Here is a 57,671-nt window from a genome sequence, read left to right on the forward strand (position 1 = left end):
TCGTAGGCATAATAAAGAATTGGTTTTCCTTCCTGATAACGAGTCATTGCATCTGCCAAAAGAATTTCATATTGTCCTTGATTATGTTCTACTGTATCTTCTAATTCATAAGCTTTAAGATGATGATCGATCGCTAATTCACAAGACCAACCAGGATTACAACCTACTAAATTTGCTTTGCCATCTCCATCGGAATCAAAAAGTTTGGCTATTTCTGGATCTTTTAATTGTTCAATGTTAGTAATGTTATACTTATCGGCGGTTTTTTTATCAATTTGATATCCACTATTTCCATTAGGAGTTAAATTTCCAACTCCTTCTAATTTTTCTTCACCACCAGCATTTTCAAAGAATTTCTTGTGCCATGGTTGATAATAAACAACACTATAATCTAAGTCTTTATTGGCAACAGAAATGTAAATTGCAGGATAATAAATTTCTTTTGGTTTTTTAACTTTGTAGCCTAATTTTTCTAAGCCTATATTCACTACTTCGGTTTGAAATAACTCTTCTACCCAGCCAGTATAATAGGCACTCCGAATACCGACTGTTCCAGAAGGAAAATGTTGACAGGAAGTAAAAATTATTAATAAGCTGGTAAGGATTGTTCCTAAAACAGTTTTGAGATATTTTTGTTTCATTGTGGTTTGATTGATTGAAAAATATTTAATATTTGGTAGTTTACGACTCAATTGATTACAAAATTATAGCGGTCGATCAATTAGTTTCTAGTTTCAGGCTTTTGTATAAATTTTCAAATCCATTTAACTCCTGATTTTTTTACCTTTTTTTCTACTTATTTATTAATTAGTTTAAACCTGAAAATATGAAAATTAGTCTCAGCCTTTTTTCTGACTTTTCAAATCCATTGAAGTCTTTAAAAGTCAGGAACATTATTTATTCTTATACCATTTTGAAAAAAGAACGTTACAAATAAACTGGCTATTCAAAAATTAATAATTAATAATTAATGATTAATAATTACCTCGAGAGTGAAAACAGAATTGATTGACTAATAATGAAAATTTTTTCTTGTTTCTCCACGGCGAGTGAGAGGATTTTTACCTTAATTATTCGATAAATAACTAATAATTCACCTAAAACCTAAAACCTACCACCTACCACCTACCACCTACCACCTAAAACCTAGAAAATTATTTGTAGCAAACATTTATAAAATTGGTATTAATTAGGGTTTACCGATCTAATTTTAAAGCATTTACAGATAAAGGTTTTAGTCTTTTTAGGGTTGAGAAAAGTGCCTGGTTTTCGGTACCTCAAGTTCAAAAAGTGAGCATTTTGGGCAAGAGTTGAGCAGAAAAATCAAGGGACGAAACATCCAACTACTTCTTCTATAATTCCCATTTATCCTAACTCCTAGCTCCTGACTCCTGACTCCTCCCCGAACCGATGCATACTTTTTCAACAAACCCTAATTAGCAACTTTTCTAGCTATTTCCAACCAACTATCATATTTTTGTTGATGATTTTTTACCCACTCTTGAGCATGACGCATAATATCTTCTGGTTGGTCTTCTCCCTCTTTGATGCGTAAACTTTCAGCATTCATATCTGCAATTGATATTTTGACTAATTCAAACCATCGTTTGGCAACTGGGTTAGCTTCTAAGAATTTTTTATTTGCAAAAATACGCTGTTGAAGTACGGGAAAGCCAAAATTTTTTCCATCTACTGATGTATCTTTTTCACTCATATTTTTCATAGATTCTGGAAAAGAAGTGAAAGGAACTTCTAACCAAACTACATCTTCTCCTGGTTTTAAAACTGAAGATATCCAATGAGGATTATAAGCAAAATAAATAATAGGTTTTCCTTGTTGGTAGCGAGTAATAGCATCTGCGAGAAGAATTGTATATTCACCTAGATTCTGTTCAACTGTATCTTGCAATTCATAAGCTTGAAGTTGATGGTCGATCATTAATTCACAAGACCAACCAGCATTACAACCAACTAAATTTGCTTTGCCGTCTCCATCGGAGTCAAAAAGCTTGGCAATTTCTGAATCTTTTAATTGTTCAATGTTAGTAATCTGATATTTATCGGCTGTTTTTTTGTCAATTTGATATCCTTGAATTCCATTGGGAGTTAAAATTCCGACTCCCTCTAATTTTTCTTCTCCACCAGCATTTTCAAAGAAATGATTACTCCCTGGTTAGTAGTAAACGGTGCTATAGTCTAAATCTCCATTAGCAACAGAAATATAAATAGCGGGATATCCAATTTGTTTAGGTTTTTCGATTTTGTAACCTAATTTTTCTAGACCTATATTGACAATATTAGTTTGAAATAATTCTTCTATCCAGTTACTATGGGCACTACGAATAATTACTGTTTGAGAATTGGTTACTGTTTGAGAATTGGGAGTTTGTTGACAGGAAGTAAAAATTATTAATACACTTGTGAGGATTGTTCCTAAAACAGTTTTGAGATATTTTTGTTTCATTGTGGTTTGATTGATTGAAAGATATTTAATATCTGGTAGTTTACAAATCTAACAATTACATATTTATAGCAGTTTATAAATTAGTATCAGCCTTTTTTCTGATGTTTGAATTCCCCTTAAATTTATGGTTTTTGTTAGCTTATTTATACTTATTTATGAATTATTTGATACCTGAAAATGCGAAAATTAGTATCAGTTTTTTTCGGGATTTTAAAATCCATTGAACTATTGAAAAATCAGCCACATTCTTTGTTTTTAATTAGGTATTACCGGTCTAATCTAAAAGCATTGAAATATTCAAAAAATTCATTTTGGAGTCAAAAAAAGTGCAAATTTTTCAGATATTTATACTCATGCATGGAGCGTATTTTAGGCGCATAGTTGGGCATAAAAATTATTCTTAAAATTATTACCAAATGATTAATAATTAATAATTAAATAATTCTGGTTTAAAGCCTCCCCTTTTAAGGGAAAAAAGCGGTCGAAGGATGGCGCAATTCGGAGCGACTCTGATAAGAGCGGGTCTCCTCGCCATATCCAATCGACCAAGAGAAAAGAAATAATATTTCCTTATATTCAATCAAGAGCGGTTAAAACCCGAGGTAATTATCAATTATCAATTATCCATTATCCATTATAAATTAATGAATCCTACCTCCTCGCTCATTCCCCGTTCTTCCTGTTTCCTGTCTCCAGTATAGCTGTCTCTTCGCCCTACTAAAAGACTTTTTCAACAAACCCTAATTAGCAACTTTTCTCGCTGTTTCTAACCAATTATCATATTTTTTTTGATGATTTTTTACCCATTCTTGAGCATGACGCAGAATATCTTCTGGTTGGTATTCTCCCTCTTTAATACGTAAACTTTCAACATTCATATCTGCCACTGGAATTTCAACTAATTCAAACCATTTTCTCGCTACTGGGTTTGCTTCTAAGAATTTTTTATTAGCCACAATATATTGTTGCAGTAAGGGAAAGCCAAGATTTTTTCCATCTACTGATGTATCTTTTTCATTCATATTTCCCATAGATTCTGGTAAGAAAGTAAAAGGAACTTCTAACCAAATTGCATCTTCCCCTGGTTTTAAAATTGTATATATCCAGTGTGGATTAAAGCCATAATAAATAATAGATTTTCCTTGCTGGTAGCGAGTAATAGCATCTGCCAGAAAAATTGTATATTGACCTCGATTCTGTTCTACTGTATCTTTTAGTCCATAAGCTTCAATTTGATTATCTATAATTAATTCACAAGCCCAACCAGGATTGCAACCTACTAAGTTAGCTTTACCATCTCCATCTGAGTCAAAAAGTTTGGCTATTTCTGGATCTTTTAATTGTTTAATGTTAGTAATATTATATTTATCGGCTGTTTTTTTATCAATTTGATATCCACTTCTTCCGTTAGGAGTTAAAATTCCAACTCCTTCTAATTTTTCTTCACCACCAGCATTTTCAAAGAATTTTTCGTGTCCTGGTAAGTAATAAATAACGCTATAGTCTAAGTCTCCATTAGCTATAGAAATATAAAGTGCTGGGTAATCAATTTCCTTTGGCTTTTCTACTTTATAGCCGAGTTTTTCTAGACCTATATTGACAATATTAGTTTGGAATGACTCTTCTATCCAGTTACTATGGGCACTACGAATAATTACTGTTTGGGAATTGGGAGTTTGTTGACAGGAAGCAAAAATTATTAATACGCTTGTGAGGATTGTTCCTAAGATAATTTTTAGTAGTTTTTGTTTCATGTTATTGAGATTGAAAAAAAATTATATAAGTAGGTAGGTCTAATTAAACGTTAAAAAAATTGTAGGGGCGGGTTTAACTGAAAGCTTTGACTTAAGAGTAATCAAGTTATAAAAATATGCCCTTTAATATTGCGTTTATTTATGCTCATCTACTTACGTTTTTTTTGAGTCAAATTGTAATAATATAAGTTCTTTGTAAATCCCTGGAAAAAACACCATATTTATTCTTTTAAGTAGTCAAGCAAAATTAATTGTATATTTGATGGTCAGCTTAAATAGGTAAGAAAAATTATTTTTATATCGACTGCTCAATCAAACAAGTATATTTTATACCAATTATCATGCATTAATCCTATACTTAGGTGACGCTTCAGTTATTAAATAATTAATACAGACAAATTCCCTTTTTGCTAATTGGCAGCTTAGTTAATATGAATTATTCTTATGTTTATTTTTCCCCACTTCCCTACTCCCCTACTCCCCTACTCTGAAATAGATAAAGTTTTTGATAAATGGTATTATTTCCTATTTCCTACTAAAAAATGTTAAATTTATTTTGCACGGACACTTTGTTTGATGAAAGTTTTGAGCTGAATAAATGAAGTATAGCATTAGTTTTTTTGATGAGGGCAATAAATTTTTATTTCTAGATAACAGGCAACAGATAATAGATAAATTTTCTCATATTAATGTGTAGCACCATAGCAATAAAATTGGAAATTTTAACTGCATATAATTGAGACAAAATTCAAACTAATTTAATAGCTGAGACTTCAACATGTGAAATTTAGTCTCAGCTTTTTTTACTTTTATAGCGGTTTTCACAAAGAGAGACTACAGTAAAAATTATAGATATGCACCAAGCAGGTGAAAATTGTAGAAATCGTTGTATTCTATATTAATGAAAACCTCTGAAAAATCCTTTTAGTTAAGATTTTGTAGTGATGAAATATCCCCTGATTGACTATTAAAATTATTGACCCATACTTTAATTAGCAGCTTGCTTTGCTGTTTCTAACCAACCATCATACTTTTGTTGATTATTTTTTATCCATTCTTGAGCATGACGCAGAATATCTTCTTGTGTATCTTCACCTTCTTTAATACGTAAACTTTCAGCATTCATATCCACAATTGGAATTTCAACTAACTCAAACCATCTTTTGGCAACTGGGTTTGATTCTAGGAATTTTTTATTAGCTACTATACGCTGTTGAAGTACGGGAAAGCCAAATTTTTTTCCATCTAGAGATGTATCTTTTTCACTTAAATTTCCTATAGATTCTGGTAAAGAAGTAAAAGGAACTTCCAATGAAACTACATCTTCATTTGGTTTGAAAACTGTTGATATCCAATGAGGTTCGTAAGCATAATAAAGAATTGGTTTTCCTTCCTGATAACGAGTCATTGCATCTGCCAAGAGAATTTCATATTGTCCTTGATTATGTTCTACTGTATCTTCTAATTCATAAGCTTTAAGATGATGATTGATAACTAATTCACAAGACCAACCAGGATTACAACCAACTAAATTTGCTTTGCCATCTCCATCGGAATCAAAAAGTTTGGCTATTTCTGGATCTTTTAATTGTTCAATTTTAGTAATGTTATATTTATCGGCGGTTTTTTTGTCTATTTCATATCTTTGTATTCCATTAGGGGTTAAAGTTCCAACTTTCTCTAACTTTTCTGAACCACCAGCATTTTCAAAGAATTCATTGTGTTGCGGTTCATAGAAAACAGTGCTATATTCTAAATCTCCATTGGCAAGAGAAATATAAATTGCTGGATATTCAATTTGTTTTGGTCTTTCAACTTTATAGCCGAGTTTTTCTAAACCTATATTTACTACTTCGGTTTGAAATAATTCTTGTATCCAGGTACTATTAGCACTCCGAATAGTAACTGTTTCAGCAGAATCAGGAACTTGTTGACAGGAAGTAAAAATCACTAATAAGCTGGTGATAATTGTTCCTAGAATAGTTTTGAGATATTTTTGTTTCATTGTGGTTTGATGGAAATTTTTTTCATCAATAGTATTTTACTACTCTCAGCACTAAAGATTTATAGAAATTTGAGAATAGGCAAAAGGCACTATATTTTGATTCAGATATTCATAATTAATTTATAGCAATTTTCCTCTTGGTTGAGATAAACAAATTTTGGGTTTTAGGGAACACCAGATATGAGAATCAAAATCAAGAGAGAAATACTGTATTCATTAATATGAAAACCGCGATATGTAAAAATTATGAGAACAACACAAGATAAATATTTGAGTTTTACGATCTTTTTGGCGGAATAAAGCAGCAATTCGATCAGAAAATTGAAGCCATGGAACTATCAGAATCTGAAATAATTTATAGAGGTAATACTTGAATAATTTTCAATTCAGCTTCCGCTTTTTTTATGACTATTCACATCCATTTAAGTACTGAAAGCTTCTGAAGATTTTTCCTACTTAACTAGCTTCTTTTCTTGCTACTTCCAACCAATTATCATATTCTTTTTGATTATCTTTTACCCACTCTTGAGCATGACGCAGAATATCTTCTGGTTTGTCTTCACCCTCTTTTATACGTAAACTTTCAGCATTCATATCTGCAACTGGAATTTTGACTAATTCAAACCATTTTTTTGCAACTGAGTTAGCTTCTAGGAATTTTTTATTAGCAACAATACCCTGATCGCCTTTAGGAAGGCCAAAATTTTTTCCATCTACTGATGTATCTTTTTCACTCAGATTTCCCATAGATTCTGGTAAAGATGTGAAAGGAACTTCTAACCAAACTACATCTTCTCCTGGTTGTAAAACTGCAGATATCCAGTGAGGATTATAGGCATAATAAAGAATAGGTTCCCCTTTTTGATAACGAGTAACAGCATCTGCTAATAAAATTGTATATTGGCCTCGATTATGTTCTACAGTATCTTCTAGTCCATAAGCTTCAATTTGATGGTCTATGGCTAATTCACAACCCCAACCTGCATTACAACCAACTAAATTTGCCTTACCATCTTTATCTGAGTCAAAAAGTTGGGCAATTTCTGGGTCTTTTAATTGTTGAAGGTTAGTAATGTTATATTTATCGGCGGTTTTTTTATCTATTTGATATCCTTGAATTCCATTAGGAGTTAAAATTCCTACTCCCTCTAATTTTTCTTCGCCACCAGCATTTTCAAAGAATTTTTTGTGTCCTGGTTGGTAATAAATAACACTATAGTCTAAATCTCCATTAGCTATGGAAATATAAAGTGCCGGATAATCAATTTGTTTAGGTTTTTCGACCTTGTAGCCTAATTTTTCTAAACCTATATTCACAACTTCGGTTTGAAATAATTCTTCTATCCAATTACTATGAGCACTCCGAATAGTTAAACTTTCATTATTTGGCGATGGTTGACAGGAAGTAAAAACTATTAATAAGCTGGTCAGGATTGTTCCTAAAATAATTTTGAGATATTTTTGTTTCATTGTATTTTGATTGGATAATTTTCATATAAATAACATAACCCGTTTGTAAATTATCAAAATAATTAGGTCTAAAACCTCGCCTTTTAAGGCGAAATATTTTTGGAGCGCGGCTCAAATCCCCGTTACAAAAATAACTTCTGACTATCAGATGTGTGTCTTACATTCTGAGGAAACCTCAGAATTACACACTTGCTTCTGACTTCTGACTTCTGACTTCGTTAAATCTTCTCTTATATTTTAAGTTAGGATATAATTAAAGTTTGTAGTGAAAATTTTACAATTAAAGTTATGGCCAAAAAATTACAGGTAGTCCTGAATCAAGATGTCAAAAAATTGGGAATATCCGGAGATGTAGTAGAAGTAGCTCCTGGTTATGCTCGTAATTATTTGATTCCTCAGAAAATTGCTTTTCGTACTACTCCAGGTATTCTTAAACAGGTAGAACGTCGTAGAGAACAAGAGCGACAAAGACAAATAGAATTGAAGCAAGCAGCAGAAGCTCAAAAGACGGCTTTGGAAACAGTTGGTCGCTTTAAAATTGCTAAACAAGTTGGGGAAAATGATGCAATTTTTGGTACCGTTACTGATAGAGAATTAGTGGATGTAATTAAGGAAAATACTGGTCAAGAAATTGATAGACGTGGCGTTACTTTGCCAGAAATTAGCAAAGTTGGATTCTACAAAGCTCAAATTAAACTTCATCCTGAGGTAACTGCTGAAGTTGAAGTTCAAGTAGTAGGTAGTTAACAGTTATCAGTTATCAGTTATCAGTTATCAGTTGAACTAGAAACATAAATAACTGATATCTGATTAGGCACATCTCAAATTTTAATAAAAACAAAAATTTATTGGTTTTCCTAAAGTTCCCCAATATTTTACAAATTAAATCATATTGCTTATAGATGCAGAGCGATCGCCTACCTTACCAAAATATTAAAGCGGAAGAAGCTATTTTAGATGGTATTCTCCTCGACTTTAATATTCAGCAATTGGATTGAATATGGATTTTTCTACCAGAGTAATTTAAACTCTACTCCCTATTCCTTTTTCAAATAAATGTTAAATAATTGTAGGTAAATCACCGAATAATTAAGGTGGGAAGCCTCTCCTTTAAAGGAGAAACAAGAAAAAATTTTCCATTGAGTCAATCCTCTTATTTTCAAAGAGAGGTAATTATTAATTATTAATGATTAATTATTAATTGTTGAAAGATGTCTAGCGATCGCCTACCTCCCCAAAATATTGAAGCGGAAGAAGCTATTTTAGGTGGTATTCTCCTCGACCCAGAAGCTGTTAGTCGAGTCACAGAATTATTACGCCCAGAGTTTTTTGCCATTGAAGCTCATCAAATTCTTTATAAAGCAATGTGGCAACTTTATAATCAGGGCAAACCTACAGATTTAATGACTGTTACCAGTTGGCTTACTGATAATAATAAATTAGAAAAGATTGGCGGACAAGTAAAAATAGTTCAACTATTAGAACGAACTGTTTCGGCGGTTAATATTGACCAATATGCTGTTTTAGTTATTGATAAATATATCCGCAGAAAATTAATTCAAGCAGGAAATGAAATTTTTGATTTAGGGTTTCAAACAGCTACTGAATTAAAAACTATTCTTGACCAAGCTGAACAAAAAATATTTGCTCTTACTCAGGATAAACCACAACAAGATTTAGTTCCTATTTCTGAGACTTTAATCAATACTTTTCAGGAGATTGAAGATAGAAATGAGGGAATTGCTTTACCTGGTCTTGCTTGTGGTTTTTACGATCTAGATGCAATGACTGGAGGTTTTCAGCGTTCGGATTTAATTATTGTGGCTGGTCGTCCCTCAATGGGAAAATGTGCTGCTTTTGATACTTTAGTTTTGCAAAAAGATGGCAGTTTAATTACTTTGGCAGAGGTTTATCAAAGGCAAGAAACGGAGTTATTAACTCTAGGCAAAAATTGGAAGTTTCACATTACTAAACCTTCTGCTTTTATTGATGATGGAATTAAACCTGTATTTAGAGTAAGAACAAAATCGGGAAGATTTGTAGAGACGACAATTAGTCATCCTTTTCTAACAGTTGATGGTTGGAAACCTTTGGCAAAATTACAAGTAGGAGAAAAAATAGCTGTACCGCGTCGATTAGATGTTTTTGGTAATGAAACTATTCCAGAAAATCAGTTTGCTTCTCTGATTGATTCTGATAATTTCTGTCTTTCTCCTATTGTCTTGAAATTAGAAAAATCGCAATTAGCTTTATTCATTAGATATTTATTTTCTCAGGATGGATGGGTAAAAATATTGGAGAGTAGGGGAGTATGTTTTGGTTATTCTGTGGAGAGTGAAAACTTTGTTAGGCAAGTACAACATCTTTTACTCAGATTTGGAATTATTGGTGCTATTGAAAAGGTTGAAGAGGGTAAAAGTAGGAAAAGAAAGACGAATAAAAATTTGTGGCATTTAACTATTACTGATACTTTATCTGTGAAAAATTTGGTGGCAGATATTGGTAATTTTCCATCTATAAATTTAGATTTATCTTCTAGCAGATTAAATTTAGTCAGACAGGATAATTTCTGGGTTGAGGAATTAGAAAATACTCAGATTTTCTGGGATAAAGTTCTTGTTGTGATGGAAAAGTTTGCCGGATTTAGATTTCTATCAGCACAGAGCAAAAATCAAAAAATCAAGACCGAGGAAAATTTCGAGCATTTCACTACTACTGATACTTTCTGTGAGAAAAATATTCTGACAGATATGAGAAATTTTCCATCTATAAATCTAGATTTCCACTCCAGTAGATTAAATTTACTCAGAAAGGAGAATTTCTGGGTTGAGCAACTAAAAAATACTCATATTTTCTGGAATGAAATTGTTTATGTGATGGAAAAGTTTGCTGAATCTAGATGGTTTTCACCACAGAGGAGAAACGGCACAAGACAGACGGATAAAAATTTCATACATTTAACGACTTGTGAAACTTTATCTGTGAAAAGCGGTGCGACAAATATTAGTAGTTCTCTATCAGAAGATTTGGATTTCGACTCAGACAGATTTGATCTAGCTAAACCGGATAATGCCTGGAGGGAAAAATTAGAAAATCGGGCATTTTTCTGGCATAAATTGGTGAGTCTGGTGGAAAATTTTGCCGAATCTAAAAATCAGTCGGTAAATAGTAGAAGTGGGAAAAGAACCTCTCCTAAAAATTCAGAGAATTTAACTAGTACTGATACTATATGTGGAAGAAATTTTCTGGCAGATGCTGATACTATCTATGGGAAAAATTTTCTGGCAGATATGAGAAATCTTCCATCAGAAAATCTGGATTTCCACTCCGACAGATTCAATTTAACTAAACCGGATAATGCCTGGAGAGAACAATTAGAAAATCGGGAATTTTTCTGGAATAAATTGGCGAGTCTGGTGGAAAAGTTTGCCGAATCTCAAAATCAGTCGCTCCAAAGTAGAACTGTCAAAAGAAAGTCCGATAAAAATGCCGAGAATTTAACTACTACTTACACTCTCCATGGGAAAAATTTTCTGGCAGATATGAGAAATCTTCCATCAGAAAATCTGGATTTCCACTCCGACAGATTCAATTTAACTAAACCGGATAATGCCTGGAGAGAACAATTAGAAAATCGGGCATTTTTCTGGGATGAATTGGTGAGTCTGATGGAAAAGTTTGCCGAATCTAAAAATCAGTCACTTCAGAGTAGAACTGTCAAAGGAAAGTCGCATAAAAATTCTGAGAATTTAACTACTACTTACACTCTCCATGGGAAAAATTTTCTGGCAGATATGAGAAATCTTCCATCAGAAAATCTGGATTTCCACTCCGACAGATTCAATTTAACTAAACCGGATAATGCCTGGAGAGAACAATTAGAAAATCGGGAATTTTTCTGGAATAAATTGGCGAGTCTGGTGGAAAAGTTTGCCGAATCTCAAAATCAGTCGCTCCAAAGTAGAACTGTCAAAAGAAAGTCCGATAAAAATGCCGAGAATTTAACTACTACTTACACTCTCCATGGGAAAAATTTTCTGGCAGATATGAGAAATCTTCCATCAGAAAATCTGGATTTCCACTCCGACAGATTCAATTTAACTAAACCGGATAATGCCTGGAGAGAACAATTAGAAAATCGGGAATTTTTCTGGAATAAATTGGCGAGTCTGGTGGAAAAGTTTGCCGAATCTCAAAATCAGTCGGTAAATAGTAGAAAGGTCAAAGGAAAGTCGCATAAAAATTCTGATAACTTAACGACTACTCATACTATCTGTGGAAAAAATATTCTGGCAGATATGGTAGATTTTCCATCAGAAAATCAAGATTTTTACTCGGATAGATTAAATTTAGTCAGGCCAGATAATTTCTGGGTTGAGGAATTAGAAAATCGGGCATTTTTCTGGCATAAATTGGCGAGTCTGGTGGAAAATTTTGCCGAATCAAAAAATCAGTCGGTAAATAGTAGAAGTGGGAAAAGAACCTCTCCTAAAAATTCAGAGAATTTAACTACTACTGATACTATATGTGGAAGAAATTTTCTGGCAGATGCTGATACTATCTATGGGAAAAATTTTCTGGCAGATATGGGAAATCTTCCATCAGAAAATCTGGATTTTAACTCCGACAGATTCAATTTAGCTAAACCGGATAATGCCTGGAGAGAACAATTAGAAAATCGGGCATTTTTCTGGGATGAATTGGTGAGTCTGATGGAAAAGTTTGCCGAATCTAAAAATCAGTCACTTCAGAGTAGAACTGTCAAAGGAAAGTCGCATAAAAATTCTGAGAATTTAACTACTGCCGATACTCTCTATAAGAAAAATATTCTGGCAGATATAGAAAATTTTCCATCAGAAAATCTGGATTTCGACTTTGAGAAATTAAATTTAGTCAGACCAGAGAATTCCTGGAGCGAGCAATTAGAAAGTAGGGATATTTTCTGGAATGAATTGGTTAATCTGACAGAAAATTTTGCCGAATCTCAAAAGCAGTCGGTCAAGAGTAGAACTGTCAAAGAAAAGTCCGATAAAAATGTCAATAATTTAACTACTACTAATGCTCTCTATAGAAAAAATATTCTGACAGATATCAGAAACCTTCCATCAGAAAATCAAGATTTTGACTCCCACAGATTAAATTTAGTCAGACCAGAGAATTCCGGGAGGGAGGAATTAGAAAATCGGGATATTTTCTGGAATAAATTGGTTAACCTGATAGAAAATTTTGCCGAATCTCAAAAGCAGTCGGTCAAGAGTAGAACTGTCAAAGGAAAGTCCGATAAAAATGTCAATAATTTAACTATTACTAATGCTCTCTATAGAAAAAATATTCTGACAGATATCAGAAACCTTCCATCAGAAAATCAAGATTTTGACTCCCACAGATTAAATTTAGTCAGACCAGAGAATTCCGGGAGGGAGGAATTAGAAAATCGGGATATTTTCTGGAATAAATTGGTTAATCTGATAGAAAATTTTGCCGAATCAAAAAATCAGTTGGTCAAAAGTAGAACTGTCAAAGGAAAGTCCGATAAAAATGTCAATAATTTAACTATTACTAATGCTCTCTATAGAAAAAATATTCTGACAGATACCAGAAACCTTCCATCAGAAAATCAAGATTTTGACTCCCACAGATTAAATTTAGTCAGACCAGAGAATTCCGGGAGGGAGGAATTAGAAAATCGGGATATTTTCTGGAATAAATTGGTTAATCTGATAGAAAATTTTGCCGAATCAAAAAATCAGTTGGTCAAAAGTAGAACTGTCAAAGAAAAGTCTCCTAAAAATTCTGATAACTTAACGACTACTGATACTATCTGTGGAGAAAATCTTCTGACAGATATTGGTAATTTTCCATCAGAAAATCAAGATTTTGATTCCCACAGATTAAATTTAATAAGACCAGAGAATTCCGGGAGTGAACAATTAGAAAATCGGGATATTTTCTGGAATGAATTGGTTGATCTGATAGAAAATTTTGCCGAATCTCAAAAGCAGTCGGTCAAGAGTAGAACTGTCAAAGGAAAGTCCGATAAAAATGTCAATAATTTAACTATTACTAATGCTCTCTATAGAAAAAATATTCTGACAGATATCAGAAACCTTCCATCAGAAAATCAAGATTTTGACTCCCACAGATTAAATGTAGTCAGACCAAAGAATTCCGGGAGTGAACAATTAGAAAATCGGGATATTTTCTGGAATAAATTGGTTAATCTGATAGAAAATTTTGCCGAATCAAAAAATCAGTCGCTCCAAAGTAGAACTGTCAAAAGAAAGTCCGATAAAAATGCCGAGAATTTAACTACTACTTACACTCTCCATGGGAAAAATATTCTGACAGATATGGGAAATCTTCCATCAGAAAATCTGGATTTACACTCCGACAGATTCAATTTAGCTAAACCCGATAATGCCTGGAGAGAACAATTAGAAAATCGGGAATTTTTCTGGAATAAATTGGTGAGTATGGTGGAAAAGTTTGCCAAACCTAAAAATCAGTCACTTCAGAGTAGAACTGTCAAAGGAAAGTCGCATAAAAATTCTGAGAATTTAACTACTGCTGATGCTCTCTATAAGAAAAATTTTCTGGCAGATATGAGAAACCTTCCATCAGAAAATCTGGATTTACACTCCGATAGATTCAATTTAGCTAAACCCGATAATGCCTGGAGAGAACAATTAGAAAATCGGGAATTTTTCTGGAATAAATTGGCGAGTCTGGTGGAAAAGTTTGCCGAACCTAAAAATCAGTCACTTCAGAGTAGAACTGTCAAAGGAAAGTCGCATAAAAATTCTGAGAATTTAACTACTGCTGATGCTCTCTATAAGAAAAATTTTCTGACAGATATGAGAAACCTTCCATCAGAAAATCTGGATTTCGACTTTGAGAAATTAAACTTAGTCAAACCACAGAATTCCTGCACAAAGCATTTAGAAAATAGCGATCTTTACTGGGATGAAATTGTTTCAATAGAACCAGTCGGAGAAAAACAAGTATACGATCTGACCATACCAGAAACTCATAATTTTGTAGCCAATGATATTTGTCTTCATAACACCAGCTTTGCTGTAAATATTGGTCATAGTATTGCAGCTAATCTCAAATTACCAGTAGCAATTTTTAGCCTAGAAATGTCTAAGGAACAATTGGTATTAAGGCTATTAGCAAGTGAGGCAAAAATTGAAAGTAATAGATTGCGGTCTGGGCGAATTAGTCAGAGCGAATGGGAACCTTTAACTTCCGCTATTGGTAATCTTGCTGAAATGCCAATTTTTATTGATGATACTCCTAATATTACTGTTAATGAAATTCGTTCAAAAGTCAGACAATTACAAAGCGAACAAGGTGGAGCTTTAGGATTAATTTTATTAGATTATTTACAATTAATGGAAAGTAGTAGTAGTGATAATCGAGTCCAGGAATTAGCAAGAATTACTCGGAGTCTGAAGGGTTTAGCACGAGAACTTTCGGTGCCGATTATTGCTTTGTCTCAACTTAGCAGAAGCGTGGAGTCTCGAACTAATAAAAGACCGATGATGTCTGACTTAAGAGAGTCTGGTTGTTTGACTGGGGATACTTTAATTTATTTAGCTGATGGTAAAAAAATTCCTATTTCTTCTCTAGTTGGTAAGTCAAATTTTGCTGTTTTGGCTTTGAATGAAAATACTGGGAAATTTGAGTCGGCTATGGTTAGTCGAGTATTTTCTACTGGGGTTAAACCTATCTTTCGTCTGCAAACTTCTTCAGGAAAATTGATTAGGGCTACGGCTAATCATCCTTTCTTTTCTATGGGGGGTTGGAAACAGTTAAATACTCTGAATATTGGGGATTCTCTTGCTATTTTGAACCAAAAAATGCTTAAATATTCAATATTGTATTGTGGGCAATTCCTGTCTCAAGTGGATTTTGGGCCAAAACATGGTGGAAATTTAGGGTCTGTAGTTAAGTGTCGGGAGAGGGAAAAACCTACTCAAATTGATGTTAACTGGGATGAAATTGTGGAAATAAGACCAGATGGTGAGGCGGAGGTTTTTGACTTAACTGTGCCTGGTCTCCATAATTTTGTGGCGAATGAGATTGTTGTTCATAACTCTATTGAACAAGATGCGGATTTAGTTATTATGCTTTATCGGGATGAGTATTATTCCCCAGATACTCCCGACCAAGGTATTGCTGAGGTGATTATTACTAAGCATCGGAATGGGCCAACTGGTACGGTTAAGTTATTGTTTGACCCCCAGTTTACTAAGTTTAGAAATTTGGCAATAAGAGGAGGGAACAGGGAACAGGGAACAGGGAACAGATAAATCATTTATCAGTTATCAGTTATCAGTCTCAGGAGCAATACCAGAAATAATTTCATCTTGTAAAGCTCCCAAAAACGGTTGTTTTTCCGTGATTAAATCTTTTCATTCATCCCTACTCAGTGGAAAAGCAGCAATATCTTCATCTTGTGAAGCTCAAAAAAAATCGGCGCGCCAAAGGATTTTCGGTTCCATCGCCACAATTTTTGTGATAATATAAAAGATATAAGGGGTCGCTCGTATATACGCATGACTTTTTATTCAACTAAATTTCCTTGCTCAGAGACAATCGAATATTTAGGAATTTTCCCAGGAGCAATATCAGAAATATTTTCATCTTGCGAAGCTCTCAGGAAGGTTGTTTTTCCCTCATCAAGTCTTTCCATCCATCTCTGCTCATTGAAAAACCACTAATATTTTCATTCTCTGAAGCTCACAAAAAATCTTTCGGCACTCAGCTATCAGCAGTCAGCTTTTTTACCATAGGAAAAACATAGAGTATTAGAAAGCGATCGCTCAATCCATTTTTTCCCATCATCAAACTTTTCCACCCATCTGTTGTTAGTGGAAAATCACAAATATTTTCATTTTATGAAGCTCTCAGGAAGGTTGTTTTTCCCTCATCAAATATTTCCATCTATACCTCCTAGGGTGGAAAACAACCAATATTTTCATTCTCTGAAGCTCACAAAAAATTCGGCGCGTCAAATAAAAAGTGTGAATCTTAGAAAGCGATCGCTCTTTTTTATCTAGTATCTCCTAGCGTGGAAAGGTACAAACATTTTCATTCTCTGAAGCTCACAAAAAAAATCGGCGCGTCAAAGGATTTTCCGTTGCTGCCTCACAAAAATTCTGATATCATAAAAGCTATAAGGGGTTGTTCGTCTATACGCATGACTTTTTATTCAACAAATTTTCCCAGTTTGTAGAGGCTTTTCAATATTTAAGAATTTTCCCAATAGTAATGCGATAAATATCTTCATTTTATGAAGCTTGTATAATCAGCTTTCGGCAGTCATCTATTAGCGATCGCTCAATACATTTTTTCCCATCATCAAATTTTTCCATCCATCCCTCCTAGCGTGGAAAATTACCAACACTTTCATTCTCTGAAGCTCACAAAAAAAATCGCGCCTCAAAGGATTTTCGGTTGCTGCCTCACAAAAATTCTGATATCATAAAACCTATAAGGGTTCGCTCGCCTATACGCATGATTTTTTATTCAATAAAAGAGAGTATAGTTTTGAGGGATATCGCCTCTTCAGTTATTAGTTAACAGTTATCGGCCTTCAACTTAAATTACTGATATTTTAAAAATGAATATTAGAGAGCGATCGCTATTTCTATATATTAAAGAAATTTAGAGTTTAGGAATAAATAAAGGGTGAGATTTAAAGAGCGATCGCTTCTTTCATATTTTGAGAAAGTAAGTTAAATCAAGCAATATTTTGATCGGTGTAATTTCAGTTTCTTAACTTTAATATTTATTCCCTTTTCAGATTAAGAAGAATTTCTTAGTTACTAATCTTCAATTACTAAACCTATCTCGGTTGGCTAGATTTAGAAACTATATGTCATATTTAAAAATATGCTTCAGGGGATTAGTAGCTTTATATTCTATTTTTTTTTGATAAGCAGAACTAATAACTATAGCTATAATCATAACCAGATTAACTAAAACAAGCAAACCTGCTAAAAAAATAGGGAGTTTAACTAAATTCAAAGCTGATAAAATCAATAAGATCAATAACATCGAAAATGACATCCATAATATCAAAAATGCGTCCGATAGTACAAAACCTACTTCTAGACTCTCAAATTTTACATCTAGAAAAATATTACACCAGTCATCACGAGTTGGGTGGCGATATTTAATGAGGTTATATAGTAAGAAAAATTGCAAATCTATATCTAAAGTTTCAAATAGAGATTGCCATTTTTGACTAAGATTAACTACAAGAAAGCCTTGTTTTATCACACTAACACATTCCTGTTTTAGTTCTGATAGTTTTGAGAATTCTGATGTTTCTAGTAGCTCTAATATTTTTCGATGACTACCAACTTTTTTTTCTTTTACAAACTTTTTCAACTTGATAATATCAATTACATCAAGCAATATTACCGCACATAAAGGAACTACTATTCTTGGGTCAAGATTATATCGATAAATTTCTTCAGGAGTGCATTTACAACAGATCAACCAAGCTACTTTTGCCATAGTTTCTCTTTCTGATGGTGGAAAATGAACTGCTATCCATTTCCAATCTCTCAAATTAAATTCCTCATCCAGTTTTGCCATTTATCGCTCCAAGAAAACCTAATTATTTAAACTCCTAAATTCCGCAATATTTAAAGCAGCTAACCTCTGAATCTTTTCATCAGAATGATCAAGTAAACCATTTAAAGTTTCTCTCGAATATGGAGTACCAATTTTCACTAAATCTCTCATTGCCATTTCCGAACCTTTCTCCGCTAAACCCTTCAATAAAGAAACAGCAATATCTCCCATATTAATAAGCGCTTGACGAGCATCCACCAAATCAATATCCTCATAATACCTAAACAAAATATCCGCCGCTTGTGGCAAATTTGTTTTAGATAAAGCCTTCACAGACGCCCTACGAACTTCCATAAATTCAGAATAATTCAAAGCATTTTCTAGAAACTCAAAAATAACTTTTCCCCTACCTCTTTCACGAACATCAGAAGCAACTGCTCCAAAAGCTCTAGCCAAATTTTCATCAGAATTTGCTTCTGCCAATTTCTCCTTAAACTCTTCAATAATTCTCTCTGCTAAAACAGGAGAAACTTCTTGAGCATCAGCTAAACATTCAAAAGCTGTCAAAGAATCTTCCTGATAAATAACCTCTATTAAATTTGTACTATTTCCAGCAAACCCACACCAAAGTTTAACCGTTTCCCGCCAACGTTCTGGGTCATTTTTAAACCTTTCTATTAACTCATTTTCTCTATCTCTCAAAGCTGTTGCTGCAAAATATTCTTGCAAAGTTAAATGAGCAAACTGATATTTATCTCCCCTCTCAATTTCCAATAATAATCCACTACGTTCGACAATTTCTCTTAATATTGGTTGAGTATCTGTTTCAGGATTTAGATTTAGATCGGGTAAAACTTTTTGAATTTGTTCCAAGACAATTTGATAATCTAAACTTAAGTCATTTTTTTGTTGTTGACTAGCATTATCCTGAGCAAATAAAGCTAAATGTTGTAGCACTCTCCGCTTATGAGCGCTCTCTTTATATTGATTAAAATTATTCTGCCATTGATTCAATAAAATATGAGTAGATTCTTGATAAAAATCTGACCGAGACTGAGGCAAAACAAAGGCAGGTTGAGTATAAAGATGAGCAACAATAGTCAACATTAAAGGATTTCTAGCTAACTCCATAATTAGAGGTCTATATCTCAAAGTTTGTATGAGTTGATCGATAGATTTATCGGGTGGCATTTGAGATTTCCATGCTTCTAAAAAGAGTCGCATTTGTCTGTCGCTAAATTCTTTAATATCTAAAGTTTTATCCACCGACTCAGCAAAATCATTCCGATAAACTGCTGCTCGACAAGTAATAATTCCTCGACATTTATCATGCTTATCTAATAAGTCATTAATAGCTTGTACAACTTGAGGGCGAATCAAACTTTTGACTTCATCTAATCCATCAAATAACAGAAATAATTTCCCTGTTTTCAAACTTTGCTCAACAAAAGAATTAGCTTTAGGAAAATCATCCCTATCTAAAGCTTCTACTAATTTCTGTTTTAAGATTTCCATATTGAGGGCAGAAATGTCTATTTCATTGAGGCGATATAACTCCAATAAAATCGGCACATATTCATTAGAAGAAGTTTTTAATTTTTCCCTCGCCCAAGAGAGAACAAGATATTTTAATAAAAGTGTTTTTCCAGCTCCAGGTTGCCCTTTAATAGCCAAACGATTATATTTTTTAATCTCAGAAAAATTAATTGGTTCATTATTAGCTTTTTCCAAAAATTGCAAATCGACATAAACTTCTTGCAGACTTAAAGGACGATTCGGACGAAAAGGAATTTTTAGTTGTTCGTGTTTATTAATGAGACCTTTTTTATAGCGTTTTAGAGATAAATTCCAGAACAATTCAAAACCAGCAATTTGATTGTATAACCATTTGCCAAAGGTATTAACAAAATTAGTCACCCAACCTTGTATAGCTTCCTTAAAAATCAAGAGAATAAAAAGTGCTACGGCAGCAAACCATCCCAACCCATAAAATAGATCGTCATTAATTTTTTCCCACAGATTACTATCTTTTGCCTCCTTGAGTTTTGTATATTCTTCCTCATAAATTTTAGTAATTTCTGGAGTAGTTAAACCGACAGAATTTTTCTCATATAAATCAATCATTAACCTACTATCCATTGCCTTATCATTTTCAACATGACGTTCGGCATAATCTTTAATTTCTTGAATAATAACTTCCCGACTTTGAACATTAGGTGTAGGTGTCTGAGTATAACTAGGTAATATCCAACTCCAACACAATACAATAGTTAAAGTTAGTAGAAACAAATTAATCGAAACCAGTCGGTTAAATTTGTGTCGAAAAAGTTGAGTGTAAGATAAATTGAATTTAGACATATCAAGCTAATTATTCAGGAAGTTATACCGTTTCACGGAAGTCAAAAATCAAAAGTCAAAATTAAGATTTTATAGGCTTAAAACTTTGAAGTTACAGTAATTTTACAAAACTATTTAACATTAAAAAGCTGAGAGCTGAGAGCTGATTGCTGATAGCTGAATGCCTACTAATCAAACACAGGCGGCCAAAGTTCAACAACAGGTAATTCCCATTCACCAAATAATTCAGGAATAGTCAAAATATCTCCATTTTCTAACTTAATTTCTTCACAATGAGGACGATAAACAATAACTATTTCTTTGTCAGGATCTATCAATATTCCTACTTCCGCTCCTAATTCTAAATACTTCTTTATTTTCTTTTTTAAAGGCTTAATTCTGTCACTTTGAGATTTAATTTCTACTACTAAATCTGGCACCAACTCCCCAAAATAACGAACACTTTTTTTCAAACGTTGGGCACGAACAAAAGAAACATCAGGAACTTTTAAATTACTGTCTGGAAGAATAAAAGCACCACTAGAATCAAACAAACGTCCGAGACGACGTGGGTAAACCCAATTACCTAATAATCTAATTAACTGAACCCCAACTTCACTAGAAATAATATCCGACGGACCCGTGACTAATATCTTTCCTTCATCTAATTCTAATTGATAATCTAAATCTAATTTATCAAGAGTACCTTGCAATATTTCTAAGTCTTTAACTGTGAGATTTGACATATAATTTTTAGGAATTAAAGAATATATAAAAGGGAACAGAGAACAAGTCTCTATCCCCTTATTAATAATTATAATTGCTGATAGCTGAGAGCTGATAGCTGATAGCTGACTACCTAATTAATTCGCAATTCTCAATAATTCCACATCAAAAATCAGAGTAGCATTAGGAGGTATAACCCCACCAGCACCACTAGCGCCATACCCTAATTCCGGTGGAATAATAAACTTACGACGTTCACCAACTTTCATACTCGCTACCCCTTCATCCCAACCTTTAATAACTCGACCTACACCAACTGGAAATTGGAAAGGTTGATTGCGATCGCGAGAACTATCAAACTTAGAACCATCCGTTAAAGTTCCAGTATAGTGAACCACAACTGTTTGACCTTTTTGAGGAGTAGCGCCATCTCCTTCTTTCAAGACCACATACTGAAGACCAGATTCAGTAGTAATAGTTTCTTCATTATTTTCAGTCATAATATTTTCTGCCACTTGTTCTTGAACTTCAGTAGAATTTATAGTACTTGGTGTATTTTGAGAAGCAACTGCCCCTTTTTCCGAACCTGTGATTTGAGCAACAATCAAAACTAAACCACAGAATATTACTACCGCCAAACTAATAATAATTCCTCGCAAAATTAATCCTCCTAATTTAAGTTAAAAGTCAAAAATTATCAGTTGAAGTTTAAATTATAGCTACTATATTTTGCAGCTACACTAGCGTCAGTTGTAATTTTTCCAATCTCACAACTAACTTTATAAACACTCTAAACAACCTCCCATTTTCTCTAATTTGTATTTTTGAAAAAAAATCAAACAGAAAAAGCAGAACGTAACAACTGAAAAATTAATAACTATAATATTTGATACTAAAATCAATCTTCCATATAATTAAGTCAACACCAAAAATTAATATGAAAGTTTAACTTTAACTAAGATTCCAGATATTGTTAAATAACATAGCAGTTGTCAGGGAAGTTAGAACATTCTCACACCTCTCAAATTTAATCATTGGTGCAAACCTAAATTCTAAATTATGAATTCTAAATTCTAAATTCTAAATTCTAACTGACACCTCTCAAATTTAATCACTGGTGCAAATCTAAATTCTAAATTCTAAATTCTAAATTCTAAATTCTAAATTCATTAACGCCAATTACGATTTTCTAAATCTCTGATCTGACGCTCCAAACGGTCCAAACGACCCCGGAGTTCGTCCAATTCTGATTGACGAGGAACACCTATATCCTGCATGACATTCCGCATTTGTCGCTGCATCTGAGTTTCCCAGTTTCCTTGCTCTGAGCTAAGTTGCTGCATTATATCATCAACAAAAGTTTTAGCTTGGTCTGGGTTGATAGTACCATCTTTAACCCATTGGTTAGTGACTTCCTGTATTTTTTCGGCCACTAGGGAAGTTGTACCAATGCCAATCATTAAAAGTTGTTTAAGTAGATTTTCAGTATTATTCATATTTTTTTCCTATTTCTATATTTTTAGGTACAAAGGAGCAACTAACTTAGAGTTAAGCTACAAATTTAAACTGTAGATAAATAAAGTTGTTGAATTCAATATATCTAGCATAATCAAAATGTCAAATTGTCCTCGTTGTCATCAACCAATTGATAGTCAGGCGATCGTTTGTCCGCATTGTCGAGTTTCTCTTAAAGCTTTTGGTCATCCAGGAATTCCTATTTATCACACTCAAACAGAAGAATATTTGTGTAATAGCTGTATCTACCATTTTGATGATACCTGTAATTTTCCTCAACGTCCCTATGCTAAAAATTGTACTCTTTATCATGACCAGTCTGAACCCCTTGTACCTCCTACTAATTTTAATCATATTAGTTGGTTTGGAACTGTCAAATTTTGGTTTCAAAGAAATACTATTTGGTGGTTATTGTTAAGTTTAGCTCTTATCAGTTTGATAATTTCTTTTTGAAATTCCCCGCAGCTATTTCCGAGGAAGCGATCGCCCAATATATAAAAACTTTAAAACTCTGATTCCTGTTCCCTAGTTCTGGAATAGAGTTACATCTAATAATTAATGTTTTTCTGATACTATAGTCATTTCAAATAAGAATGAAACACTTTTTTAGCTAAAACTATTTCAAGGTAAGAAATCCTTGTCTCAATCTCAACTGAAATAACTATATATTTGGCTCAAAAACTGGTATAGCAGTCGAAAAAGAGGTTAGAACATATCCAAAGTTTAAAACTCAGACAACGTAATATTTTTACTTTGGAATTTTTACTTTTTACTTTGGAATTATTCTAAAGTTTAGTTACATCTAATAATTAATTTTATTCTGATACTATATCTGACTCAAAAACTGGTATAGAAGTTGAAGGAAATATTTGGATATGTCCTAACCTTAAAACTCAGACAACGTAATTTTTTTCCTTTGGAATTTTTACTTTTTCCTTTGGAATTATTCTAAAGTTTAGTTACATCTAATAATTAATTTTATTCTGATACTATATCTGACTCAAAAACTGGTATAGAAGTTGAAGGAAAGCTTTGGATATGTCCTAACCTTAAAACTCAGACAACGTAATTTTTTTCCTTTTTCCTTCTTCCTTCTTCCTTCTTCCTTCTTCCTTATTCCTTCTCCTATAAATCAAACCAGAAAATTGTACCCAGTATATATAGTCATCTTGAATAATGTTTCAGTCATTACTCAATAGATAAAAAATTTTTAACCCTGATTCCTGTTGCCTAGTTCTGGAGTTGAGTTACATCTAAATAATTAATTTTTTTCTGATACTATAGTCATTTAAAATAAGAATGAAACACTTTTTTAGCTGAAACTCTTTCAAAGCAAAAAATCCTTGTCTCAATCTCAACTGAAATAACTATATATTTGACTCAAAAACTGGTAAATAAAATCCGAAAATTGTACCCAGTATATATAGCAGTCTTAAATAATTTTTCAGCGATCGCCCAATATATAAAAAGTTTAAAACTCTGATTCCTATTCCCTAGTTATAGAGTTGAGTTACATCTAAATAATTATAGTTATTCTGATACTATATCTGGATAAAAAACTGGTATAGCAGTCGAAATAAAGGTTAGAAAATATCGTTTAAAACTCATACAAAGTAATACTTTTACTTTTAACTTTTGAATTATTCTAAAGTTGAGTTACATCTAAATAATTATAGTTATTCTGATACTATATCTTACTTAAAAACTGGTATGGCAGTCGAAGGAAAGGTTAGAAAATATCCAAAACTTAAAACTCATACAACGTAATATTTTTCCCTCTTCCCTCTTCCCTCTTCCCTCTTCCTTCTTCCTTCTTCCCTCTTCCTTCTTCCTTCTTCCTTCTTCCTTCTTCCTTCTTCCCTCTTCCTTCTTCCTTCTTCCTTCTTCCTTCTTCCTTCTTCCTTCTTCTAAAGTTGAGTTACATCTAATAATTGACTTTCTTCTGATACTATATTTTGTTCAAAAACTGGTAAATCAAACCAGAAAGTTGTACCCACACCAAGTTCACTAACTAACTGAACCTTACTATGATGCTTATCCATAATATTCCTGACAATAGACAAACCCAAACCAGTTCCTTCCAAAGTATGAACTCGATTTTCTACTCGGAAAAACCTCTCAAAAATAGCCTCTTGGTCTTCAGGTTCAATACCACTTCCTGTATCTGAAATTTCAACTCTGACAAACTTTTGACAACTTGGTTCTGAAGGTAAATGTAAATCTATTGGTCGAGGAGGAGGAGGAGAAACTATCCATCCCCCCTCTTCAATTTGTTGAGCTTCAATATTGCAAATTTCAGAGTCAGATTCTAATGTATATGCTCGAATCATTATTTTTCCCCCTGCTTCAGTAAATTTCATAGCATTGCCCACTAAATTAGCAAATACTTGTAACAATAAATCATAATGACCCACTACAGAAGGTAAGTTAGGTTCTATCTCATAATTTAATTCTATTTCCTTATCTTTAGCATTAAGTTGATAAGTTCTTAAAGTTTGTTCTATAGGTTGAGCAATATCAACAGCATCTAGATGATAAATATGACAAGATTCTAGACGACTCAAATCTAAAACATCATTAACTAAACGAGTCAAACGGTCTGTTTCATGATTAGCAGTTTCCAGAAATTCCCCTCTTTCTGTTTCACTTAAATCTTCACCATATTCATACAAAGTTTCGATAAAAGACTTAATATTAAACAGAGGAGTTCTTAACTCGTGAGATACATTACTAATAAACTGACTTTTAGCTTCATTTAACTCTACTTCGCGGGTAATATCTTGCACAGTCATCGCAATTCCTTTCAGACTATCTCGGTACTCAGAATTTAAACCTTTTTCTAATTTATCTTCATAAAGAGTACATTCAATAACTTCAGGACGTTCAATAGAATTACAAGTATCATCTGCATCATAAATACAACTTTGACAAAGAGACTCTTTACCTGGCGCTCTATGCAACAAAACCGTTGTTAATAACACTCTAATTGTACGTTTATTTGGTTCATCCAAAGTGCAGCAATATTCACCACCTTCTATTTCTCCTCCAGCTATTTGATAAAGCGGTCTACTAATCTCCATTTGTACAGCTACAGGCAAATAATCAATAACATTTTCACCCACAACATTTTTGCCTTCCCAACTAAAAATTCGCCTAGCAGTAGAATTAACCAACATAAGTTGTAGATTAGCATCCAACAATAAAGCACCATCAGCAATAGTCGAAACCAAAGTCTCTAACTTAGCTTTTTCTGCTCTTAATTCTTCAATATTTTGCTTCTTATAATTTTCTAACTGCTCTCCCATTTCATTAAAGCTAAAAATCAATTCCCCCAATTCTCCTCCAAATGGTAAATCAATCCTTTGCTTAAAATTTCCCTGAGCAATATTTCTCACACCTTCTGATAATTCCTTAATCGGTTTAGTAATAATCAAAGCATTAAACACCGCCCCTAAAATTACCATTGCCCAAATCGAAACAAACACTGCCAAAGTAACATCTCTAGTAAGATTTGAAGAAATAACAGCAGTAGGATTAGGATTAATTCCTATTGCCAAAACCCCTAAATATTGACCATCTTGAATTAAGGGTATAAAAACATCTGTTAATTCTCCATTAGGAGTTAAATGTTGTCGCACCATCGGTAGGACAGACAAATTTCCTGCCTCTACATTGGCCATAAAATCTTCCGGTAGTTGAATGCGACGGCGTAAAGTCAGGGACGTTTTTACCTCTGATTCTGAGAAAGGCAGACCAAGGAAAATTTTTCCTTCCTCATCCGCGTAGAGCATATAACGTACACTAGAGGTGCTGCTGTAGAAAAGTCGAGAAAAACGAGCTACTTCGTTGCGTTTGCCTTCTGCCACTAGGGGAGCGACATTTGCAGCCAATAATAGTCCCAGGTCTCGACCATAGCGAGTATCATTGAGACGAGCATCCTGTTGAATAGTATTTACCGCCCAAAAAGAAAAACTACTCATTAGCAAAGACACCATCAGGGTGACAACTGCCATGAGTTTGGTCTGGAGGGTAAACTCAGACCACCAGTTAGCGATAATTTCTCCGATTTTTTTTAGGAGGGGAAGCATTTTAAAAGTCAAAAGTCAAAAGTCAAAAGTCAAAAGTTAAAATTACTTCTCGACTCTATAATATATTAACTAGGATAGTTAGGAATCTCTAAAAGGTTATATTGATTTTATTTGTTAGTTGTAGTCAAAGAGAATGGAGAGTAGAAAGTTGGTAGTTCTATGTAGTTCTATGTAGTAGATAGGTTTTGCTGCATGAAATCTGAAAATTAGGGGTTTATAGATTTATTCAGCAGAACCTGGATAGAAAACTTTTACCCTGTCTACTGTCCCGTCTTAAGTTATTAGCCGAGAAGTTCATTAATGGATAATGGATAATTACCTCTGGTTAAAACTGAGAGGATTGAACATAAGGAAATATTGTTTCTTTTTTTCCCCTTTAAAGGGGAGGCTAATAAAGCTGAATTATTTAATTGATAATTATTAATTATTAATTATTCGGTAAAGACCAAGTTTGAACGTTCCTATACTCCCAGTTGATAACTTAATCAAAATGTGATTATAAAGGCAAGCAAGAGCATTATTTCAAGTTCAGCTCCCATTAGCGGCATATATATAATTTCATAATAATAGAATGTTTAATAATATTCAAGAACAAATCGAGCAAACCCAAAAACAATTTGAGGAAGATTCTCAACAAATTGCATCCATTAGTGAGTCAACCCTTTTAAAAATTTTATCTCATAATAAAGACACAGAATACGGTAAAAAATATGATTTTGCAAAAATTACTAATCTTAAAGAATTTAAACAAATTCATCCAATAACTAAATACAATCATTATGAATCTTTTATACAACGAATGTTTGATGGTGAAGAAAATATCTTGTCGAAAGATACACCTATTTTCTTTGCTAGAAGTTCAGGAACTACAAGTGTATCGAAGCAAAAACTTATTCCTGTCACGAAAAGTATTTCTTATTTTCCCTGGAGTTTACTAATTCAAGGTGCAGTTCATCAAGCCTTTCCTTTAATCAAAGAATCTCATCTATCTCTATTAATAGTTCATGCTAATGGATTGGAGTACAAAAATCAAAATGGTATCAGAGTAGGTTTTGCTTCATCTGCACAACTTCCAGAAGTAATGAAAAAAGAACCATTTCCTTTTATTTCTCCTAAAGAAGTATTTTATATCACCCATAATCAGACTGCCACTTATCTTCATGCTTTTTATGCTTTAAAAAACCCTGATATTCTATATATACACAGCACATTTGCTACAGCTGTCTTAGATTTTTTCCGATGTATTGAAGAAAATTGGCAAAAAATGGTAGAAGATATTCGCTTGGGAATAATTAGTAACGATTATCTTGTAATAGATCCAGAAATTAAACAAAAATTATCCCATGAAATTGAACCCAGTCCCCAAAGAGCGGAGGAACTTTTACACTTATTTGAAGCAGGATTTAAAAATATCGCAACTCGACTGTGGCCAAATCTACAATATATCAGATGTTTAGCTGGTGGAACTTTTAGTATTTATGTAGAAAAGTGTCAACCTTATATTGGTAATGTACCTATTTATTCTGCGACTTATGGTGGAAGTGAAGGTTTATTCGGTATTAATCTTTGGCCTGGAAAACATATTGCTCATTTTCTTCCTGTACCACAAGAACGATACACAGAATATACACCCCTTACTGAAACGACTTCTCCTCATCCCACTACATTAGAAGTTTATCAACTGAAAAAAGGAGAAAGTTATGAGGTAGTAATGACCCATTCTAATGGGTTTTATCGTTACCGCATTGGAGATATTATTAAAGTTATTGATTACTACAATGAATTACCAATCTATGAATTAGTTGGTCGTTCGGGAACTTTATTAGATATAGCAGCAGAAAGAACTACAGAAGAGATGAGTCTTTGGAGTATTAATCAAGCTGTGGAAAGTCAATATTATGATTTGATTGATTTTACCACTATGATTGATTTTAATTATTCACCCCAACGTTATCTTTTCTTTGTGGAATTAGCAGATTATTCTCAACTTTCAGCTACACAAATTTCTCAATTAGAGAATACATTAAGTGAAGAATTAGAAAAAAATTTAAAAATAGCTAATTCTTATTACGAGATAAAACGTATCCTGAATGCAATTGATAAAGCACAAGTTTTCTTAGTTCAACAGGGGACATTTCGCACTGCGGTAGAAATTTTAGCAGCTAAAGGTACACCAGAAATCCAGATAAAAATTCCTCGATATGCTCGTAAACCAGAATTAATTAAATTAATTCAGGAAAATCGAATCACAACAACAAATGGCTTTGTTACATGATGTCCGGTTGAACAGTTATAAATAAATAACGGCTGAGGAGTCAGGAGTAAACCCACCCCTAACCCCTCCTGGGAGGGGAAGTCAGGATTTAGAAGGGAAGGAAGAAGAAGAACTGGAGTTGAAGGAGAAAGTTTTTTATCGCGCTATTATCCGGACATGATATTACATGAAAATATCAATTAATTCTGATTTCTAATTGTCAAAAACCCGACTACCTATATCTCGACGACAATACATTCCTTCAAATTGAATATAATTTACAGCAGCATAAGCTTTTGCCCTAGCTTCAGAAAAGTCAGACCCTATTGCTGTTACTCCCAATACACGGCCACCATCAGTTACTAACTGTTGTTCCTGTAATTTAGTTCCAGCATGAAATACAGTTACCCCAGTAGCTTCCGCTTTTTCTATTCCAGAAATTACTTTACCTTTCTCATAAGCTTCTGGATAACCCCCGGAGGCTAAAACTACGCACACTGCTACTCCTGGTTTCCAATTTATCGGGGGCAACTCAGCTAAACGCTGTTCACAACAGGCCAACAATAATTCTTCTAATGGAGTTTCTAGCAGAGAGAGAATAGGTTGAGTTTCTGGGTCGCCGAACCGACAGTTAAATTCTAAGACTTTTGGCTCTCCTTGAGGACTAATCATTAGTCCAGCATAAACAATGCCTCGATAGTCTATACCACGTTTTTGCAAATTAGTCAAGGTTGGTTCTAGAACTTCTTGTTGAATTCTGGTCATTAGTTCCGGCGTAATGATGGGAGTGGGAGCATAAGCGCCCATACCTCCAGTGTTGAGTCCAGTATCTCCTTCACCCACTTGTTTATGGTCTTGAGCTGGTAATAGGGGACGAATAGTTAATCCATCGGTGAGGGCTAAAACTGATACTTCTTGACCTGTGAGAAATTCTTCGATTACCACAGACTGGGTATCTGGCTCGAATTCTCCTTGAAATATGCCATCTATGGCATGATGAGCCATTTCAATTGTAGTAGCAACGGTAACTCCTTTTCCAGCAGCTAGACCATCTGCTTTGACCACTATGGGAACTTCTTTGATGTAAGCTTTGGCCGTTTCGGCGCTGGTAAAGGTGGCCGATTTGGCCGTGGGAATATTTGCTTCGGCCATGAAATCTTTAGCCCATGATTTACTAGCTTCGAGAATGGCTCCTGCTTTGGTGGGGCCGAATATTTTGAGGTTTGGTTGTTGTAGATAGTCAGTAATGCCCAGGGCTAAGGGTATTTCTGGGCCGACAACTACTAGGGAAATATTTTGGTCGGCAATAAGTTGTTTGAGGGCTGAGAAGTCTTCAACTGGAATGGGTATATTTTGGCATTTTTGCAAGGTGGCAGTACCGCCGTTACCTGGGGTACAAAATATTTGTTGAACTTGGGGAGAGTGGGATAATTTCCAGGCGATCGCGTGTTCTCTACCGCCGTTACCTACTATTAATATTTTCACGTTTTTTTAAGTTAAGAAGTAAGAGGGAAGAAGGAAGAAGGAAGAAGGCTTTAGTTATCTAAGAGAGAAGACTTTGATGTTCAATCTGATTTAGAAAAGTTGATTTATAGATATCTATTTTATGCTTCACCTGATAATTTTATCAAAATAATATGGGTCTAAAACCCCGCCTTTTAAGGCGTAATATTTTTGGAGAGTTGCTCACCCATCCCCTATTTCCCCTCCTGGGAGGGGTTAGGGGTTGGTTAACTTCTGACTTCTGACTTTTGATTCTGACTTCGTTAAGCCTCACGTTATAATCAGTCTATAATAAACAGATTTGGTATTAGTTATCAAGTAGATAAAGTTAAATTTTAAATAAAGTATAAAAGTATCACTAAAGATAAGTGTAGGTAGTTAAGTTGATATAGTAAAGATTGCTTGTTTAGATGAGTTGGTTAATATGAGTGAGAATTTTCAATTGCTTAAAAATGACGATGATGTTTTATTATTTGAGCAACATGGATTGAAACATACATATATAGTTGGGAGATTTAAAGAATTGTATTTACAGCAAATAAAAAACAAAATTTATTCAAGGCAGCAAAATACCTTCGTAATTTTTAGTGAATTAAGTCGAGGGCTTAGAGTCGATGAGAAAGTAGGGATAGGATTAAATACTAGCAAATGGGAATCAGTGACTGAAGAAATAGAATGTCAACTCTTAAGACTGGGTGATAGTAGTTGGCAAAAAGGTAGACTTAGATTCAAAAACTATGTTGATTTTTTACCAGAAGACAATAGAGAATTCAATTATAATTCTCAATTTAGCAACCCAAAATCAGAAATTAAAATAGAACTTGAATTTTGCCCATATTTAACTCTTGAACCGGAATCACCATTAGATAATATTCGTCAAAGTGAAACCTATAAAAAACTTTTGTGAAAATTATCTTCCCTGAGAAACAGAAAATTACCAAACTAAGCTAAAGAAAGATAAATTGTTTTCTTTATTCACTGATGTTTTAGAAAAAATTAAGTAAAAATTGGTGATAGTTATTGGTGCCAATTAAAACTGAAACTCAAAAGGTTATGTTGATTTTTTTTGCCAGAATAATATAGACAATATCAATATAATTATCAGTCATTTCAGTATGGGAAAGCTAATTTTGAAATAGAGCTATAATTGAGATCATATTTAACTATTGAACCGGAAGCCATTAGATGATATAAGCTGGAGTGAAACTTATAAAAAACTTTTGTAAAAATTCTCTTCTCTGAAAAACAAAATATTATCGAACCAAGCTAAAAAAATCATAAATTATTTTCTTGATTGACCAATATTTGGGAAAAAATCAAGTTATAAAAGCTTTGACTTATGTTGAAACAATATTTGAAATTTACGATGAAAGTTTTCTACCACACATTAGCTATGTAGGGCTTGCTGATTAAATCTAAAAGTATTTACAGATAAAGGTTTTAGCCTTTTTGGAATCGAAAAAAGTGCCTGCTTTTCAACTCTTCATGCTCAAAAAATTATTATTTTAGGCTCATAGTGGGGCAGAAAAATCAAAGGACAATTCTTACTACTACCTCCTCGCTCATTCGCTTTTCTCCTGTCTCCTACCCTCACCCATAAAACTTTTTCAGCAAACCCTATGTAGCTGGCTGAACTAAAGTATGAAAATACCGAAGATTGAACTAGATAAAAATTAGTAGCTACTAGGGCAAATGTCAGATTTTTTGACCTTCTACCAATTTTTTCTGTCATTAATTCACTGGAAAAATTATCAAAACTCTAGAAAAAATAGAAAAATTTGCTTGAAATAGACCAGCAACTTTTATAGCTCAAATTTATCAATATGAAAGTATTATTTTGGAAAAGAAATACTTAGAGCTATGGCAGAAACTAAATATTTACAATCGCGGTAGTTATAATTAAAAACTAAGAAGATAAAATCAGATTATAAACTATGACCAAAAAATAAGGTCTCAGACTTCCCCTTTTAAAGGGATGAAAATAATAAATTTCAATATTTCAAGCCTCCCTATTCCACGAACTACTGATAACTTATAACTGATAACTGAAATGACTCAATGCCTAAATCCAGATTGTTTAAAATTAAACCCACCAGAAGCCAAATTCTGTCATAGTTGCAATGAAAAATTAGTTTTAGTCGAACGTTATCGCGCCTTAAAAATTATTGGACGGGGTGGTTTTGGTCGAACTTTTCAAGCAGTGGATGAATTTAAACCCTCAAAGCCTTTTTGTGTAATTAAACAATTTTTACCCCAATTACAAGAACCGAAAAATTTATCAAAAGCTGCTCTATTATTTGCTCAAGAAGCTGAACGTTTAGATACTTTAGGTAGACATCCACAAATCCCCGAACTTTTGGCATATTTCACTCAAGATAATCGACAGTATTTAGTACAAGAATTTATCGACGGGCAAAATTTACAACAGGAATTAAAGAAGTCAGGAGCTTTTAATGAAAGACAAATTTTGGAGTTGTTAAAAAGTTTATTGCCCGTATTGGAATTTATTCATTCTCAACAGGTAATTCATCGAGATATTAAACCAGAGAATATTATTAGGAGAAAAAATAATAATCAATTTTATCCAGTGCGAGCTTCTAGCTCGCCAGATAAAATTAATCCAGTGCGAGCTTCTAGCTCGCCAGAGAATAATATTATATTAGTAGATTTTGGCATAGCGAAATTTGTGGCAAAGACTGCTTTAGCTGTGACAGGAACTATTATTGGCTCTGAAGGATATGCTCCTCCCGAACAAGCAATAGGAAAAGCAACCTTTTCTAGCGATATTTATAGTTTGGGCGTAACTTGTATTCATTTATTAACTGAAGTCGAACCTTTTAAGTTATTTGACGTGGGTGAAGGTGAGTGGATATGGCGAGATTATTTAAAGTCAAAGGTGAGTGATGAAGTAGGAAATTTGTTGGATAAAATGATTGTCAGGGCGACTAACAAAAGATTTCAAAATCCAGGAGAAATCTTGTCGCTGATTAATCAGACTTATCAAACGGAAAAAACATTTACCCTTCCACCACAAATATCTCAAAAATCAACAGCACCACCCATTATTAATAAAACTTCTCCACCACAAACATTTCTAGAATCAATACCAGAATCAGAAATAGGAGAAATATTTACTTTTGAAGTAGTGACTATTAATAATTGTGGCAAAATCATCAACCGCACCCCCGGTAATGCCAGACAAAAAATAGAAGATTTAGGTAATGGTATTAAATTAGAAATGGTTTATATTCCTGGTGGAAGTTTTCTCATGGGTTCCCCAGAAAAAGAAGTTGAAAGACTTAATAGTGAAAGTCCTCAACATCAGGTTACTCTCCAACCTTTTTATATGAGTAAATACCCCATTACTCAAAATCAATATCAAGCCATTATGGGAGAAAATCCTTCTAACTTTAAAGGAGGAAACCATCCAGTAGAAAAAGTGACATGGCATAACGCCACAGAATTTTGTCAAAGACTCTCTGAGAAAACTGGGAAAATTTATAAACTACCCAGTGAAAGTCAGTGGGAATATGCTTGTCGCGCAGGTACAACTACTCCTTTTTATTTTGGAGAAACTATAACGTCTGAGTTAGTTAACTACAACGGTAACTATATTTATGGCAACGTCCCCAAAGGTAAACATCTAGAAAAAACAACCGAAGTGGGAAGTTTTCCTCCCAATGCTTTTGGTTTATACGATATGCACGGCAATGTCTGGGAATGGTGTCTGGACATTTGGCGCAATAACTATAACGGTGCACCTACTGATGGAAGTCCCTGGGAAAATGAAGGGGATAGTAGTCAACGACTTCTTCGTGGTGGTTGTTGGAACATACATCCTCAGTTTTGTCGAAGTGCTCGCCGTATTAGAAATAATGCTGACTACTACGGCACCTACTGGGGTTTCCGCATTCTCTTGTTGCCTGATTTTCAGAAAAAGTTTCAAAATTCTGGGGAAATATCGTCAGTTATGAACCAGACTTATCCAACGGAAAAAAAGTTAACCCCTCCACTACAAATATCCAAAAAATTAACAGCACCATCCCCTATTAATGAAACTTCTCCACCACAAACATTTCTCAAATCAATACCAGAATCAGAAATAGGAGAAATATTTACTTTTGAAGTAGTGACTATTAATAATTGTGGCAAAATCATCAACCGCACCCCCGTTAGTGCCAGACAAAAAATCGAAGATTTAGGTAATGGTATTAAATTAGAAATGGTTTATATTCCTGGGGGAAATTTTCTGATGGGTTCCCCAGAAAACGAACAGGGAAGAAGCTCTGATGAAAGTCCGCAACATCAAGTGATTCTCCAACCTTTTTATATGAGTAAATACCCCATTACTCAAGAACAATATCAGGCAATTACCAAAGAAAATCCTTCTCACTTTAAAGGAAAAAGTCGCCCAGTTGAAAATGTGAAATGGCATGAAGCAGTAGAGTTTTGCCAAAAGCTTTCTGAGAAAACTGGGAAAATTTATAGACTGCCAAGCGAGAGTCAATGGGAATATGCTTGTCGTGCAGGTACAACTACTCCTTTCTATTTTGGAGAAACTATAACGTCTGAGTTAGTTAACTATAACGGTAATTATCCTTATAGTAATGCCCCTAAAGATAAATATCGACGAGAAACAACCGAAGTGGGAAGTTTTCCTCCAAATGCTTTTGGTTTATACGATATGCACGGCAATGTTTGGGAATGGTGTCTGGATATTTGGCACAATAACTATGATGATGCACCTAATGATGGAAGTGCTTGGGAAAGTGGAAGATATAGTTTTAGAAGGGTGTTCCGTGGTGGGAGTTGGCTCAAACGTTCTAGGAGTTGCCGGAGTGCTTGGCGTAGCTACTACTATAGCGTCGAATTTGGCATAAGTGTGGGTTTTCGGATTGTCTGGTATACCTCGGAAGTAAGAAATTCTTTGGATAATATGGCTGTGGATACAACTAACAAAAGATTTCAAAATACAGGGGAAATATTGTCAGTTATGAACCAAATTTATCCAAGGGAAAAAACCTTGACCCCTCCACTACAAATATCTCAAAAATTAACAGCACCATCCCCTATTAATAAAATTTATCCACCACAAACATTTCCAGAATCAATACCAGAATCAGAAATAGGAGAAATATTTACTTTTGAAGTAGTGACTATTAATAATTTTGGCAAAATCATCAACCGCACCCCCGGTAATGCCAGACAAAAAATAGAAGATTTAGGTAATGGTATTAAATTAGAAATGGTTTATATTCCTGGGGGAAGTTTTATTATGGGTTCCCCAGAAAACGAACAAGGAAGAAGCTCTGATGAAAGTCCGCAACATCAAGTTACTCTCCAACCTTTTTATATGAGTAAATATCCCATTACTCAAGAACAATATCAGGCAATTATGGGAGAAAATCCTTCTCACTTTACAGGAAAAAGTCACCCAGTTGAAAATGTGACATGGCATAACGCCACAGAATTTTGTCAAAGACTCTCTGAGAAAATTGGAAAAATTTATAGACTGCCCAGTGAGAGTCAGTGGGAATATGCTTGTCGCGCAGGTACAACTACTCCCTTTTATTTTGGAGAAACTATAACGTCTGAGTTAGTTAACTATGACGGTAATTATCCTTACAGTAATACCCCTAAAGATAAATATCGAGGAGAAACAACCGAAGTGGGAAATTTTCCTCCAAATTCTTTTGGTTTATACGATATGCACGGCAATGTTTGGGAATGGTGTTTAGATATTTGGCACATTAATTATGATGGTGCACCTAATGATGGAAGTGCTTGGCAAACTAGGGGAGATAGCAACATAAAAGTCCTCCGTGGCGGTAGTTGGTACAACTATTCTTGGAATTGTCGGAGTGCCAGACGTTACGACAATGATGGTAACAACCTTATCCACTACAGGGGTTTTCGGATTGTCTGGTATACCTCGGAAGTAAGAAATTCTTTGGATAAAATGACTGTGGATACAACTAACAAAAGATTTCAAAATCCAGGAGAAATCTTGTCGCTGATTAACCAGACTTATCCAACAGAAAAAAAGTTTACCCCTCCACAACAAAAATCTCAAAATTTAACAGCACCATCCCCTATTAATCAAACTTCTCCACCACAAACATTTCCAGAATCAATACCAGAAACAGAAATAGGAGAAATATTTACTTTTGAAGTAGTAGCTGTCAATAATTTTGGCAAAATCATCAACCGCACCCCCGTTAGTGCCAGACAAAAAATAGAAGATTTAGGTAATGGTATTAAATTAGAAATGGTTTATATTCCTGGGGGAAGTTTTATTATGGGTTCTCCGAAAAATGAACTACACAGATATGATGCAGAAAGCCCTCAGCATCAAGTAATCCTAAAACCTTTTTATATGAGTAAATACCCCATTACTCAAAACCAATATTTAGCAATTATGAGAGAAAATCCTTCTGACTTTAAAGGAGAAAACTGCCCAGTAGAAAGAGTGACATGGCATAACGCGAAAAAGTTCTGTCAAAAGCTATCTGAAAAAACTGGAAAAATTTATAGACTGCCCAGTGAGAGTCAGTGGGAATATGCTTGTCGCGCAGGTACAACTACTCCTTTCTATTTTGGAGAAACTATAACGTCTGAGTTAGCCAACTACAATGGCAACTATACTTATGGCAAAGCTCCTCAAAGTGAGTATCGACAAAAAACAACCGAAGTAGGAATTTTTCCTCCCAATGCTTTTGGTTTATATGATATGCACGGAAATGTCTGGGAGTGGTGTCTAGATATTTGGCACGATAACTATGATAGTTCTCCTACTGACGGAAGTACTTGGGAAAGTCCAGGCAATAGTAATAAACGAGTGCTTCGTGGTGGTTGTTGGTGCAACCTTACTAGGAGTTGTCGGAGTGCCTGTCGCCATAGCTTCTATTCCTATGAACGTAATTCCCGGGGTGGTTTTCGTATTGTTTGTTTACCTGGTTTTTAGTTTCCTGTTTTTCCCTCTTTCATTCTCGCCTCAGCAAGTGGCGATTTTTTTTGAGGAAGCTATCTCCTTGATTCACAGCTACCTTAATCATCAAACATCTTCATTGTGTGAAGCTTCAAAAGTGTCGCGCCGGGAGTAAAATCAGCTTGCCTTCTCCCAAAAATTGTGATACTATCTGTATTATTGGGTGGTGTTCGTATATGCGCATGATTTTTTAGTCAATACCAATAAAAGTAGCTAACATCAATTTAATCAAGTTATGGAAGAGTAGGAAAATTCCCCCAATCGCTTCTGGCATCCGACAAAAAGGCTAATTTAAAGTCTTTCAAATCTTTTCAGACATTTAAAGAAGAAAAAGTATCAAGTAGAAGTCAGGGAAAAACTCAAATTAAAGATTAGTATTTACAGAATCCAAAGGTCTATACCACAAAATAGCTAATCAATCAACCTACCGAAAAATGAGGAGAGAAAAATTAGTCATTTATGGTAAGGAAAATAAAGAGCGATCGCCTCCCAAAACAACGAAATCATAAGCATTTGCAGCTTCAAAATCTTGTTAAGTAATAAAATAGCTACAGATTATATCACTACTTATAATATTACAAAATTGAGCAAAAGAGCTAAAAAGATTGAAATTTCGTTAGAGAATAGGAAAATTTTTTCTTCGATTTTGTCATGGATTAATGACAAAGTTTAAAATTTTAAAACTCAAAGCCTTATATAGATAAATAAAACTTAGAAGAAGTAGTAAATATTAGGATAAGTTGTATATTTTCTAAAATTCATATTTATAAATTAAGACTGAATTAGACATCCTCCTAATTGCATCCAAACTATTCAAACCTAAAACCTAATCTAATTAGGGCTTGCTGAAAAAGTCTTTTAGTAGGGGTAGGATACAGGAGAAATGGGTCGGGAGCGAGGAGGTAGGAGCGGGCGTTTTGTCCCAAGATTGTTCTGACCAACTATGCGCCTAAAATAATAACTTTTTGAGCGTTAATGACTGAAACAGGCGCACTGCAATTCGACCCCAAAAAGGGACTTGTCTTTATATGTCAATGCTTTTAGATTAGATCGGTCACGCCCTAATTAATCCAAATCTAACTCATCAGCGATCGCTCGAAATAAAGCAATTGTTTCTACCAAAGTTTAAGACGAAGATAAGAGCCAGGCGGTTTTAACCCCTGGGTGAAATCAGAAAGCTGTATCTGTAATGGGTATGGATGATTTAAAGGTAGGGGTAAATGACAATCCCTCAACTAAATGAGAAGTTTAAATAGGTGGATTTATCCCCTGTTTAAACTACCTTTAGAATCCACGCGGATTTATCCCGTAGAGTGTCAAATAGTCAATACTTATATAAATCCTATTTAAGTTGTAATATTTTGGTGGTAGGGGAGCTGTCGGATTGGCGACGTACAGAATTTCCAAGGTTTTCATTTAGAATTAACTGTGATAATTTTTATCACAACCAACTATAGAGTTGCTATATTACCAGAACCTATTTTTACTCCAAATTACAAAACCGAGATGATTTTTAATGTTAGGGTGAGAAAATCTTTACCGAAAAACTGTGGTATAAAGCCTCCCCTTTTAAGGGGATAAAAAGAAAAAATTTCATGATTAGTCAATCCTATCCGTTTTAAAGGAGAGGTAATTCTAAATTCTAAATTCTTAATTCTAAATTCTTGAACCTACCTACAAATAAAACAGATATCTCCATACTTTTTATTATCCTTACTACCTATCGGGAATTCTATTGAAGTAGAAAGAAGTAGAAACTAAGAAGATAAAATCAGGAGAGCAACCATGACCCAATGCCTAAACCCAGATTGTTTAAAAACCAACCCACCAGAAACAAAATTTTGTCAAAGCTGCGGTGAAAAATTAATTTTAGTCGAACGTTATCGCGCTCTAAAAATTATTGGGCAAGGTGGTTTTGGCAGAACTTTTCAAGCTGTAGATGAGTACAGACCATCAAAACCTTTTTGTGTAATTAAACAATTTTTTCCTCAAGCTCAAGGAACCAAAAACCTAGAAAAAGCTGCCTCATTATTTGCCCAAGAAGCTGAACGTTTAGATAGTTTAGGTAGACATCCACAAATTCCCGAACTTTTGGCATATTTTACTCAGGATAACCGACAGTATTTAGTGCAAGAATTTATAGACGGGCAAAATTTAAAACAGGAATTAGAGTTGTCAGGAACTTTTGATGAAAGGCAAATTTGGGAGTTGTTAAAAAGTTTATTGCCCGTATTGGAATTTATTCATTCTCGACAGGTAATTCATCGAGATATAAAACCAGAGAATATTATTAGGAGAAGAAAAGATAACCAATTATTATTAGTAGATTTTGGGGCAGCTAAATATGCAACAAAGACTGCTTTAGCTGTGACAGGAACTGTAATTGGTTCGGCAGGATATGCTGCACCAGAACAAGCATTAGGAAAAGCAACTTTTGCTAGCGATATTTATAGTTTGGGTGTGACTTCTATTCATTTATTAACTCAGGTAGAACCTTTTGATTTATTTGATGTGAGTGAAGGTGAATGGGTGTGGCGAGAATATTTAAAGTTTACCGTCAGTGATGAAGTTGCTAAACTATTAGATAAAATGATTATGGGAGCGACCAAGAAAAGGTTTCAAAATGTAGGAGAGATATTATCGGTTGTTAACCCTAAATATCAAAAAAAAATCAACTCTATTTACAAGCCAAAAAAATTTCCAATATTTACAAAAGAAGTAGCAAAAGGAGAAAGGTTTACTTTTGAGGTTGTGACGGTCAATAACTCTGGCAAAATCATCAAGCGCACCCAGAGAAATGCGAGGCAAAAAATAGAAGATTTAGGTAATGGTATTAAATTAGAAATGGTTTATATTCCTGGTGGTAGTTTTCTCATAGGTTCACCGAAAAACGAAGCTGGAAGAACTGATAAAGAAAGTCCCCAGCGTAAAGTAACTCTTCAAGCTTTTTGTATGAGTAAATACCCCATTACTCAAGACCAATACTTAGTGATTATGGGGGAAAATCCTTCTTATTTTATAGGAGGAAACCGCCCAGTAGAGAGAGTGACATGGCATAACGCTACAGAATTTTGTCAAAGGCTATCTGAGAAGACTAGGAAAACCTACAGACTACCCAGTGAGAGTCAGTGGGAATATGCTTGTCGCGCTGGTACGACTACTCCTTTTTATTTTGGCCCTACTATTACCACTGATTTAGTTAACTACAATGGTAAGTATACTTATGACAATGCACCTAAAGGTAAATATCGAGAACATACTACCGATGTGGGAAGTTTTCCTCCCAATGCTTTTGGTTTATATGACATGCACGGGAATGTAGACGAGTGGTGTCAGGATATTTGGCATAATAGCTATGAAGGTATTCCCACTGATGGCAATGCTTGGGAAAGTAAGGAAAATAGTGAGTTACGAGTGCTCTGTGGAGGTAGTTGGAATGACTATCCCTGGTGGTGTCGAAGCGCTGATCGTGACTGGGATAATACAAATATCTGCATTAACAATGTGGGTTTCCGGGTGGTTTGCTTGTCATTTTAGTATTTTTCCGGTCTGCTATTTTCCTTTTGTTTTTTGAATCATTTAGATTCTATATTCCCAGATTCTATATTCCCAGATCCGGTGTTCCCTTTGACAAAAATTGGATATATGGTTTAAATCCAAAACAGCTACAGCTTATTAAAAAGCTTAAAACCTAGACAAAGCAGAATTTTTCCTTTCCTAGGTCATTTCAGTTATCAGTTATCAGTACCTCTGCTTGTTTGCGCAGCATTCCGTAGGAAAGTCAGAAGCTTGAAATATGGAACTTTATTTTTTTTCATCCCCTTGAAAGGGGAGGTTTGATATCAAATCCGTTTAATTCGGCACGTAAAAAATGTTCCATCTTCAACCATTACTAAATATTTCTCGATCTCCCCATCTCCCTAACTCCCCTACTCCCCTACTCCCCTACTCCCCATCTCCCTAACTCCCTTACTCCCCATCTCCCCATCTCCCTAACTCCCCTACTCACCATCTAATTACACCGATGCTACCGGATTTGATATGAGACCTTATTTTTTGGTCATGCTGCGCAAACAGCATAATTGTCCTCTTCTTCTATATCTATATAAGATAAGTATAGGCTGAGGCTAAAAGAGAGGAAAAAATCATTCTGTGAAGCTCTAAAAAAACCGCGTCGCAAAGATTTTTGCCCTTGCACTTCCCAAAAATTCGCGATCCGATTTAAAAAGTGGGGGTTGTTCGTATACACGCATGATTTTTTATTCAACCAAGTAGGGGGACAGCGTTTCACAATAGTACTGGTCATTTCAGTTATCAGTTATCAGTTATCAGTTATCAGTGAACCTCCGACTGAAGTCGGAGGCTTGAAATACTGAACTAAATATTTTTTTCATCCCCTTAAAAGGGGAGGCACATACCCTCATTTTTTGGTAAAATTTAAGTATTGGTATCTTATCTTGTTTGACATCCTCCCGACGCTGACCTGACGGTACAGCGCGGGATTCCTAACCATCGCTGATTAGGCCTTTCTGCTTCAATGCACCAGCCTCCAAGGTCGAGCCTCTTTTCGGTCTTACAGTCGCTCCACAGACTGAAACTGCTAGCCCAGCAGCCATATTTCTAACTCTAACACACTATTGACGAAACCGCAAAATTGATCGGTTTTCCCATACGACGCTCCCCTTCGGGAGAGCGCGGGTCTTCAACCAACGTTGAGATAAAGAAAAACTTAAGTATCACAAAACGGCAAATCTATCAACCCATCGAAAAATGAAGAGAGGAAAATTAGTCATTCATCTAAAAATAAGTTAAGAGCGATCGCTCCTCAAACAACGACATCATAAGTATTTGCAGCTTCAAAATCTTGTTAAGTAATAAAATAGCTATAGATTATATCACTATTTATAATATTACAAAATTGAGCAAAAGAGCTAAAAAGATTGAAATTTCGTGAAATGATAGAAAAAATTTTTATCCTTTTTTGTCAGAGATTAATGACAAAGTTTAAAATTTTCAAACTAAAAACTAAAACCTATAACTAAAACTTAAAACCCACATAATTTGAGATTGTAAGTTATGGGAGCTATAGATAAAGCATTGTAGTCAAGCTTATACAGCACTATGCAAATAGGTTAGGACATATATAAATGCTCAAAGTTAGTCAGGGATTACTTCTGACTTTTGACTTCTGACTTCTGACTTGCGCGTAGCGCTATATTTGCCTACCAAACAAATTGAGAATAAATAATCGGAATTAATTTGTTGAGTTTTTAAGGTCAACCTAACCCCTATTTTATTAATTTAACTCATCAGCGATCGCCCGAAATAAAGCAACAGTTTCCACATCATCAATAGTCCTCAAAATACTATTACTAGAACCAGTTTTTACGCCAACAAAATTCTTTTCTGGATTAATATAAATGTATTGTCCCCAAGCACCAGTCGCACAATAATCACCATTTGAACCTTCAGGAATCCACCAATGATATTGATAACCCCACTTAAAATAAAGCTCATCTGTAGCCCCTGGTTTTAAGTGAGGACTATCAGGTATTATTGACTCTTTTACCCAACTTTTAGGAATAATTTGTTGCCCGTTAAAATACCCATTATGTAAATAAACTAAAGCAAATTTTGCATAATCTCTCAAAGTACAATTCATCCCACAAAAAGTTACTTCAGTTCCATAATTATCAGTTAACCAATAAGCATCTGATTCTGCTCCCATTGGTTGCCATAATTTCTTTTCTAAATAACTGACAATATCTTGTTTAGTGACTCGCCTCAACAATAAACCTAATATCTGAGTATTCAAACTTACATATTCAAAGTAATTACCTGATGGCTCTTTAGCAGGATAATTTAAAATCGCCTTCTCCATAGGTCGCATATACAAAAATAATTTATATAAAAGTTTATTAATATCAGAATTATCATCTTCATAGGCTTCACTAAAATTTATTCCAGAAGACATTTGTAGAATATGCTTAATTGGTATATTGTTATATCCAGATGCTTTTAACTCTGGCATATATTTAGTAATTGAGTCATCAAGACTTTCAATATAACCATCATTAATCGCAATACCTATTAACGCAGAAATAAAACTCTTTGCCACTGACCAAGAAGTTTTTTTATCATTTTTTGTATAACCTTGAGAATATTTTTCATAAATAATTACATCATTTTTAACTATTAAAAATCCTGTATTGCCTGTGCGTTGTAAAAAGTCTTTGATTGTCCGAGTTTCGCCCTGAAATTGATAGGATGTATTCAGGTCGTATAAATTCTCCTGAAAATTATAGGGTTTAGTAGAACGATAAATAATTTTACTGGGAAAAACCCGATCCATATGGCGGAAATTATTCACTCTTTTATCATCATCAAACATAGTTATTTTCGGTTCTAGATAAAAGCGCCAAATAATCAAGCAAGTGGTAATTAGAGGCACAATAAAAATTAGGATAAAGTTGATAATGTTCATAGTTATTACCTGAAATATAGCGTTTCTCAAGTTACCAAGGTACAGTTGTTTTTCTTTTTTACCGAATAATTAAGGTTTAAAGCCTCTCCTTTAAAGGAGAAACAAGCGGTCGTTTGCGGAGCATGACCTTAGGATGGGATGGCGAGGTCTCGGAGCCATATCCAATCGACCAAGAGAAGAAAAAATTTTCACGCTCCGCGTCAATCCTCTTCTTTTCAAGGATAAGTAATAATTAATAATTAATAATTAATAATTAATTATTGAATACTCCCTAAAACAAAAGAATTTTGGGTGCATCTCATATTTGCAAAAATACTTTTTTCCTATATATTCCCTTCCGGAGCTGTTGCCTTTCGGAGCTGTTGCCTAAAAGCGATAAATTTTTGGCTTTATTAATGCATTGATATAACCCAGAATTTTGTAGCTCACGCTTCTTGGGAATTTTTATATAGATAGAGATACTTCTGAAGCAAGGTTCAGGGTTTTCCTTTAGAATGCTTCGCCAACATATCGCGTAGCGAAACGTTATTCATGTTATCATCGGTGGATAAAATTGACTAGGGATTAACAAATGCCGGATGATTTAGTAACATTTCTTATCGGTATAAGTATTTTGATTTTTTATCTAGTATTTTCAGCTATGACTGAAATGGGAACAAAATGGTTTGATAGGAAAAAAAATGATTAATACTGTTGCTCTAACTATTCCTGAAAAAAGAATTGTTTTCTATAACTTGAATTGGCAGAAGTACCAAAAAATTATTGAAGCTCTGGGAGAAAGTCGCAATGCCAGAATTATATATGATCAAGGAATATTGGAAATTACTATGCCTCTGGAAGAACATGAATTTGCTAGAGAAATAATTGGTTTATTTATCAGGATTTTAGTTTTTGAAATGGGTTTAAAAATCAAAACTTTGGGCTCGACGACTTTGAATTATCCACAATTAGACAGAGGTGCAGAACCTGACAATTGTTATTACATTCAAAATCAATCAAAGGTGGCAGGGAAAAAAATTGATTTAACTAAAGATCCACCGCCTGATTTAGTGGTAGAAGTTGACATTACTCATACCGATATTAATAAGCTTAATCTTTATGCCAGCATGGGAATATCAGAATTTTGGCGTTATGATGGAGAAGTTTTACTAATTTATCAACTGCAAAATAAAAAATATGTTGAAGTTGAAACTAGCCCTACATTTCCTAAGATTGAAAAAGCAATATTTTATGAGTTTATCGAACAATCAAAACTAGATGAAGTAGAAGCAGAAAAAAAATTAAGAGCTGATTTAAGTAATTAATAATTAATAATTAATAATTAATAATGACTAATTAGGTAGGTGAGCATAAATAAACAAAATATTAGAGGGCGGGTTTTTAGAACTCGAGCGTGCTTAAGTCAAAGCTTTCGTTTTGGTTAAACTCGCCCATACAATTTTTTTAACGTTTAATTAGACTTACCTACTTAATAATTACCGAAAAATCGTGGTCCAAAGCCTCTCTTTTTAAGGGGATAAAAAAAGATAATTCCGTATTTTCTTGCTTCCTTATTACAGAGGTGCTGTTAACTGATAACTGAAATTACCTCTCCTAAAAACTGATAGTACTGGCGAACTTAATTTTTTTTTGTTGATTTTTTTTGTTTTAAAGAAGAGGCTTTAAACCTTAATTATTCGGTAACTGAAAGAAGGTAAAAGTTATAACAGGGAACACTTAACTGGAAACAGTGGAAAAAACATTGTCTAGTCTAAGATTCATCAGCATAAGTCCTAATAGCTTTGGCTATTGCTATATCTAAAATTTAAAATTTCAAACTTGAAGGTAGTTGGAATAAGTTGTTAAGTGAAAAAGAGTAAAAGTTATCTAAAATTTAAAATCTTAAACTTGAAGCTAGTTGGAATCAGTTATTAACTGTTAGGTAAAAAAGAGTAAAAGTTATCTAAAATTTAAAATCTTAAACTTGAAGCTAGTTGGAATCAATTATTAACTGTTAGGTAAAAAAGAGTAAAAGTTATCTAAAATTTTCAAGAAAATTGTTGTTCAAATTACGAAATTAATTTGTAATGTTTTATCAAAATAATGTGTGTCTAAAACCCCGCCTTTTAAGGCGCAATATTTTTGGAGCTTTTCTCAAATCCCCGTTACAAAAATCACTTCTGACTTCTGACTTCTGACTTCGTTAAAGCTTCCTGTTTTGTATATAGCGTTTCCCAAGTTACTGAGGTACAGTTGTTTTTCTTCTTTTCTATTCCTTACTCCCTATTTCCTAAAGATATTTTTGCCCGCAACTGAAATAGGATTGCCATAGATTAATGAAACTGATAAAAACTATTTTTATTTTGTTATAGTAGTCGAAGAAAAGGGCGCGGACATATCAAAAGCTGAAAACTAAGATAACCCAAGATTTTTCCTTCTTCCTTCTTCCTTTTTCCTTCTTTATTCTGCTATAAAATACAAAAGTTGAAACTGAATTGACAATCAAAATGAATAGTACTGAAAAAGCAAAAAAACACCAAAACAAAATTCAGCGAGTGGGTGTAATTGGTGGGGGTCAGTTGGCATGGATGATGGCAGATGCTGCTAAAAAATTAGGAGTAGATTTAATTATTCAAACTCCTGAAAAAGATGACCCGGCAGTATCTATAGCAAAAGATACTATTTTGGCAGAAATTGATGATGCTCGGGCAACTGCTCAGTTAGCAAATAGTTGTGATGTGATTACTTTTGAAAATGAGTTTATTAATATAGATGAATTGTCGCTTCTGAGTACAAAAAATGTGATTTTTCGTCCTAACTTATCTGCGTTAAAGCCGTTATTAGATAAATATGAACAGTTATGTTATTTACGAGATTTAGGTTTACCTGTTCTCAAATTTTGGGAGTGGGAAACAGAAGCTGAAGCAATAAAATTTCCTCTAGTATTGAAAGCACGTCGTCATGGTTATGATGGTCATGGTATTTCTATTATTCAGGATATTAATAGTTTAAAATCTCAGATAAATCCAAATATTTTCATTCAAGAATTTATCCCTTTTGACCGAGAAGTTGCAATTATTGCTGCTCGTTCAGTGACTGGTGAAATTAAAGTTTACCCAGTAGTAGAAACACAACAAGAAAATCAGGTTTGTCGGCGGGTTTTTGTCTGTGATGAAAATTTAGAATTAGTCAAAGAAATTCAGGCGATCGCTCAAACTCTCCTCAATAGTTTAGAAGTTGTGGGAGTATTTGGTATTGAATTATTTATTACTAAAGATAAAAAAGTTTTAATTAATGAAATTGCTCCTAGAACTCATAACTCTGGTCATTACACTTTGGATGCTTGTGAGACTTCTCAATTTGAACAACATTTACGGGCTGTTTGTGGTCTACCTCTGGGTAGTACCACTCTTAAGTCTAGGGGCGCAGTGATGGTGAATTTGTTGGGTTATGAATTTGCGGTAAATGACTACTTGACAAAACGGCAAAAATTAGCTCAAATTCCTAATGCTTCGGTTTGGTGGTATGGCAAAACAGAATCTCGCCCTGGTCGAAAGTTAGGCCATGTAACAGTATTGGTGCATGAGGAAAATTCTACCAAGTGCCGTCAGAAAGCTGAGGCGATCGCCCAGGAAATTGAAAGTCTCTGGCAGAGTCAAAAATAGGGAAGTGGGGGAGTAGGGGAGTAGGGGAGTAGGGGAGTAGGGGAGCTTACCTATAACCCACATTCCGCACGTCAAGAGCGTAACATTAAAAGTAGTATATAAATCTGTAGCTTGCTAGGTATTTATACTATGCAAATCATCTTAATTACTTTTTTCGTTGATCAAATTCCGAGTCAAAAATTTACGCATAAATACTTGCAGTATTGATTGATTACTCAATCACGGCAGCTATGATTTTCTTCTAAAATTCTGTCTCCTGTCTCCTGTCTCCTGACTCCTGACTCCTTCTTTTATACTACATTTTGTCGTGCGGAATGTAGGCTATAACCTAACCCGTATTAACTTTTCAGCTTGATTTTCCTAGCATGGGGTGACATTCAAAAAATAATAGGTATAATAGTCACTAGGTTCTACTACGACGTTGGTGACTGCCAAAAATGTTTTTTTGACCTACAAATCAAAAAACATCGGGACCTAGATGTTTGAGTGGCAGTAAACTGAGCTTGTACTCAGAAACTTTAAACTTGAGCCGAGGAACCCACCTGGTATTATCCAGGTCAAAAGCTGAGGTAAGACGGCGTTGCGGTGAACTATTTTTTTGGGAAGGAAGAAGGAAGAAGGAAGAAGGAAGAAAATTTTGACTGTAAAAGGTAACAAGTTTTGGGTTTCGTTTATCTCAACCTAACCTACAGAATCTACAAAATTAATTTTTCTGCTTCTGCTCCTGATAAAGTGACTTGAATATTTGTTGTCGTTTTTTATGGTCAACAATAGGTGCAGGATAATTTACAGCTTCTCGCTCATCCACCGGAATTTTACCAGTAACTAAATATTCCGTATCTACATTACGCAACTCTGACACCCACTCTCGAATATATTCTGCTTCTGGGTCATATTTTTGTGTCTGAGATGCAGGATTAAATATTCTCAACGGTTTAGGGTCCATTCCACTCGACGCACTCCACTGCCAACCGCCATTATTTGCCGAAAGGTCTCCATCTATCAACTTTTGCATAAAATATTTTTCGCCCCACTGCCAATTAATTATTAAATCTTTGGTCAGAAAACTAGCAACTATCATTCTGCAACGGTTGTGCATCCAACCTGTTTCATTTAACTGACGCATGGCAGCATCAACAATAGGATAACCAGTTTTACCTTCACACCAGGCCAAAAAATATGCTTCATTATTCTCCCAGGGAAAATTTTTCCAATGTGGGCGATAAGGACCTGTTTCTAGTTCGGGATAATGATACATAACATATTGATAAAATTCGCGCCATGCTATTTCTTTTTGCCAAGTTTCGATATTTTCAAATGCTTCATCGCTAGAACAATTTTCTATTAATTCTTGAGTTTTTGCCCAAACTGTCCGAATACCAATAGCACCAAATTTTAGGGCAGGACTGAGTAGGGATGTACCATCAATACTAGGGAAATTTCGTTGTTGTTGGTATGAGTATATTGCTGCTTGGCAAAATGTTTCTAATTTTTCTAGCGCTATAGTTTCTCCTGGTTCGAGAATGAGTGGGTTTTCCCAATTAAATCCTAATTCTTTGGCAGTAGGTAAATCAATAACTGCTACTTTTTTGGTTTGTTGAAGTTGCTCTTCAGTTAACCCTTGAAGTAGGGGAGTATTGACTGGGTTAGATTTTTTTTTGCTGCTCCAAGTTCTCCAGAATGGGGTATAGACACTATAGGGTTTATTAGTAGAAGTAAATATTTTTTCTGGGCAATGAAGGAGTTGATCCCAAAATGTTTTTACTTGAATATTTACTGTTTCTAAATTTTCAGTAACTTGGCGATCGCGTTCTCTACTATAAGGTTCAACATCTAGATTCCAATATACTGCTTTTGCCTCTAGAAAAGTTGCTAATTTAGGTATAGCTTCGGCAGGTTTTCCTGAGAGTATTAATAGTTGACTTCCTATTTCTTGGTAGTGTTTTTGTAGATGTTGTAAACAACCAATCATATAGGTTATTCTTGCGGGGGCAATATCGTCTCGTTTGAGAATATTTTGGTCAAGGCAAAATATACCTACTACTTTTTGATTTTGTTGAGATGCTTGTGTAAGTCCGATATTATCTGAAATGCGTAAATCGCGTCGATGCCAAAAGAGAATTAAGTCAGACATTTTATTGAGCAAGGGAGTGGGGGAGTAGGGGAGTAGGGGAGTGGGGGAGAAGTAAACATAAGAATAATTAATACTAATTGGCGTGCTAATTATGAAAAAGGTTCTATGTGCCTGTATTAATTACTTAATAATTGAAGTTATCTAAGTATAGAATTAGTTTTGGTAATTGGTATTAGACAAAAATAAGGCAAAAAAAATCCTTAAATCTATACAAGGAGAGGCAGGTCAACAATTATTAATAATTAATAATTAATAATTAATTATTAATTAATATTCTTACTTCTTCCTTCCTGATAAAAATGGTTTTGCCAGGAATAAACTACAGATTGACTTAGCATCAACAATTTCTCCATCAAAGATAGCCTTTTCTAATTCTTGAGGTGTCATTAAAACTGTTTCTATATCTTCATCAATATCTTGTGCTGGTGGATTTTCTAACTTTTCTAAATCTTCTGCTAAAAAAGCATAAATAAATTCATCCGAGTATCCAGGAGCGAGAGGAAATTCTCCTAACTTTTGCCATTTATTAGCGCGATAACCTGTTTCTTCTTCTATTTCTCGTTTGATAGTATCAGCAGGATTTTCATTTTCTTCTATTGTACCTGCTGGAAATTCTAAAATCCTATCTTTAATGGCAAATCGATATTGCTTTACTAAGACTAATTTTCCATCTGAAGTAACAGGAATACATAAAGCTCCTCCTGGATGACGAATACATTCCCAGTCTCCTTCAACTCCATTAGGTAGACGCAGATGATTAACGTCAAAGTTAAATTTTCTGCCTTGATATTGCAGACGTTGTTTAATAATTTTGGGTGGTTCTTGATTGTGCATAAAATATCATAAACAATAAGTTTTAACTATCATATCATCTTTGGTATAAATCAAGGTTAAGTGATTAAAGATAATAATCTATCAATAATAATTGTCAATTTTTTTACATATAAAACTGTTTATATTTTGCTGAAGTTCATATAGATTGATTCTGGTAATAGTTCAGATAACTACTCCAGTTAAAGAATTAATAATTAACAATTAAGAATGAATAATTACTTTTTATGAAAATGGATAGGATTGAGGAACAGTATTTTTTGCTTTATTTATTCAACGAATAATAGGGTTTCAACCTTAATTATTCGATAACAGAGACAAACTTTTAAGCTATGAGCACTTTTTTATTTTTCAACTCTAGATTTAGATTTACAGTTTATCAAAATAATTGGGTCTAAAACGCTGCCTTTTAAGGCGAAATGTTTTCGGATACTTGCTCAAATGTAAGCATTCAGCGGTCAGCTATCAGCTATCAGCTATGAGTTATTAAGTCACTATCACACCAGAGGAAGAATTACTCTCTAAAGAGAATTAAAACTTATGTTTGCGTAGCATTACGCAGAAAATAAAAAAGCTATGAGCTAACTTTAGTAAGTACTGTACCTTTAAAAGCTGTTATATTATGTCCGCTTAATAACGTGATAATACAGTTTTTAGGTTGTAGGTTGTAGGTATTAGGTGGTAGGTGTAAATTCAAGAGGGAAGACTTAAAACGGAGTAGAAATTTGGGATATTTCTTCAAGATTGAGAGGAAAACATTTTTATTATACTTAATCATCCGGACATGATATTAGCTCCGCATTCCGCAGGAAAAACTGTTTGCGGAGCATGAAAAACGGAAATACTAATAGCTGAATGCTTACGCTCAAATCCCTGTTACAAAAACAACTTATGACTTCGTTAAAATGTGCGATAACTTATCGATAAATTAATCAAATAACAGTATGAGCGATCGGTGAAATTGTATAATTTTTTTGAGCTTATGCATAATATATCTTAGTTTGAGTGGCAGTGTGTTTTTATATCAAAATTATACTATTCAACTAAAATCAAGAACTACTAACGCTTCAAATAATACTTTTGAATTTGAAACATTAAAAGTTGATAATATGAGGTCATAGAACTGAAAAGCAACGTCTAAAAATGTTTTTAATCAAAGAATATTTAGGGCTTGCTGATTAAATATAAAAGTCTTTATATATAAACTTTTTAGTCTTTTAAAGTATCAAAAAGTGCGAGTTTTTAAGTGGTAATGGTTCAAAAATAAGCGGATTTTGTTCAAGATTTGGGCAGAAAAATCATTCTTAGAATTCTTGCTCCTACCTCCTCTATAATTCCCATTTATCCTGTCTCCTGTCTCCTGTCTCCTGTCTCCTGTCTCCTCCCCTTACCCATAAGACTTTTGAGCGCAAACCCTATTTAGACAGTGAAATATTTAGATAAATGGTATCAATTACGAATGACCAAAAAATAAGGTAAAAAGCCTCCCCTTTCAAGGGGATGAAAAAAAATAAAGTTCCATATTTCAAACCTCTGACTTTCCTGCGGAATGCTGCGCAAACAGGCAGAGGTACTGATAACTGATAACTGATAACTGAAGTGACACATTTCTGATAATTTCTCCCAATATAGAAGCTATAAAGATTACCAAGTTAAAGGTAAGCATTTCCTGGGGAATGCTGCGCTGAATGGTAATAGCTGAATGCTGACATGATAATTATAATTTTGCACCATCAGATGGTAGGATTTGAGAATATGAAAAAAATTTATATAAAGTTTTAAGAGGAGGTTCTTGGAATATTAGTACTAGGCGTTGTGGTAGTAGGTCTCGTTATACTTTAATTCCTGATAGTCAAGATAATTTTTCAGGATTTCTATTAGTTTATTGGAGAATATTTTAAGTAGTAGGTTAAATTGAAAATAAGGTTTTCATTAATGGATAATAAATAATGGATAATTACCTTGGATTTTAACCGTTACGGAATTGAATATAAGGAAATATTATTTATTTTTTTCCCCTTGTAGAGCGATAGCTTGTGGCCTAGCCTTGGAGAGGCTTTTTACCTGAATTATTTAATTAACAATTATTAATTATTAATTATTCGGTAAGTGTTAGGTAGTAGGTATTAGGTAAAAAAAAGTTGAGCAACCTAAAACTTAACATCTAACACCTTTATAGTCTAGCAACAATAAAATTATGAGAGAGTTACCTAGCAATCAGACAAATATAATTCATAAGATAATCTGGGGCACAATTGGTGGTACTGTTTGGGGTTTTTTATTTGGTGCTACTTTGGCTGGTTTATCCATAGGAATTAATCAAAATTTAGTCACTATTGTAAGTGCATTATTAATGGGTATCTTGTGGTGTACTATTATTAGCTTAATTTGGAAATCATTAATGGGAAAACAGGATGAATCTAGCAAAAGTTATATAATATTTGGAATTGTTGGTGGATTGTTCCTGGGCAGCGCGATAGGAGGATTAATGTTAGCAATATTAAATCGGGATGCTAATTTTGGTAGAGCATATATATCCGGAGCATTTCTGGGAGCAATTTTTGGTTTTGTTTGGAGTTTGTTTAAACCTCCTATGTTTTTAGGAGGTGCGAGAATTTGGGGTAAGTCGGGAGCAATTTTAGGTGCGATTTGGGGGTCTTTTTTTGGCACAATAATAGGTATAGTTGCAACAGTTGGCTTACTGTTTTGGAGTCAAGCAAATATTGATATTACTTCTAGTAACTTGCCTCAATTATTAATAGCTACAGTAATTTTTGGTGGTGGTAATGGTGCTATTGGTGGAGCAATATCTGGAATTATATTAGGTGGATTAATTATGGCTCCTCCTTTACCTTTAGCATTAGAATTAATTGGCATAAGAGGTGCAATTGTTGGAGCAATTTGGGGTTGTTTTTTGACGGCGATCGCTTGGGGAATTATTGGAGCTATTTTGTCTACAACTGTGGGAGATGATTTCTTTTTAAGTTTAGGAATTATTCGTCAAGTTACTTTACTGAAAGGAGTAATTATTGGTGCAGGTATTGGGTCAATTTGGGGCATAATTTCTGGGGCAGTATGGGGTGCTTTTGGTAGATGGTAATTGGTAATTAATTAATAATTAATAATTAATAATTAATAATTGGTAGTCCTGCATAGTAATGGTGAGGATATATATTTTTTAATTTTTCCCACACTCCCCATCTCCCCACATTCCCCTCCACCGGAGGGGTGCGCGGGTGGGTCCCCATCTCCCCACACTTCCTTTACCATTACTATGCACCACCACCTAATAATTAGGGTTTGCCCTCAAAATTCTTTTAGTAGGGGTAGGAGACAGAAGACAGGAGACAATCCACCCCTAACCCCTCCCAGGAGGGGGAGACAGGAGAAATGGGAATTAGCGAGGAGGTAGGAGTAAGAATTTTCTCTCAATTTTTCTGCCCAACTCTTGCCTAAAATACTAATATGCATGAGCATGAAGAGCTGAAAAATTTGCACTGCAATTCGACCCCAAAAAGGCACTTATTTTTATATGTCAATGCTTTTAGATTTAATCAGCAGAGCAATAATTAACAATTACCTCTCCTTAAAAAGGAGAGGATTGACGCGGAGCGTGAAAATTTTTTCTTCTCTTGGTTGATTGGATATAGTTAGGAAACCCATCCATCCCTCAACCGCTTTTTTTCCTTTAAAGGAGAGGGTTTAAACCTTAATTATTCGCTAAACTGTTTCAGCTAAAATAGTGCTTTATATTTGTCATTATAGCTATAGTAATTTCATTTGAGTTGCGTAAAAAACCTGGTCGCTTTTAGGCAACGGACAACAGTTCATCTAGGAATAGTTAAGAAGATTTGTCGGACTTGTTACTGTTAGTAAATAACCAACTCTATATTAATAATCAACCTTTCTTCTTCCTTCTTCTTTCTGCCTTCTCCTTTGAAAACGCTATAGAAGAAGTTATCTGTTAAAAATTTGCGATTGCAACATTTAAGATTAAACAGTCCAATACTAGGTTTGATAACAACTGCCATTACTACCCTTGACTTATAAAATATCTAAAAAACAAAATATTAATAATCAACCTTCTTTCTTCCTTCTTCTTTCTTCCTTCTTTTTTACTTCCTTCTTCCTTCTTTCTTCTTCCCTCTTCCTTCTTCATTAATTTCTGAACTTAGGATTAACAAATTCATTCAATCCTTCCCCTAATAAAGATAAACCAATTACCATTAAAGTTAAAGCACAACCAGGGAAAAAAGCAGTCCACCAAATACCTGTGGGTAAAGCATCTAAAGCTAACCTTAAATCATTTCCCCATTCAGCGGTTTCAGGAGGTAATCCTAATCCTAAAAATCCCAATCCTCCTAATACTAAAACTGCATCTGCAGCATTAAGAGTAAACAACACAGGAACACTCTGAATAACATTAAGAAATAAATAACGGGTTAATACTCTCCAAGTATTAGCACCCATCGCTTTTGCTGCTTCAATAAAAAGTTCATTTTTTACACTAACTGTATGATTGCGAACTACTCGATAATATTGTGGAATATAAGCAATACTCAGAGCGATCGCTGCATTTAATATTCCTTTTCCCACGACAAAAGCTAGAGTTATTGAAAGTAATAATCCTGGTAAAGTATAAACGGTATCCATAAAAAATATTAAAACCTTATCAATTTTACCGCCAAGATAACCACTTACCATTCCTAGAGGCACACCAATAATTAAACTTAATGCTGTGGCTAAAATTACAACTTGCCAAGCAACTTGTACGCCGAATAATGTTCGGGAAAATACATCATAACCTTGACGATTTGTACCAAACCAATGCTCAAAAGATGGTGGTTGATGAATGGGGTTACTTAGGAATTCTTTGGGGTCTTGGAGCAAGTCTAAATTTTCTAAAAGTGGAGATAAAATAGCAATTAATATAAATAAAACTGTAATGATTAAGCCGACCCACATCATCTGCATTGAAATAGTTGGTTTACTAGACAGATTAAACATTTTAGTTGCTGAAAATCTACTTGCCATAATTCTATAATTTCTCTGGTTTCAGAAATAGCATTTTAACATATACAGAGCTGACGTTTGAGACCTGAACAGAGAATAAAGGAAGGTCATTTCAGTTATCAGTTATTAGTACCTCCTGTATCAGTACCTCCTGCAATAAGGAAGCTTGACATGAGGAATATTCTATTTTTTTATCCCCTTAATACCAATTACCAAAAGTAATGCTATGATTCACCGATACTTCAACAGTCAAATAGTTACCAAGATTTAAAGTCTGTTTTTGACACTTATTAGTTTGTTAGTATAGATTTTTCCTACTTTTAACCCCTCCCCCTACCTCCCACACTCCCCACACTTCCCCACCTAATCAGATATAGCATTCTTTTTGAAAAATGGTATAAAAGGGGAGGCTTTATACCACAATTTTTAGGTAATATAGCGTCGATTAAGTTACTGAGGCACAGTTGTTTTTCTTCTTTTCTATTCCCTACTCCCTACTCCCTAAAAAAAATGAATTTTGCACCTCACCAGCATGGGAATTGCTATAAGTAATAGAGATTTTATTGTCACAAAAATGACAGACAAAAAGTATTTCATAATTCATCTAAATATTCTCTCGCAATAGTAAGTTTTTTTCAGAAATTATCAAATTTTGTAAGCATTCAGCCATCAGCTATTACTTTTTTTTAGTTCTACGATAAAAGCTTTACTAATTGAGTGAGAATTAAATTTTACGCCTAAAAGCTGGCTTTAAAGTCTATATATTAAAATCCCCTCATAAGAGCTGAAAGCTGACAGCTAATAGCTGTTTGCGCAGCATGACCTAGGAAATGCTTACCAAATTTTTTTACCTCATTACTGAATAATTCAGGTTTAATATGAAATCCGGTTATACAGTTATTGTATTGCACTTTTTATTTCCATTTAATGCAGATATAAAATGCCCGAATATCCCCAGATAATTCTCACTCTCATTCCTCCTTTCTCCTGAGGACTGAGGAGGTCTTCCCCTAATCATCAGATAACTAATTATCCAGATACTATATAGAGTCTCTTCTTAACAGCGTCACGGACTTTTGCCCTACCAGTAGAAACAGAACAGAAAAAAATATTTTTAGTCAATTCTCTTCTTTGAAGTAGAGGTCATTATTAATTATTAATTGTTAATTCTTAATTATTAATTGTTCATAATTACTGAATAATTCAGGTTGAATATTAAATCCGGTTATACAGTTATTGTATTGCACTTTTTATTTCCATTTAATGCAGATATAAAATGCCCGAATATCCCCAGATAATTCTCACTCTCATTCCTCCTTTCTCCTGAGGACTGAGGAGGTCTTCCCCTAATCATTGGATAACTAATTATCCAGATACTATATAGAGTCTCTTCTTAACAGCGTCACGGACTTTTTCCCTACAAGTAGAAACAGAACAGAAAAAAATATTTTTAGTCAATTCTCTTCTTTTCAAGGAAAGGTCATTATTAATTATTAATTGTTCATAATTACTGAATAATTCAGGTTTAATATGAAATCGGGTTATACAGTTATTGCACTTTTTACTTCCATTTAATGCAGATACAAAATGCCCGAATATCCCCAGATAATTCTCACTCTCATTCCTCCTTTCTCCTGAGGACTGAGGAGGTCTTCCCCTAATCATCAGATAACTAATTATCCAGATACTATATAGAGTCTCTTCTTAACAGCGTCACGGACTTTTGCCCTACCAGTAGAAACAGAACAGAAAAAAATATTTTTAGTCAATTCTCTTCTTTGAAGTAGAGGTCATTATTAATTATTAATTGTTAATTCTTAATTATTAATTGTTCATAATTACTGAATAATTCAGGTTGAATATTAAATCCG

Annotated in this window: 27 protein-coding genes, 1 other RNA gene and 1 pseudogene; 11 read left to right on the forward strand and 18 right to left on the reverse strand. The window is 34.1% G+C overall.

Annotated elements, in window-relative coordinates:
* The 5 genes and pseudogenes from proX (F6K23_RS12615) to proX (F6K23_RS12635) all read right to left on the reverse strand — a co-directional run.
* On the reverse strand, positions 1–692 hold a 692-nt coding region (gene proX, locus F6K23_RS12615), incomplete at its 3' end, for a glycine betaine/L-proline ABC transporter substrate-binding protein ProX (RefSeq protein WP_293155485.1).
* A gap of 740 nt (positions 693–1,432) precedes the next feature.
* Positions 1,433–2,464, reverse strand: a pseudogene (gene proX / locus F6K23_RS12620) (glycine betaine/L-proline ABC transporter substrate-binding protein ProX).
* Between the two features lie 740 nt (positions 2,465–3,204).
* The gene (gene proX / locus F6K23_RS12625; RefSeq protein ID WP_293155488.1) at positions 3,205–4,218 is read right to left on the reverse strand and encodes a glycine betaine/L-proline ABC transporter substrate-binding protein ProX; all 1,014 of its coding nucleotides are present in this window, start codon (positions 4,216–4,218) and stop codon (positions 3,205–3,207) included.
* Between the two features lie 988 nt (positions 4,219–5,206).
* Positions 5,207–6,223, reverse strand: a complete 1,017-nt coding sequence (gene proX / locus F6K23_RS12630) for a glycine betaine/L-proline ABC transporter substrate-binding protein ProX (protein ID WP_293155491.1) — start codon at positions 6,221–6,223, stop codon at positions 5,207–5,209.
* A 456-nt stretch (positions 6,224–6,679) separates the two neighbouring features.
* Entirely contained in the window at positions 6,680–7,693 is a 1,014-nt protein-coding gene (gene proX / locus F6K23_RS12635) for a glycine betaine/L-proline ABC transporter substrate-binding protein ProX (RefSeq protein WP_293155494.1), read from the reverse strand.
* Between the two features lie 288 nt (positions 7,694–7,981).
* Between proX (F6K23_RS12635) and rplI the strand changes: the two genes are divergently transcribed.
* Both rplI and dnaB read left to right on the forward strand, forming a co-directional pair.
* The gene (gene rplI / locus F6K23_RS12640; RefSeq protein ID WP_293155497.1) at positions 7,982–8,440 is read left to right on the forward strand and encodes a 50S ribosomal protein L9; all 459 of its coding nucleotides are present in this window, start codon (positions 7,982–7,984) and stop codon (positions 8,438–8,440) included.
* A gap of 464 nt (positions 8,441–8,904) precedes the next feature.
* Positions 8,905–16,008, forward strand: coding sequence for a replicative DNA helicase (gene dnaB / locus F6K23_RS12645; RefSeq protein WP_293155500.1), 7,104 nt, complete (start codon positions 8,905–8,907; stop codon positions 16,006–16,008).
* A 254-nt stretch (positions 16,009–16,262) separates the two neighbouring features.
* Here dnaB and F6K23_RS12650 read toward each other — a convergent pair whose 3' ends face one another.
* The 6 genes from F6K23_RS12650 to F6K23_RS12675 all read right to left on the reverse strand — a co-directional run bounded on the left by F6K23_RS12650 (position 16,263) and on the right by F6K23_RS12675 (position 22,842).
* Positions 16,263–16,391 (reverse strand): hypothetical protein, encoded by a 129-nt coding sequence (locus tag F6K23_RS12650; RefSeq protein ID WP_293155503.1) that lies wholly within the window; start codon positions 16,389–16,391, stop codon positions 16,263–16,265.
* 1,181 nt (positions 16,392–17,572) lie between these two features.
* Positions 17,573–18,304 carry a hypothetical protein gene (locus tag F6K23_RS12655; protein ID WP_293155506.1) on the reverse strand — a complete coding sequence of 244 codons (732 nt, stop codon included), beginning with the start codon at positions 18,302–18,304 and terminating at the stop codon, positions 17,573–17,575.
* 18 nt (positions 18,305–18,322) lie between these two features.
* Positions 18,323–20,641: an NACHT domain-containing protein gene (locus F6K23_RS12660; protein WP_293155509.1), complete on the reverse strand. Its 2,319-nt coding sequence runs from the start codon at positions 20,639–20,641 to the stop codon at positions 18,323–18,325.
* 167 nt (positions 20,642–20,808) lie between these two features.
* Entirely contained in the window at positions 20,809–21,366 is a 558-nt protein-coding gene (locus F6K23_RS12665) for a Uma2 family endonuclease (RefSeq protein ID WP_293155512.1), read from the reverse strand.
* A 117-nt stretch (positions 21,367–21,483) separates the two neighbouring features.
* Positions 21,484–22,005 (reverse strand): FKBP-type peptidyl-prolyl cis-trans isomerase, encoded by a 522-nt coding sequence (locus tag F6K23_RS12670; protein WP_293155515.1) that lies wholly within the window; start codon positions 22,003–22,005, stop codon positions 21,484–21,486.
* Between the two features lie 510 nt (positions 22,006–22,515).
* The gene (locus F6K23_RS12675) at positions 22,516–22,842 is read right to left on the reverse strand and encodes a phasin family protein (RefSeq protein ID WP_293155518.1); all 327 of its coding nucleotides are present in this window, start codon (positions 22,840–22,842) and stop codon (positions 22,516–22,518) included.
* A gap of 118 nt (positions 22,843–22,960) precedes the next feature.
* Here F6K23_RS12675 and F6K23_RS12680 point away from each other — a divergent pair, with 118 nt between their 5' ends.
* Positions 22,961–23,314 (forward strand): zinc ribbon domain-containing protein, encoded by a 354-nt coding sequence (locus F6K23_RS12680; RefSeq protein ID WP_293155521.1) that lies wholly within the window; start codon positions 22,961–22,963, stop codon positions 23,312–23,314.
* 1,454 nt (positions 23,315–24,768) lie between these two features.
* Here F6K23_RS12680 and F6K23_RS12685 read toward each other — a convergent pair.
* Positions 24,769–26,949 carry an ATP-binding protein gene (locus F6K23_RS12685; protein ID WP_293155523.1) on the reverse strand — a complete coding sequence of 727 codons (2,181 nt, stop codon included), beginning with the start codon at positions 26,947–26,949 and terminating at the stop codon, positions 24,769–24,771.
* A 571-nt stretch (positions 26,950–27,520) separates the two neighbouring features.
* Here F6K23_RS12685 and F6K23_RS12690 point away from each other — a divergent pair.
* Positions 27,521–29,224: a GH3 auxin-responsive promoter family protein gene (locus tag F6K23_RS12690; protein WP_293155526.1), complete on the forward strand. Its 1,704-nt coding sequence runs from the start codon at positions 27,521–27,523 to the stop codon at positions 29,222–29,224.
* Positions 29,225–29,416: 192 nt separating this feature from the next.
* On the opposite strand, the gene purD is transcribed toward F6K23_RS12690, so the two are convergent.
* Positions 29,417–30,688 carry a phosphoribosylamine--glycine ligase gene (gene purD, locus F6K23_RS12695; RefSeq protein ID WP_293155529.1) on the reverse strand — a complete coding sequence of 424 codons (1,272 nt, stop codon included), beginning with the start codon at positions 30,686–30,688 and terminating at the stop codon, positions 29,417–29,419.
* Between the two features lie 442 nt (positions 30,689–31,130).
* Between purD and F6K23_RS12700 the strand changes: the two genes are divergently transcribed.
* The 3 genes from F6K23_RS12700 (at position 31,131) to F6K23_RS12710 (ending at position 41,231) form a co-directional block, all read left to right on the forward strand.
* On the forward strand, positions 31,131–31,613 hold the full coding sequence (locus F6K23_RS12700) for a KGK domain-containing protein (RefSeq protein WP_293155531.1): 483 nt from the start codon (positions 31,131–31,133) through the stop codon (positions 31,611–31,613).
* A gap of 1,143 nt (positions 31,614–32,756) precedes the next feature.
* Complete coding sequence (locus F6K23_RS12705; protein WP_293155533.1) at positions 32,757–37,670, forward strand: bifunctional serine/threonine-protein kinase/formylglycine-generating enzyme family protein; 4,914 nt, start codon at positions 32,757–32,759, stop codon at positions 37,668–37,670.
* 1,809 nt (positions 37,671–39,479) lie between these two features.
* On the forward strand, positions 39,480–41,231 hold the full coding sequence (locus F6K23_RS12710) for a bifunctional serine/threonine-protein kinase/formylglycine-generating enzyme family protein (RefSeq protein WP_293155535.1): 1,752 nt from the start codon (positions 39,480–39,482) through the stop codon (positions 41,229–41,231).
* A gap of 1,759 nt (positions 41,232–42,990) precedes the next feature.
* Here F6K23_RS12710 and F6K23_RS12715 read toward each other — a convergent pair.
* Positions 42,991–44,178 carry a serine hydrolase gene (locus F6K23_RS12715; RefSeq protein ID WP_293155538.1) on the reverse strand — a complete coding sequence of 396 codons (1,188 nt, stop codon included), beginning with the start codon at positions 44,176–44,178 and terminating at the stop codon, positions 42,991–42,993.
* Positions 44,179–44,858: 680 nt separating this feature from the next.
* Here F6K23_RS12715 and F6K23_RS12720 point away from each other — a divergent pair.
* From F6K23_RS12720 to ssrS, 3 genes are all read left to right on the forward strand, one after another.
* A complete protein-coding gene (locus F6K23_RS12720) occupies positions 44,859–45,482 on the forward strand; it encodes a Uma2 family endonuclease (RefSeq protein WP_293155541.1) in 624 nt (207 codons plus the stop codon).
* A gap of 1,182 nt (positions 45,483–46,664) precedes the next feature.
* A complete protein-coding gene (locus F6K23_RS12725) occupies positions 46,665–47,822 on the forward strand; it encodes a 5-(carboxyamino)imidazole ribonucleotide synthase (protein WP_293155544.1) in 1,158 nt (385 codons plus the stop codon).
* A gap of 407 nt (positions 47,823–48,229) precedes the next feature.
* A non-coding RNA gene (gene ssrS / locus F6K23_RS12730) (6S RNA) lies at positions 48,230–48,415 on the forward strand.
* Positions 48,416–48,525: 110 nt separating this feature from the next.
* Here the strand turns inward: ssrS and F6K23_RS12735 are convergent.
* The gene (locus tag F6K23_RS12735; RefSeq protein ID WP_293155547.1) at positions 48,526–49,956 is read right to left on the reverse strand and encodes a deoxyribodipyrimidine photo-lyase, 8-HDF type; all 1,431 of its coding nucleotides are present in this window, start codon (positions 49,954–49,956) and stop codon (positions 48,526–48,528) included.
* Between the two features lie 276 nt (positions 49,957–50,232).
* On the reverse strand, positions 50,233–50,790 hold the full coding sequence (locus F6K23_RS12740; protein ID WP_293155549.1) for an NUDIX hydrolase: 558 nt from the start codon (positions 50,788–50,790) through the stop codon (positions 50,233–50,235).
* A 2,194-nt stretch (positions 50,791–52,984) separates the two neighbouring features.
* Here F6K23_RS12740 and F6K23_RS12745 point away from each other — a divergent pair.
* Positions 52,985–53,887: a hypothetical protein gene (locus tag F6K23_RS12745; protein ID WP_293155551.1), complete on the forward strand. Its 903-nt coding sequence runs from the start codon at positions 52,985–52,987 to the stop codon at positions 53,885–53,887.
* A gap of 25 nt (positions 53,888–53,912) precedes the next feature.
* On the opposite strand, the gene F6K23_RS12750 is transcribed toward F6K23_RS12745, so the two are convergent.
* Positions 53,913–54,035 (reverse strand): hypothetical protein, encoded by a 123-nt coding sequence (locus F6K23_RS12750; RefSeq protein WP_293155554.1) that lies wholly within the window; start codon positions 54,033–54,035, stop codon positions 53,913–53,915.
* 910 nt (positions 54,036–54,945) lie between these two features.
* Positions 54,946–55,821 (reverse strand): ABC transporter permease, encoded by an 876-nt coding sequence (locus tag F6K23_RS12755; protein ID WP_293155557.1) that lies wholly within the window; start codon positions 55,819–55,821, stop codon positions 54,946–54,948.
* Positions 55,822–57,671 lie beyond the last annotated feature (1,850 nt).

It is taken from the genome of Okeania sp. SIO2C9, assembly GCF_010672455.1.
In the GTDB taxonomy this organism is placed as follows: Bacteria; Cyanobacteriota; Cyanobacteriia; order Cyanobacteriales; family Microcoleaceae; genus Okeania.

Coding starts and splice junctions, on each gene's coding strand:
- proX (WP_293155488.1), bottom strand. CDS start 4,218: ATGAAACAAAAACTACTAAAAATTATCTTAGGAACAATCCTCACAAGC.
- proX (WP_293155491.1), bottom strand. CDS start 6,223: ATGAAACAAAAATATCTCAAAACTATTCTAGGAACAATTATCACCAGC.
- proX (WP_293155494.1), bottom strand. CDS start 7,693: ATGAAACAAAAATATCTCAAAATTATTTTAGGAACAATCCTGACCAGC.
- rplI (WP_293155497.1), top strand. CDS start 7,982: ATGGCCAAAAAATTACAGGTAGTCCTGAATCAAGATGTCAAAAAATTG.
- dnaB (WP_293155500.1), top strand. CDS start 8,905: ATGTCTAGCGATCGCCTACCTCCCCAAAATATTGAAGCGGAAGAAGCT.
- F6K23_RS12650 (WP_293155503.1), bottom strand. CDS start 16,391: ATGGAAAGACTTGATGAGGGAAAAACAACCTTCCTGAGAGCTTCGCAA.
- F6K23_RS12655 (WP_293155506.1), bottom strand. CDS start 18,304: ATGGCAAAACTGGATGAGGAATTTAATTTGAGAGATTGGAAATGGATA.
- F6K23_RS12660 (WP_293155509.1), bottom strand. CDS start 20,641: ATGTCTAAATTCAATTTATCTTACACTCAACTTTTTCGACACAAATTT.
- F6K23_RS12665 (WP_293155512.1), bottom strand. CDS start 21,366: ATGTCAAATCTCACAGTTAAAGACTTAGAAATATTGCAAGGTACTCTT.
- F6K23_RS12675 (WP_293155518.1), bottom strand. CDS start 22,842: ATGAATAATACTGAAAATCTACTTAAACAACTTTTAATGATTGGCATT.
- F6K23_RS12680 (WP_293155521.1), top strand. CDS start 22,961: ATGTCAAATTGTCCTCGTTGTCATCAACCAATTGATAGTCAGGCGATC.
- F6K23_RS12685 (WP_293155523.1), bottom strand. CDS start 26,949: ATGCTTCCCCTCCTAAAAAAAATCGGAGAAATTATCGCTAACTGGTGG.
- F6K23_RS12690 (WP_293155526.1), top strand. CDS start 27,521: ATGTTTAATAATATTCAAGAACAAATCGAGCAAACCCAAAAACAATTT.
- F6K23_RS12700 (WP_293155531.1), top strand. CDS start 31,131: ATGAGTGAGAATTTTCAATTGCTTAAAAATGACGATGATGTTTTATTA.
- F6K23_RS12705 (WP_293155533.1), top strand. CDS start 32,757: ATGACTCAATGCCTAAATCCAGATTGTTTAAAATTAAACCCACCAGAA.
- F6K23_RS12710 (WP_293155535.1), top strand. CDS start 39,480: ATGACCCAATGCCTAAACCCAGATTGTTTAAAAACCAACCCACCAGAA.
- F6K23_RS12715 (WP_293155538.1), bottom strand. CDS start 44,178: ATGAACATTATCAACTTTATCCTAATTTTTATTGTGCCTCTAATTACC.
- F6K23_RS12720 (WP_293155541.1), top strand. CDS start 44,859: ATGATTAATACTGTTGCTCTAACTATTCCTGAAAAAAGAATTGTTTTC.
- F6K23_RS12725 (WP_293155544.1), top strand. CDS start 46,665: ATGAATAGTACTGAAAAAGCAAAAAAACACCAAAACAAAATTCAGCGA.
- F6K23_RS12735 (WP_293155547.1), bottom strand. CDS start 49,956: ATGTCTGACTTAATTCTCTTTTGGCATCGACGCGATTTACGCATTTCA.
- F6K23_RS12740 (WP_293155549.1), bottom strand. CDS start 50,790: ATGCACAATCAAGAACCACCCAAAATTATTAAACAACGTCTGCAATAT.
- F6K23_RS12745 (WP_293155551.1), top strand. CDS start 52,985: ATGAGAGAGTTACCTAGCAATCAGACAAATATAATTCATAAGATAATC.
- F6K23_RS12750 (WP_293155554.1), bottom strand. CDS start 54,035: ATGGGGACCCACCCGCGCACCCCTCCGGTGGAGGGGAATGTGGGGAGA.
- F6K23_RS12755 (WP_293155557.1), bottom strand. CDS start 55,821: ATGGCAAGTAGATTTTCAGCAACTAAAATGTTTAATCTGTCTAGTAAA.